The following is a 54,836-nucleotide window of genomic DNA, read 5'->3' as shown; positions in this document are numbered from 1 at the left end:
CTGCGCGACAGCTTCGACATGCTCTATGCCGAGGGGGTGGCGGGCGCGCCCAAGATGATGTCCATCGGCCTGCATTGCCGGCTGGCGGGACGTCCGGGTCGCGCCATGGCGATCCAGCGCTTCCTGGACCATGCGCGGTCCCATGACGGCGTGTGGTTCGCCAGTCGCCTGGACATCGCCCGCCACTGGGCGCGCGAGCATCCGTTCCAACCCCGCACGCGCCCCTCGCAGATGGACCGCGACGCCTTCGTCGCGCGCTTCGGCGGCGTCTATGAGCATTCTCCCTTCATCGCGGAACGGGTCTGGGACGCGGAGATGGGCGCGGTCCATGACACGCCCGCCGGTCTGGCGCTTCGCATGGCGCAGGTGTTCCGCCAGGCCTCCGACGAGGAACGCCTCGGCGTGCTGCGCGCGCATCCCGATCTGGCGGGCAAGCTGGCGCAGGCGCGCCGCCTGACCGCCGACAGCGCCGCCGAACAGGCGGGCGCGGGGCTGGACGCGCTGACCGACGCGGAACGCGCCGAGTTCACCCGCCTGAACGAGGCCTATGTCGCGCGCCACGGCTTTCCCTTCATCATCGCGGTGCGCGACCATGACAAGGCGGGCATCCTGTCCGCCATGCAGGCCCGCACCGCCAACGACACCAGGGTCGAACGCGCCACCGCCGAGGCGCAGGTCGCCCGCATCGCCACCCTCCGCCTCAAGGACATGCTGACATGAACGACACCGGCCCCGCAGGCGCCCCCACCGGCGATATTGCGCAGGTCCCGACCGACGCGGCCCAGCCCCGCATCCGCTATGCCGGACCCGTCGCGGGCCTGCCGCCGCAGACGGGGATGACGACCGACACGGCCGTCTTCACTGAGGCCTATGCCGTCATTCCCCGCACGGTGATGCGCGACATCGTGACCAGCTATCTGCCCGGCTGGACGGGCATGCGCTTCTGGATGCTGGCACGTCCGCTGACCGGCTTTGCCGAGACCTTCAGCCAGTACATCGTGGAACTGGCCGAGGGCGGCGGCAGCGACACGCCCGACGACGACCCGGAGGTCCAGCACGCGATCTTCGTGACCGGCGGCGACATGCAGGTGATCATCGACGGGCAGGAGCATCTGCTGACGCCCGGGGGCTTTGCCTACATCCCCGCGGGCATGCCGTGGAAGATCAGGAACCGCACCGCGGGGCCCGCGGGCTTTCACTGGTGGCGCAAGCGGTGGCAGCCCTTTGCCGGAACCGGCAAGCCCGACCCCATCGTGGTGCAGGAGCAGGACATCGCGCCCTCGATGATGCCCGACACGGACGGGGCCTGGGGCACGACGCGCTTCATGGACCCGGCCGATCTGCGCCACGACATGCACATCACCGTGGTGACCTTCAAGCCCGGCGGCTCGATCCCCTTCGCCGAGACGCATGTGATGGAGCACGGCCTGTTCGTGCTGGAGGGCAAGGCCGTCTATCGCCTGAACCGGGATTGGGTCGAGGTCGGTCCGGGCGACTACATGTGGCTGCGCGCCTTCTGCCCGCAGGCCTGCTATGCCGGGGGGCCGGGGCCGTTCCGCTATCTGCTCTACAAGGACGTGAACCGGCACGCGACGCTCTGGCCGAACCGCTGAAGGTGCGCGGGGCCGCGATCACTTCAGCGGGTCGTGGCCCCAGTTCATCAGCGAATAGCGCCAGTCGCTGTGCGCCTTGTCCTTGGACGGACCGCCCTGCGCCAGGTGGCGCTTGATGTAGCCTACGACCTTGGCCATGTGCGACCAGTCGTCCTCGGTCAGGTCGGCCTTCTTCTTGTCCTTGATGCGCAGGATGTGGCGGCCCGACTTGTGGCCGGTGCTCTCGCCCTGCCCGCTAGTGTCGCCGACCGACTTGCTCTCATCGGTGTCCAGCCAGTCCCTCAGCGCCGACGGCGTCATGTTGACCAGCTCCTGCCAGTCGTCCCAGGTCTCATCATGCGATGCCATCATGTCCTCCGCTGTCCGGGGCGAACACCTGGGACGCGGACAGGGTTCCGGCCTCAGATCTTGGTCGCGCCCACGGGCGGGGTGACGGTCCGCGCCCGCACCCGCGCCTCGCGCCAGGTGATGTAGCTGATCGCCCCGATCATCACCCCGCCGCCGACGATCACCCAAGGGTCCAGCGGTTCGTGAAAGACCAGGACGCCCACCAGGCTGGCCCAGATCAGCTGCAGGAAGGTCACCGGCTGCGTGACCGTCAGCGGTGCGGCAGCAAAGGCCCGCGTCATCGTGTAATGGCCAAGCGTGGCGAAGACCGCGACCAGCGCCAGCCAGCCCAGCTGCGCCAGCGTCGGCGCCACCCATTGCGCCAGCGCCAGCGGCGCCAGACCGATGCTGACGGTCAGCGACATCATCGCGACCACGACCGCCGCCGGGACCCGGTCCGACAGGCGCTTCGCGATCAGGTAGGACAGGCCGAACGCGACCGAGGCCAGGACCTGGCTCAGGTGGCCGGGGTCCAGCTCCCGCAGGCCCGGGCGCAGCACGACCAGCGCACCCGCCAGCGCCACGCCCACGGCCAGGATGCGGCGCGCCGCCAGGCGCTCGCCCAGAAACAGCGCCGCACCGATGGTGACGATGATCGGGTTCAGGAAGCCGATGGCCGTGACCTCGGCCACGGTGATGCGCGACATGGCATAGAACCACGCGATGACCGCCACCACGTGCAGCGCGCCGCGCAGCGCGAAGAGGCCCCAGATGTCGCGCGCGAAGCCCCCGCGCAGCGCGCCCGCGATGACCGGCCCCAGAAAGACCAGCCCGAAGAGGAACCGGATGAAGGCCGCCTGCGCCGCCGGCAGCGCCCCGTCCAGACCACGCACGATGGCGTTGACCGCCACGAAGCACAGCCCCGTGGCCAGCATCCAGCCGATGCCGATCAGGTCGCGTCTGGTCTGGGAAACATTCTGCATGATCTGCAACTGCCGCCTTTCGGGCAGCCGCGCAAGCGCCAAAATGCAGGGGCGCGCAAAAGGGCGGGCCGCGTGGCAGCGCGGCCCGACCCGCTCGTCACAGCTGGTCGGCGATCTCCTGCGAGATGTCGAAGTTGCCGGTGACGGTCTGCACGTCGTCGTCATCCTCCAGCGTGTCGATCAGCTTCATCAGCTTCTGGGCGGTCTCCAGGTCGGTGACCTCGGTTGGGGCCTGGGGCTTCCAGATCAGCTTGGCCGTCTCGGATTCGCCCAAGGCGGCCTCCAGCGCGGTCGAGACCTCGTTCAGCGCGGTGTCGGCGCAGTAGATCCAGTGACCCTCGTCATCGGTCTGCACGTCGTCGGCACCGGCCTCCAGCGCGGCCATCATCACCGTGTCCGCGTCGCCCGCCGACAGCGGATACTGGATCTCGCCCACGCGGTCGAACATGAAGCTGACCGAGCCGGTCTGCCCCATGTCGCCGCCCGACTTGGTGAAATAGCTGCGCACGTTCGACGCGGTGCGGTTGCGGTTGTCGGTCATCGCCTCCACGACCAGCGCGATGCCGTTCGGGCCATAGCCCTCGTAGCGGATCTCGTCATAGGTCTCGGCGTCGTTGCCCTGCGACTTCTTGATGGCGCGGTCGATCACGTCCTTGGGGACCGATTTCGACTTGGCCTCCTTCACGGCCAGCCGCAGGCGCGGGTTCTTCTCGGGGTCGGGGTCGCCCATCTTGGCGGCGACGGTGATCTCCTTGGCCAGCTTGGAGAACAGCTTGGAGCGCAGCTTGTCCTGCCGGCCCTTGCGGTGCTGGATGTTGGCCCATTTGGAATGCCCTGCCATGTCGGGTCGTCCTTCGTCGTGCGGAATAGGGAAAACTGGCCCGCTTCTAGTCTAGCCTGCCCCCCCATCGCAAGCCGTCGCGCAAACGCGAACGCGGCCCCAAGGGGCCGCGCGTGTCAGGCTGCCGGTCCGGGGACCCGCGTCAGAGGACGGCGGCGCCGCCCAGGATGCGGCGGATTTCTCTGTCGCGGGTCAGGCCCTTCGCCGCCAGCTCCTGGTCGCTCAGCTGGCTCAGGCGGTTCAGCGCACGCATCTGCGGGCTGGCCTCGGCCATCGCAATAAGCAAGCGTCCCGCGGCGCGGAACGGCGCCAGCAGCGACGCGCCCGACAGGCCGGTGGACGAACGATCGACGGAAGCGGTGGTCACCATGTGGAAACTCCTTGCGAATGACAAAGCCGTTTCCTCCCCTGCGCCCTAGATCGGGGTTCAGGGCCGGAACCGCAACCGCCGATGCTGCATGGCAGCATTGCAGTCGCGGCAACCGCGTCATCCTGTCCTCAGGGAATCAAGGGCCAGATGAAGGGGATGATGGCGCAGGCGACCAGCCCGCAGATGATGTCCAGCGGCACGCCCACCCGCACGAAATCCGAGAAGCGGTAGCCGCCCGGACCATAGACCATCATATGCGTCTGATAGCCGATGGGCGTGGCGAAGGCGACGGTGGCCGAGAACATCACCGCCACAACATAGGGCCGCGGGTCGTGGCCTAGGGACTGCGCCAGCGCGATGGCGATGGGGGTCAGCAGCACGGCGACGGCGTTGTTCGACAGGACCTCGGTCAGGATCAGCCCCAGGAAATAGACCGCAAGCAGCGTCGCGAAGGGCGGCAGGCCCTGCAGGAAGGGCGCGACGGTATCCACGATGAGCCCGATTGTGCCGGTATGCTCCAGCGCCTCGCCCACGGCCAGCATGGCGAAGATCATCGCCATCAGGCGCCCGTCGACGAAGCTGAACGCCTCCTCGGCATCGACGCAGCGGGTGATCAGGATCACCGCCGCGGCCAAGAAGGACAGCGCCAGGATGGGCGCCACGTCCAACGCGGCCAGCGTCACGACCGCCAGCAGGCAGACGATGGCGATAGGTGCGCGGTTGCGGCGATAGGCGCGGGCGGAAGGGCGCGAGACGTCGACCATCTCCATGTCGGTGGCCAGGCGGCCGATATCCTCGGGCGCGCCCTCCAGCAGCAGCGTGTCGCCCACCCGGACGACCAGGTCGTCCAGCTGCCGGCCGATGTTCTGGTTGCGGCGATGCGCGGCCAGGACATAGATGCCATAGCGCCGCCGCAGGCGCAGATCACCCAAGCGCCGCCCGATCATGTGGCAGCCCGGCGAGATCAGCACCTCGACCGTCTCGGTCGCGACCGAGCCCAGCTTGTCCAGCATCTGCAGGTTCTTGTTGTCCAGCATCTCCAGCAGGTCGGCCATCTCGGAGCGCAGCACGACCCGGTCGCCCGGCTCCAGCACCACCTCGGGCAGGTTGCGGCGCAGCGAGGCGTCGCCGCGCAGCACGTCGATCAGCCGCACCGCGTCGCGCTTGAACAGCGCGACCTCTGTGACGTTCTGACCGACTAGGCTGGAATCATGCGGGATGGCGACCTCGGTGAAGTACTTCATCTCGCGCCGCGCCCCCAGGAAACCGGCCAGCGAAGTCCGCTCGGGCAGCAGCTTGCGCCCGATCAGCATGAAGTAGGCGATGCCCGCCAGGGTGATCGCGATGCCCACGGGCGCGATCTCGAAGATGGTGAAGGGCTCCATGCCGCGATCGCGCGCCACCCCGTCCACCAGCAGGTTGGTCGAGGTGCCGATCAGCGAGATCATGCCACCCATGAGTGTAAAATAACTGAGCGGCATCAGCAGCTTGGAAGGAGAAGTTCCAAGGCGCATAGCCAGCTGGATACAGATCGGGATCATCACCGCGACGACGGGGGTGTTGTTCATCACCGCCGATGCCACGATGACGAAGCCGAAGAGGCTGGCCACCGCCATCATCGGATTGCTGTCGGCCTGCGCCGAGACCAGCGCCGACATCCGGTCCAGCGCCCCGGTGCGCATCAGCCCACCCATCAGCAGGTACATGAAGGCGATCGTCCAGGGCGCGGCGTTCGACAGCACGCCTGCCGCATCCTCGACCGGCAGCAGGCCCAAGACCATCATCGTCGCGGCCGAGGCGATGGCGATCACCTCGGGCGGGTGCTTCTCGCGGATGAACAGGAGAAAGGTGATCGCGACGATGATGAGCATCGCGATGGAAGCCGTGGTCCCGGCCAGTTCAAAGCCAAGCATGAAAATCCCGTCCACTCTCGGGCCTTCTCGGGACCCCGTTCCGCCGGTTTAGAACATCGCTCCGCGCGCCCGCAAGCGAAACATGAGAAGAATCTTCTCCTCAGGCCGGGTGCGTCGGGGCCAACCGTCCGCCGTCGCGCACCGGCTGCACGCTGCGCGCCTGACCCGTGCGGTCGTCGGTCTCGACCAGGACGCCCGACAGGGTCGCCTCGCCCTCGGCCGGGGTGAAGCGCTCGCGCGTCATGCCGGTGATGAAGCGGCGCAGCGGCTCGACCTTGTCCATGCCGATGACGCTGTCATAGTCGCCGCACATCCCCGCATCCGACAGATAGGCCGTGCCGCGCGGCAGGATCTGCGCGTCGGCGGTCGGCACATGGGTGTGGGTGCCGACGACCAGGCTGGCGCGGCCGTCGCAGAAATGCCCGACGGCCATCTTCTCGCTGGTGGCCTCGGCATGGATGTCGACGAGGGCCGCTTGGACCATCCCGCCCGGCGGATGCGCGCGCAGCACCCCGTCCAGCGCCGAGAACGGGTCGTCATAGGGCCGCGACATGAACACCTGGCCCAGAGCCTGCACGATCAGCGCCTTGCGCCCGCGCGCGTCGCTGATGACCGCGTGCCCGCGCCCCGGCGCCTCGCGCGCGAAGTTCAGCGGGCGGACGATGCGCGGCTCACGGTCGATGAAGGTCATCATGTCCTTCTGATCGAAGGCATGATCGCCGAGCGTCAGGCAGTCCGCGCCAGATTCCAGCAGCAGCTGGGCGTGACCCGCGGTCACCCCGCGCCCACCGCTGGCATTTTCCGCATTCACGACCACCAGGTCGGCCTTCAGCCGGGCGCGCAGCCCCGCCAGCCGTTCGGTGATCCCCCGACGGCCGGACCGGCCCATCACATCGCCAAGAAACAGGATTTTCATGCCGTCCTGCTACTGCAGAACCGTCCGGGCCTCAAGGCGCATGAAAAAAGGGCCGCCCCGCGCGGGGCAGCCCTTTCGATCCGTCGCCCGAAGGCGCGTCGGGATCAGACGAACTGGACGTTCGTCGCCGATTCGCGACCGTCGCGGCCACGCTCCAGCTCATAGGTCACCTTCTGACCGTCGGCGGGGGCCTGCAGGCCGGCGCGCTCGAGAGCCGAGATGTGCAAAAACACGTCCTGGCGGCCGCCTTCCGGCTGGATGAAGCCGAAGCCTTTGGTGCTGTTGAACCATTTCACGGTGCCGTTGGCCATCGTGAGATCTCCTGTCTTGGGTGCCACCCGCAGAATGCAGTGGCTTGGCCGTCAGATTAACAAAGCAGACTGAAGGCAGAAGCAGACAGGATGCAGAGAATATAACGTAGCCCCGTCAAGATAGGGCAGCAGGACCCATGTTGCAAGAAGAACATGGGCCCGCCCCCCGACCCTCCGGCTCAGAAGCTGGAGGTCAGGCCGACCCACAGCCTGCGCCCCTCGCCCTCGGTGCTGTTCGACGCGGTCGTCACTTCGCGGTCGAGGACGTTGTAGATGGCGGCATTGGCGGTCACGCGCTCGGTCAGCTGATAGTCCACGCCCAGATCCACCGTCAGATAGGAGGCGTATTCATAGGCGATCGCGTTGCCTTCGGCGTCGAAGGCATAGGGCGTGCCGTTGGTGCCGATCCGCGCGCCCGCCGCGACCTCGCGCCCGTGATAGTTGGCCGATCCCCAGGCCCCCAGGCCCTCCACCGGCGTCTGCCAGTCGGCGGTCAGGCTGGCCGTATGGCGGGGCGTCCGGTTCAGGGGCAGGCCCGCATAGTCGCCCGTCTTCTGCTCCGAATCGGTGAAGCTGTAGCTGCCGCGCAGGGTCAGGGACCGGGTCACGTCCCAGGCTCCGGTCAGCTCCACCCCCTGAAGGCGGGCGGCGCCGACATTGTACCACTCCCACAGGTTGTAGTCCGTGCCGCCCACGGTGATGCGGCGGTCGGTCTTGGCATTCTCGATCTTGTTGTCCAGGTCGGTGCGGAACAGGGTCGCGCCCACCTCCCAGGTCGGCGCCTCGTAGAGGGCCGCCAGCTCATAGCTGGTGCTTTCCTCCGGGCTCAGGTCGGAGTTGGAGGCGATGACGCCCGCGCCGCGCTCGGTGGTGTAATAGTATCCCGGCACGATGGAGCGCAGGTCCGGCGCCCGGAACCCGGTCGAGACGCCTCCCTTCAGGGTCAGGCCCGGCGTGGCGTTCCAGACCGCATAGGCGCGCGGGGTGACGTGGCTGCCGAACTCGTCGTGATCGTTCAGCCGCGTCCCCAGGGTCAGGGCGAAATCGTCGCGCAGCCGCCATTCGTCCTCGACGAAGATCGCGCGCTGCTCGGTCGCGAAGGAATAGGTCCGCCCGTCGCCCAGGCCGGGGTTCTGGTCGCGCAGGCCGGTCCGGTTGACTTGTCCCCCGAAGACCAGCACATGGCTGCCCTGCCATTCCCAGGGCGTGGTGACCTTGGCGTCATAGACGGTGTTGGTGACCTCGGGGCTGCGGTCGCCGACCGACAGGCCCAACGCGCCGTTGCCGGTGGAGGTCACGCGCTGCCCGACCTCGCGCAGGACCGACAGATCGACCGTGGTCGCGCCGAACCGGCCCGCATAGGACAGCGAGGCATGATCGCGGGTGTTCTCCTGCAGGCTGTCATTCTGCGGTGTGCCGCGAAAGTCGACCTCGGCGATGCTCCGCCCGACGCGGCCCAGATCCTCGATGCTGCTGCGCCCGCCCTCCAGGTGGATCACATGGTCCGGGGCCGGGGTCCAGCTGAGCCGCGCCGTCAGGTCGGTCAGTTCGCGGTCGCGCAGCCCGTCCACCACGCGCGCCTCGGACCGGTCCAGGCGCCGGCCCCAGACCTGCAGCCCCAGCCTGTCGTCGATGACCGGCCCGCTGCCATAGAAGGACAGCTGCCGCGAACCGGCGTCGCGGCTCCGCTCGGGCACCGTCGCCTCGGCCGTCACCGACCCGGTCCAGCGGTCGGCGACGGGCTTGGTGATGACGTTGATCACCCCGCCCATCGCGTCCGACCCGTAGAGCGACGACATCGGTCCGCGCACGACCTCGATCCGGTCGATGGCCGCGACCGGGGGGATGAAGCTCTGCTCGATCCCGGAATTGCCGTTGGTGCGAGCCTCGCGGGTGGTCTGGCGCTTGCCGTCGACCAGGATCAGGGTGTACTGCCCGCCCAGCCCGCGGATGAAGATATCCTGCTCGTTGGCGACGCCGGTGGTCGCCACGCCCTGCACGTCGCGCAGCGCGTCGCTGAGGGTGGTGATGTTGCGCTTGGCCAGCTCCTCGCCCGAGATGACCGAGATGCTGGCCGGGGCGTCCGTGATGTTCTGTTCGAAGCCAGACGCGGTGATGACGATCTCGTCCAGCAGGATCGGGTTCGCGGCATCCTGCGCCAGCGCGGCGCCGGCGCCGCACAGCGCGGAAACGGTCAGCAGCGAGACCCGGACAGGACGCGAAAGGGACGGGAAAGACAGGGAAAGACGCGGCATCGACGTGACCTCGGAGGGAAAGGAAGCGGTTCTGCCTGGGGGCGAGGCCGCGAGGGTGTCGAATACCTTGGTGATTTTGTCGGGTTAATACTGCCGCCGAAAAGGAACAAGGCTGGCCAGGGATCACCTCCACCGCGCGACATAATTGCAACAGGTCCCTGAGCCTTGGCGGCGGGCATGGCGGTAGGGCGAGCGATGGTAGTCGGAGGATGGTGCCGTCACACCTGATGCACCGGCACGCCCTGCAAGTCTTCCACCCTCGCCACGCCCGATGCGAATCCGGGAAACATGCGGAGATCCCTGTCCTCTTTCCTGCCGCACACGCTGCATCTGGTGCTGCGCAGCCTGTCATCACGGTGCAGCCAGCGAGAGAAACCCACGCGCCCCTCATGGCCGCATCGACACCGGATCAGGTAGTAGGTCGCCTGGTCCATGGGGATGCCCTTCTGAGCCACGACAGTGAATGAAACAAGAACACCGAAGCAAGGGCGAATGCGGTTCGTACCCCTTAGTGCAAAGACGCCTTCGAGGTTGACGCCTGCCGTGCCGGTCGGCATGTTGCCGCCGCAATTGAAGATTGGGCCTACGATATTGGAAACGCTGGCACTCGACAGACAGAAGCTGATCAAGCTCACGAACCACCATGAGTGGCTGTCTCTTAGAGCGTATGTCCTTGAGATGCTTGCGCGCATCTCGCCTGAGGACCTTCGGGCCCGTTGACGCAATGGCTGGTGGAATGCAGTGAACAAGCCTGCGTACCCCCGAGGAACATCGAGGCTCTTGCATTGAGGCATGGTGGATCGGCCGCCATTAGGCATGCGTTCCGCGAGAAGAATGCTTCCGAACTGAACTGCCTGAACATCGTTCCGATAGGCAGCGAATGCCACCCATGGGTCATCCTGAACCGGTGGGGATTTCGGTCTACATTGGACGATCTGAACCATCTGTGCCTGGGCATCCATCGGATGCCGGCCCTTGTCGACCTGCTCGAGTAACGATTTTCGAACTACGCGTCATCGCAGAGCATCACGACACGAAATCATCCCCCAAGCGGCGAAGACATGGTGGTTGACCCGAAAAACGGGATCACATGGAACCACCACAGAGGCGCCTACTGGACCGATGAAATCTTCGCTCGGCTGCGCGAAACGATGCCGGGGCTCATTTCGAATTTTCACCATTCATGCCGCAAGCCTGGCGCGATATTCGCCATCAGCCAGTGGAAGGACTTCGATGCCGTCTGCAGCGCCCCATTGCTCGACAGGCTGATGGCAGGCCTGACACTCAATGGGGCCTCGGATCCGAAGTTGATCATCATGGATTTCAGCGGCGCAGAACCTGACGGGGTCCTCCAGGTCCGCGACAATGTCTGCTTGTGCAGCAACGTCTACCCCGACGGTTACTCGTGGAGCGGGATGAACTACTACAACTCCGAGGTCGGCGTTGCTTGGGAACGCCGGGTCGTCGCCAACTTTCTGGAAGCGGTGTCTCGGATCTGATCCGCCGCAGCCCAGATGATCCTTCTCATGCGTTCGGCTTGATGCATGAGGCTGAAAACGAGAGCGAGGTGCTGTCCGACTGGAACAGCTGCTCGCCTTAGGCTTTGCCCGCCTCGGACGCGCTCTTGCCGTTCTCGATCGTGCGCCAGTTCGCGCTCCTTCGAGGGGCTCACGGTATAGGGCCGCGCCAGCTCGCCCCGCTGAGGCGTTCGGCCAGCTTCTGCGCGACAACCTGATACTGCACCAGCGCCTGATCGATCAGAACGGCGGCCGCAAATGACGGTCTCCACTTTCCACCCCGCGGCGCGCAGGCTGCTGGAATCACCGCGCGCCGACGATTGGCGCATGGCCCGCGAATGGAACAACCTGCGCGCAACCCGATGCGTGCGGCACCTCGAATCGACGGCCCGCCAGCCCGCCGGATGACCGGACGGCTCCTAGCCGCACACCCTGGCCGAGGCGCTGATCGCGGCCAACTGCCGACACATGCGGATCACGGAGCAGGGCGGTCATGCTGCCGAGGCGATGGAGATGGACGCATGGCGACCGAACGACCGATCAACGCGGCGCGCGCGAAGACAACCCGCGACGAACTGAACGGCTTTGGCATGAATGGTGATCTGTTCATGCGCCTGTCCGGCTTCTAGCGGGTCGGGCCTGACAGGTGCGGCGAGCCGGAGTTCGGCTATCGCGATTTCCGTCACAGCGATCGTCGCCAGCCGATCCAGAATGATGCAGCGACGATGATCCGCAAACTTCTCGCCCGCCGCGCTACCCCTGCCGACGACCTCCGCGCGGCGCTCGAGGTCGAACTGGCCAAAACGCAGAAAGAAGCGGACGCCGACTTTGAGCAGCAGAGCCGCATTGACCGGATGCTCGAACGGCCTGTGTATCTTGACTACACCCCTGCGATGAAGCGCGCTGACCGCTTGCACGCTGCCCTCTCGCAGCACGCGCCAGCCCCGCAACCTGCCGACAATCTGCGGGCGGAACACGAGCGACTCAGGGAGGCGGTGGAAGATCCCGACCAGACGCTCTGGCTGCTCGGGAACGAGCGCTTGCGAAAACGACATTCCGCCGCCCTCGTCAAGATCGCACAGGAGAGATGATGCCCCTGCCCGAGCGACAGTTCATCTGCCCGAAAGAGGCCCCGGACGCCCTCGGCATCAGCCGGGCGACGCTGTACCGGTGGGCCAAGCGGGGCTATATCCTAAGCCGCAGGCGCGGCGGGACCAGCCTCGTTTCGCTTCATGAGGTGACGGATTTCAGTCTCGGCCGCGTCGGCCCGGCCGAGTGACCCAGCGAGAAAAGCCTGGGGGACCAGCAGATGGGGGACTGGAACAGAATACCGGCATCATGGCAAGCCAATGTAGGGAAACGTGGTGCCGGTTGAGGGATTTGAACCCCCGACCCCCTGATTACAAATCAGACGCTCTACCACTGAGCTAAACCGGCGCGCCTGCCGGATTACCAAGCCGCGCGGGTCGGCGCAAGCGCGCTCAGCGCCGGTCGCGGCCCAGATCGGTGCGTGTCAGCAGCGCCACCGCCGCAAGCCCCACCGCCATCACCAGCAGCGCCGCCGGGGCTGCGTTGCCCAGATCCTCCAGGCTCGCGCGCTCATGGGTGCGGGTGGCCAGGGTTTCGAAGTTGAAGGGGCGCAGCAGCAGCGTCGCGGGCAGTTCCTTGACGCAATCGACGAAGACCAGAAGCAGTGCCGCGCCCACCGATCCGCGCATCATCGGCAGGAACACCGCGCGCAGCACGCCCGCATCGTCGCGCCCGAGCGAGCGCGCCGCCATGGGCAGCGACGGCGGCACGCGGGTAAAGGCCGCGTCGATCGCCCCCTGCCCGATGGCGAAGAAGCGCACCAGATAGGCCAGCACGATGGCCGCCCCCGTCCCCGTCAGGATCAGCCCCGGATCGGTGCCGGTCAGCGCCAGCCAGCCATCCGCGACCCGGTGGTCCAGCGCGGCCAGCGGGATCAGCAGGCCCACCGCCAGCACCGCCCCCGGCGCGGCATAGCCGATGGTGGTCACCGGCATCAGCAGCCGCGGCAGCGCCCGGCCCGACAGGCGCGTGCCATAGACCATGACCAGCGCGCCCAGCACCGTCAGCACCGCCGCCGCCGCGCCGAGCGAGGTCGTGTGCCACGCCGCGCGGCCCAGTCCCGGCGTCAGCCACCCCTGCGGATAGGACAGCGCATAGGTCGCGATCACCCCCACCGGCAGCACGAAGCCCATCACGAAGGGCAGCGCGCAGGCCAGCGTCGCGGCCCATCCCGCCGCGCCGCGCAGGCGCTGCCGCTGGATGGGGCGGGGCTGGCGGGCGCTTTGGTGATAGCGGGCATTGCGGCGGGCGAACCGCTCCCACAGGGACAGAAGCACGATGATGGCCAGCATCGCGGTGGCGATCTGCGCGGCGCCGCCCGCGTTGCGCCGCTCCAGCCAGGTGGTGAAGATGCCGGTGTTCAGGGTCTGCACGCCGAAATAGCTGACCACGCCATAATCGGCCACGGCCTCCATCATGGCGATGGCCGCGCCCGCGACGATGGCGGGCCGCGCCAGGGGCAGGCCCACGCGGGCGAAGAGGCCCCAAGGGCCGGTGCCCAAGGCGCGCGCGACCTCATAGGCGCTGCCCGACTGCTCGTGCAGCGCCGTCCGCGTCAGCAGATAAACGTAAGGGTAGAGCGCCGAGGCCAGCACGACCACCGCCGCCTCCGGCGAGCGGATGCGCGGGAACCAGTAGTCGCGGGCCGTCTCCCATCCGAACCAGCCGCGCAGGGCGATCTGGACCGGGCCGGAATAGTCCAGGAAATCGGCCAGCACATAGGCCCCGATATAGGCCGGCACCGCCAGCGGCAGCAGCAGCAGCCATTGCAGCGCGCCGCGGCCCGGAAAGTCGTGCATGCTGACCAGCCACGCCGCCCCCGTCCCCATCGCCGCCGCCAGAAGCCCCGTCCCCAGGGCCAGCGCGACCGTGTTGCCGAAGTAGCGCGGCATGACGGTGGACATCAGATGCGGCCAGATGTTGTCGGTCGGGTTGGCCGCCAGCCACAGGACCGACAGCACCGGCAGCAGCACCAGCCCCGCCACCGCGATCGCCGCCAGCGACCAGCCCCGCCCGCCCGTCCGGCGCAGGGCGTGATCGTGACGGCGCGGGCGTGTCGGGGCGTCTGCGGTCCGGGTCATGCCCGACCGGATAGGGCAAACCGGTTTGACTGTCCACGCCGGACGGCTAATCTGCGCGCAGCCGCCGCAACCGCAGGACAAGACGGCACGGCACAGCAAGGAACGGGGACAGCGATGCAGATGGTTTTCCACATGGGGGTGCATGGCACCGATGGCGACCGGCTGCTCAAGACGCTGCTGAACAACCGGGCGCTGCTGCAGAAGGGCGGCACCGAGGTCGTCACCCCGAACCGCCATCGCGGCCTGTTCGAGGAGGCGCTGAAGTCGCTGAACGGCGGCGTCGCCACCCCCGAGATGGAACAGATCATGCTGGACGCCATGCTGGAGAGCGACGATCCGGCGCGGGTGGTGATGTCGACGCCCACCTTCATGGGCGCGCCGGGCCGGGCGGTGGGCCGCGAGGGCTTGTATCCGCAGATCGGGCAGCGCGCGGCGGCGCTGTCGCGGCTGTTCCCGTCGGCCCGGACCGAATTCTTCGTGGCGATCCGCAACCCCGCCGTGCTGCTCAGCGAGGTCCTGCCGCAGTTCAGCGGCGGCGGCTATGACGACCTGATGCAGGGCTGCCATCCGATGCAGCTGCGCTGGCGCGACGCGATCCAGCGGCTGGTGCGCGCGGCCCAGGGGCGGCGCGTGGTGATCTGGTGCCACGAGGACGTGCCGCTGATCTGGCCCGAGGTGGTGCGCCTGGCCGCCGCCCTGCCGGGCGATGCGCCGCTGTCGGGGGGGCTTCTCTACATGCACGACCTTCTGGGCGACATCGGCATCGCGCGGCTGCGCGACGCGATGGCCGGGCGCGACCAGCTGACCGTCGCGCAGCGCCGGACGCTGTACCGCGAGGTCCTGGCCGCGCATGCCCTGCCGGGGACGCTGGACCAGGAGATCACCCTGCCCGGCTGGACGCAGGAGCTGGTGGACCAGGTCACCCGCGCCTATCGCGACGATGTGGCCGAGATCGCGGTCCTGCCGGGCGTGGAGTTCATCCTGCCGTAAGGGCCGCGGCCCCTCAGGCCATGCCCAGGGCGGCCTTGTACATCTCCAGGATGGCCTCCTCCTCGGCGATGTCGTCCTTGTCGCGCTTGCGCAGCGAGATGATCTGCTTCATCACCTTGGTGTCGTATCCGCGGGCCTTGGCCTCGGCCATGACCTCCTTCTGGCGTTCGGCGATGTCCTTCTTCTCGGCCTCGAGCTGCTCGAACTGCTCGATGAACTGGCGCAGCTCGTCGGCGGCCACCCCGTAGGCTTGATCGTCCTGCATCGGATTCGTCCCTTCTTTTGCGTTTGCACCGGGTGTTAGGCGGTCTTGTTGCGCGGCGCAATCGCCGCTAGGGGACGGTCGCGAAACCCCGCCTTGCGCAAGGAGACGACCATGACCCTGTTCGACTGGATCATCTGGAGCGGCGCGGCCCTGACCCTGTTCGGGCTGGGCGCGCTGGTGTGGTGCATCTGGACCGTCAGCCGCGCCCGCGCGCAGGGCCTCGACGACGCGGCGCTGCGCGAGCGGATGCGCGGCGTGCTGGCCGTGAACATGGGCGCGCTGGCGGCCTCGGTCATCGGCCTGATGATGGTCGTGATCGGCATCGTCCTGGCGCGGTGATCCGGCGATGCGGGTCCTGATCCAGCGCGTGGCAGAAGCCCGCGTCACCGTCGACGCCCAGGTCGTGGGGCGGACGGGGCCGGGCCTGCTGATCCTGGCCTGCGCCATGCGGGGCGACGACGACGCGACCGCCGCGGCACTGGCCGGGCGGGTGGCGCGGCTGCGCATCTTCCGCGATGATCAGGGGCGGATGAACCGGTCCCTGCTGGACACGGGCGGCACGGCGCTGGTCGTCAGCCAGTTCACCCTGGCCGCCGACACGCGCAGCGGCAACCGCCCCGGCTTCTCCTCGGCCGCCGCGCCCGAGGACGGGCGCGCGCTGTATGAGCGTTTCGCGCAGGCGCTGCGCGATCTGGGCATCGCCACGGAGACCGGGCGCTTCGGCGCGGACATGCAGGTGGCGCTGGTCAATGACGGGCCGGTCACGATCTGGATGGACAGCGCGGACCGGGCCTGACCCCGGCCGGACCCGACAGGGGTTGACTTTCGCGTCGTTTCGGCCCATCTGAGCCCCATCGCCGTCCGCTGCCGCGTGAGCAGCCTTGGGCCCCTGCCCGATGACGCCGACACCCAATCCAGTTTCCCATTCACGCGGGGAGGCAGCAGGCATCCTCGTATCGCGCCTGCACCCCTGCCACCGGCTGCGCCCCGCGCGCGGCCCCTGCCCTTGCGTCCGATACGGGGGACGGAGGGGACGAAAGATTCCGATGGAACAGAACAACACCCGCCGCCGCCCCAACCGTGGCGGAAAATCCGCCCCCGCCCGGGCGCCGATCCAGGCCAATGAGGGCCGCCGCGCCCCCGCCCGCGAACCCGTCATCACCGGTCCCTTCGCGGATATGGGCATCGACCACCGCATCAACGCCAACATCATCGCGATGGGCCTGACCACGCCCACGCCGATCCAGGAACAGGGCATCCCCGCCATCGTGCAGGGCCGTGACGTGCTGGGCCTGGCACAGACCGGCACCGGCAAGACGGCGGCCTTCGGCCTGCCGATGCTGACCCGGCTGATCAACTATGGCAAGAAGCCCGACCCTAAGACCTGCCGCGCGCTCATCCTGTCACCGACCCGCGAACTGGCCACCCAGATCGCGACGAATATCGACGCCTATGCCGAAGGCACGCCGATCCGGTCGTTCCGCGTGGTGGGCGGCGCCTCGATCAACACCCAGACCGAGCGGCTGTCGCGCGGCGTGGACGTGCTGATCGCCACCCCGGGCCGCCTCATGGACCTGATCGAGCGTCGCGCGATCAGCCTGGAGGCCACCACCTATCTGGTGCTGGACGAGGCCGACCAGATGCTGGACATCGGCTTCATCCACACGCTGCGCAAGATCGCGCGGATGCTGCCCAAGGAGCGGCAGACGCTGATGTTCTCGGCCACCATGCCGAAGCTGATGTCGGAACTGTCCGAGACCTACCTGACCAACCCGGTCAAGGTGGCCGTCAACCCGCCGGGCCAGGCCGCCAAGAAGATCGAGCAGGGCGTCCATTTCGTCAGCCAGGGCGACAAGGCCACCCTTCTCGCCGAATACATGTCCAAGCACACTAACGAGCTGGCCATGGTCTTCGGCCGCACCAAGCACGGCTGCGAAAAGCTGGCCAAGCTGCTGGAGAAATGGGGCTTTGCCGTCGCCGCGATCCACGGCAACAAATCGCAGGGCCAGCGCGAGCGTGCCCTGGAGGCGTTCCGCCGCGGCGAGACCAAGGTCCTGGTCGCGACCGACGTGGCCGCCCGCGGTCTGGACATCCCCGAGGTCGCGCATGTCTACAACTACGACCTGCCGAACGTCCCCGAGAACTATGTCCATCGCATCGGGCGGACCGCGCGTGCGGGCCGTGACGGCCGCGCCGTGGCCTTCTGCGCGCCCGCCGAGCTGGGCGAGCTGCGCGCCATCGAGAAGGCGATGAAGAACGCCATTCCCGTGATCGGCGGGACCGTGCCCTCGGCCGCGATGGCCGCGGCGGCAGGTCCGGCCGGCGGCGTCCAGCGCGGTCGCGGCAAGCCGATGGACGGGGCCGCGCAGAAGCGCCCGGCCCGCCGCCCCTCGCGCGCGCCGAAAAGCCGCCAGGCCTGACATCCCGGACCGAAGCCAGGCGGCGGCAGAGCGATCTGCCGCCGCTTTCGCTTGCGGGGCGCGGGGCGCGCGGGTAAGCGGCTGGCCTCATGGCCAAGCTCTATTTCCACTACTCCACGATGAATGCCGGCAAGAGCACCTTGCTGCTGCAGGCGTCCTACAACTACCGCGAACGCGGCATGGAGACGCTGCTGCTGACGGCGGCGCTGGACGACCGCGCGGGACAGGGGCGCATCGCCAGCCGCATCGGCATCGCCGACGCGGCCGCGACCTTCGACAGCGCCAGCGACCTGATGGCGATGGTCGCCGATGCCGCGCCGCGCCCGGCCTGCGTCTTCATCGACGAGGCGCAGTTCCTGACCCGCGACCAGGTCTGGCAGCTGGCGCGCGTCGCCGACGATCTGAACATCCCGGTGATGTGCTATGGCCTGCGCGTCGATTTCCGGGGCGAGCTGTTTCCCGGATCGGCCGCGCTGCTGGCCCTGGCCGACGACATGCGCGAGGTGCGCACCATCTGCCATTGCGGCAAGAAGGCCACCATGGTCATCCGCCGCGACGACCAGGGCCGCGCCATCACCGAAGGCGCGCAGGTCCAGGTCGGCGGGAACGAGACCTATGTCTCGCTCTGCCGCAGGCACTGGCGCGAGGCCACCGGCGGGTGATCACGATTTCCGCGCCGCGCCCCTGTCGCGTTGCGGGCACGCGGGGGTTGATGTAACCATCGCGGAAAACCGGAAGCGGACCAGGCAAGGGGACAAGACGATGCGGGCATTCCTGATGGCGGCGGCGGCGGCGATGGCGCTGGCGGGACCGGCCGGGGCCTTCGACACCACGGCGCGGGCGGCCTGGGTCTATGACATGCAGACCGGCACCGTGCTGATGGAGAAGGACGCCGACCTGGCCCTGCCGCCCGCGTCGATGTCCAAGCTGATGACCCTGACCATGCTGTTCGAGGCGCTGCGCGACGGCCGCGTGACCATGGACACGACCTTCCCGGTATCCGAGAAGGCCTGGCGCATGGGCGGCTCCAAGATGTTCGTGGAGCCCGCCGACCGCCCCACGGTCGAAGAGCTGATCCACGGCATCATCATCAATTCGGGCAACGATGCCTGCGTGGTGGTCGCCGAAGGGCTGGCCGGGACCGAGGAGGCCTTTGCCCGCCGCATGACCGAACGCGCGGCCCAGCTGGGCCTGACCGAGACGACGCTGGTCAACTCCTCCGGCTGGCCGGCCGAGGGACATCTGATGTCCACCCGCGACCTGGGGCTGCTGGCCGAATACATCATCCGCGAGTTCCCCGACCTCTATCCGCAATTCGCGATGACCGAGTTCAACTACAAGGGCCGGGTGCCGTCGAACGCGGCCAACCGCAACCCGCTGCTGCGCATCGGCGGCGCCGACTGGACCGCCGACGGGCTGAAGACCGGCCACACCCAGGAGGCCGGATACGGCCTGGTCGGATCGGCCGTCCAGGACGGGCGCCGGGTGATCTTCGTCATCACCGGCCTGGAATCCGAGCGTGCGCGGGCCGAGGAATCCGAGCGTCTGGTCAACTGGGCCTTCCGCGAGTTCTCCATGCGCAGCTTGGTCCCCGCCGGAGAGGACGTGGTGCAGGCTCCGGTCTGGCTGGGCACGCGCGACCGCGTCGGTCTGACGACGCGGGACGGCGTCAACGTGCTGGTGCCCGCGGGCGTCGCCGATCAGGTCAAGGTCGAGGTGGTCTACGACTCTCCCCTGCCCGCGCCCATCGCGCGGGGCGACCAGGTCGGCCGCCTGGTGGTGACCATTCCCGGCACGGCCGACACGATCACGCCGCTGATCGCCACCGACGACATCCCCGAGGCCGGCTTTCTGGGCCGCATGAAGGGGGCGGTGATGCAGCTGGGCCAACGCGCCGTCAGCGCCGTCACCGGCTGATGCTGATCAGCCTGGAGGGCATCGACGGCTGCGGCAAGTCCACGCAGGCGCGCCTCCTGGCGCAGCACCTGCGCGAGGCGGGCCGCGACGTCGTGCTGACCCGCGAGCCCGGCGGCAGCCCCGGCGCCGAGGAGATCCGCCGCCTGCTGGTCGAGGGCGCGGGCGAACGCTGGTCGGCCGAGACGGAGTGCCTGCTGTTCACCGCCGCCCGCCGCGATCATCTGGAGCGCACCATCCGTCCGGCCCTGCAGGCGGGCCGCGTGGTCGTGACCGACCGCTTTGCCGACAGCACCCGCGTCTATCAGGGCGCGGCGCGGGGCGAGCTGCGCGATCTGGTCGACCGGCTGCACGCGCTGATGATCGGGGTCGAGCCCGACCGGACCTTCGTCATCGACATCCCCCCCGCGACGGGCCTGGCCCGCGGCGCGGCACGCGGCGGCGCCGAGGATCGCTTCGAGAGCCTGGGCCTGGCCTTTCAGGAGCGTCTGGCACGCGGCTTTCGCGACCTCGCCGCCGAGCATCCGGACCGGGTCCGCATGATCGACGGCAGCGGCACGCCCGAGGACGTCGCCGCCCGCATCCGCGCCGCGCTGTGAGGGCCGTCCCCGACGACATCCCCGAGCCCGACCGCGTGCCGGGCGCGCCGCATCCGCGCATGACGCCGCGGGTGATCGGCCAGGACGCGGCCGTCGCCGCCTTCGTCGAGGCCGCGCAGGGCGACCGGCTGCATCACGCCTGGCTGCTGACCGGTCCGCGCGGCGTGGGCAAGGCGACGCTGGCCTGGGCCATCGCGCGCTGGCTGCTGACCGGGTCCGACAGCCCGAGCCTGTCGGTCGACGCCTCCCTGCCCGAGGCGCGCCGCATCGCCGCCCTGTCCGAGCCGCGGCTGATGCTGATCCGCAGGCCCTGGGACGACAAGGCCGGACGGCTGCGCGCCGAGATCACCGTGGACGAGATCCGCCGCCTGCTGTCCTTCTTCCACCTGTCATCGGCCGAGGGCGGTCGCCGCATCGCCATCATTGACGCCGCGGATGAGATGAACATCCCCGCCGCCAACGCCCTGCTGAAGGTGCTGGAGGAGCCGCCGGCCGATGCGCTGATCCTGATGATCGCGCACCAGCCCGCCCGGCTGCTGCCCACGATCCGCTCGCGCTGCCGGACGCTGCGCCTGGTCCCCCTGCCCCCGCGCCGCATGGCGGAGATCCTGTCGGACCTGGGCATCGACGAGGATGCCGAACCGCTGGCCGCGCTGTCGGACGGCTCGGTCGGAGAGGCGCTGCGCCTGGCCGGTCAGGGGGGGCTGGACCGCTATCAGCAGCTGGTCGACCTGTTCGCCACCCTGCCCCGGATGGACCGGCTGGCGGCGGCGGGCTTTGCCGATGGCGCCGCGGGCCGGGCGGGGGCCGAGGGCGATCCGTTCGACCTGACCATCACCGTGCTGGACCGGTTCCTCACGCGGTTGGCGCGGGCCGGCCTGATGGGTCCGCCCCTGCCCCAGGCCGCGTCCGGGGAAGGCGCGCTCATGGCGCGGCTCTCGCCCGACGATCATGCCGCGCGGATCTGGGCCGAGGCGCAGGCGCGCCTCTCGGCCCGGGCGCGGGCCGGGCGGGCGGTCAATCTTGACCCTGCCGCGCTGGTGATGGATATGGTTCTGGAACTGGCGCAGCTGCCGCCCGCGCAAGCGTCCCTGACCAAGGCCTGACCGATGAGTGATGCGGCCCTCCGGCTGACCGACAGCCATTGCCACCTGGATTTCCCCGATTTCGACGGAGAGCATGACGCCCTGATCGCGCGGGCGCGGGCGGCGGGCGTGCATCGCATGGTCACCATCTGCACCCGCCTGCGCCAGGAACCCGCCGTCCGCGCGCTGGCGGAGGCGCATGACGGCGTCTTCTACGCCGCGGGCACCCACCCGATGAGCGTGGCCGAGGAGCCGATGGCCAGCGTCGATCAGCTGGTGGCCCTGGCCGCGCATCCGAAATTCGTGGGCATCGGAGAGACGGGGCTGGATTACCACTACACCGCCGAAAGCGCCGCCGCTCAGCAGGAGAGCCTGCGCATCCATATCGAGGCCGCGCGCCGGACGGGCCTGCCGCTGATCATCCACGCCCGCGATGCGGACGGGGACATGGCCCGCATCCTGACCGAGGAGCATCGCGCCGGCGCCTTCGGCTGCGTGATGCACTGCTTCAGCTCGACCCCGGCGCTGGCGCGGGCGGCGCTGGATCTGGGCTTCTACCTGTCGATGTCGGGCATCGCGGCGTTCCCGCGCTCGCAGGACCTGCGCGACATCTTCGCCGCCGCCCCCCTGGACCGCATCCTGGTCGAGACCGACAGCCCCTATCTGGCCCCGCCCCCCCATCGCGGCCGCCGGAACGAGCCCGCCTATGTCGCCCATACCGCCGCCGTCGGCGCCGAGGTCTTCGGCCTGACCCCGGCCGCCTTCGCCGCCGCGACCGAGGCGAATTTCGAACGCCTGTTCCCCAAGGCCGCGCGATGAGCGCCACGATCCGCGCCACCATCCTGGGCTGCGGATCGTCGGGCGGCGTGCCGCGGCTTGGCAACCGGTGGGGCGCCTGCGACCCCACTGAGCCGCGCAACCGCCGCCGCCGCTGCTCGCTGCTGGTCGAACGCGACGGGCCGGGGGGCACGACGCGGGTGCTGATCGACACCGGCCCCGACCTGGTGCCGCAGCTTCTGGACGCGGATGTCGCGGTCTTGGACGCGGTCATCTACACCCACGCGCATGCCGATCATGTCCACGGCATCGACGACCTGCGGCAACTGGTCTACAACGCCCGCCGCATGCTGCCGCTCTGGGCGGACGACCCCACCGCGGCGGCACTGACCGAGCGGTTCGGCTATGTCTTCCAGACACCGGACGGCAGCCAGTATCCGCCTATCTGCGACCTGAACCGGATCGACGGGCCGGTCACCATCGACGGCCCCGGCGGCGCGGTGACCCTGCATCCGTTCCGCGTCCAGCACGGAGAGATCACCGCCCTGGGCTTCCGCATCGGCGGGCTGGTCTATCTGCCCGACGTCTCCGACATCCCCGACGCCGCCTGGCCGCTGATCCAGGACGCGCCGGTCTTCATCGTCGACGCGCTGCGCCCCGAGCCCCATCCCAGCCACGCCCATCTGGCGCTGGCGCTGGACTGGATCGCCCGCGCCCGCAGCCCGCGCGCCGTGCTGACGAACATGCATCTGGACATGGACTATGCCACGGTGCGCGACACCACGCCCGCCCATGTCGAACCCGCATATGACGGCATGCGCATCACCTGCACCGCCGACGGCCCGGCGGCGTCGCACCCGGCATGAGCGCACTGTTCGAGATCATCCTGCCCGTCTTCCTGATCGTGGGTTTCGGCTATCTGGTGACCTGGCGCGGCTGGTTCCCGGCGGCTGCGGTGGACGGGCTGATGGGCTTCGCGCAGAACTTCGCGGTACCCACGCTGCTCTTCGTGTCGATGGCCCGGCTGGATCTGGGGACCGAGTTCCGCGCGGGCCTGCTGATCCCCTTCTATCTGGGCGCCTTCGCGGCCTACGGGCTGGGCTGGGCGGGGGCGCGGCTGGTGCTGAAGCGGTCGGCGGTGGACAGCGTGGCGATCGGCTTCGTGTGCCTCTTCTCCAACAGCCTGCTTCTGGGCATCCCGATCACGGAACGCGCCTACGGGCCGGATGCGCTGGCCGGGAACTGGGCGATCATCGCGCTGCATTCGCCGCTGCTCTACACCTTCGGGATCACGGTGATGGAATTTACCCGCGCCCGCGGCAGCGGCCTGTCGGTCGGCCGCGTGGCGCTGCGCGCGCTGACGGGCGTTCTGCGCACCAGCCTGGTCATCGGCATCCTGACCGGCCTGTCGGTGAACCTGATGATGCAGGCGGGCCTGGTGCTGCCGCGCGGCTTCTGGGACGCGGTCGACATGATCGCACGCGCCGCCCTCCCGGCGGCGCTCTTCGGTCTGGGCGGCGTCCTCTACCGCTACCGGCCCGAAGGGGACATGACCGCCATCGCGCTCTGCTGCACGGCCAGCCTGATCCTGCATCCGGCGATCGTCTTCGCCACGGCGCATCTGGGCGGGCTGGACCGCGACGGGATGCGCTCGGCGGTGATGACGGCGGCGATGGCGCCGGGGGTGAACGCCTATCTCTTCGCCAACATCTACGGCGCGGCGCGACGGGTCGCGGCCTCGGCGGTGCTGATCGCGACGGCGCTCTCGACGCTCACCATCTGGATGTGGCTCAGCCTGCTGCCCTAAGGCGATGCGGGGGTCCGGGGGGCCGCAGGCTCCCCGGCGGGGGGTGCGGGGGGCTGGCCCCCCGCCGTCGCGGGACGCAACACCCGCGGATCAGATCGGCACGCGCAACGCCCCCAGAGGCTCCTCCAGCGCCCGCTCCTCATAGCCGAAATGCGACCGGATCGCCCGGTCCAGCGCCGCGAACCGCTCCGCGCACAGATCCAGCGCCGCCGTGCCCCGATCCGCAACCAGCGCCTGCGCGGCCTCATGCAGCGCGCCGATCAGGCGGTGGATCACCTCGTGCTCGGCCATCAGCCGCCGGATGACCGGGGCCAGCAACGCCCCGCCGCGCTCGGCCAGGGCCGGGAACATCCACTGCTCCTCGATGTCGTGGTGGTTCTGCAACAGCGCGCAGTCGCGCCCGCAGGCCGTGCCGAACCGCGCCATGTTGCGCGCCAGCGCCGTCCCCGCCACCGCCGGCGCGACCAGCGCGGGATCGGCCTGCGCGGCCCGGACCTCGGCCAGCAGCCGCGCCACGGCGTCCAGTTCGGCCCGATACATGTCGTGGATGGCGGCCAGGCGGCGGCCATGGGCACGCTCGGCCCGCGTGATGGCGGGATAGGACGGGGGCGCGGGACGCGAGCCCTCGTCCTCCAGCTCCTCCGGCGTCATCGGGGCGTGACGCCCCGGATGCGCTCGGAGCGGCGGCGCAGCAGCTCGACCGTGGTCAGCAGCGCGATCGAGAAGATCACCAGCAGCGTCGCCACCGCCAGGATGGCCGGGCTGATCTGCTCGCGGATGCCGTTCCACATCTGCCGCGGGATGGTCTGCTGATCGGGTCCGGCGATGAACAGCACCGCCACCACCTCGTCGAACGAGGTCACGAAGGCGAACAGCGCCCCTGACACCACCCCCGGCAGGATCAGCGGCATCGTCACCTTGAAGAAGGTCCTGCGCGGGTTGGCCCCCAGGCTGGCCGCGGCCCGGTTCAGCGACTGATCGAACCCCACCAGCGTCGCCGTAACGGTGATGATCACGAAGGGAATGCCCAGGGTCGCATGGGCCAGGATCACCCCCAGATAGGTGCCCGCCAGCCGCCCGCATTCCGGTGACACGCCGATCAGCTTCAGCAATTCGCAGGGGTTGGAGTAGAAGAAGAACATCCCCGTCGCGGTGATGATCAGCGGCACGATCATCGGAGAGATCAGGATCGCCATGATCGCCCGGCGGAAGGGCATTTCGGGGCGCGACAGGCCCAGGGCCGCCAGCGTTCCCAGCACCGTCGCCACCAGCGTCGAGAAGACGCCGATGATGATCGAGTTCTTGGCCGCCTTGATCCAGTTCGCATTGGCCCAGGCATCCGACCAGAAGGCCCAGCCCGTGGCATCCGGGTTCTGCATGCCGAAGGTCAGCAGGCTGGAATACCACCGCGTGCTGAACCCGTCCGGGTCCAGCGACAGCATCCGGTCGGTGAAGGTAAAGTAGGGCTCGGCGTTGAAGGACAGCGGGATGATCACGATGATCGGCGCGATCAGGAAGACGAAGATCAGCGCGCAGATCGTCAGGCGGGCGTAATGCCACAGGCGTTCCAGCGGGCTTGCATAGGTCGGAAGGGCCATTCGCGCTATCCCAGTTTCAGGTTGTCGACGCCGACAAGGCGGTCATAGAGCCAGTAGAGCACCAGCACCGCCCCCAGCAGCAGGGCTGCCAGCGCCGCCGCCATGGACCAGTTCAGCGTGCCCGTCATATGCTGCGCGATCATGTTCGAGATCAGCTGCCCCGAGGATCCGCCGACCAGCGCGGGCGTGATGTAGTAGCCGACGGCCAGGATGAAGACCAGCATCGCCCCCGCCCCCAGCCCCGGCAGCGTCTGCGGGAAATAGACCCGGCGGAATGCGGTCCAGCTGGTCGCCCCCAGGCTGCGCGCCGCGCGGACATAGGACGGGTTGATCGTGCGCATCACCGAATAGAGCGGCAGGATCATGAAGGGCAGCAGGATATGCGTCATCGCGATGATGGTGCCGGTCTGGTTGTAGATCATCTGCAGCCGCTGGCCGCCGCCGATCACGCCCAGCCAGACCAGGATGTCGTTCACCACCCCCTGCTGCTGCAGCAGCACCATCCAGGAGGTCGTGCGCACCAGAAGCGAGGTCCAGAAGGGCAGCAGCACCAGGATCATCAGCAGGTTCGACTTGCGCATGGGCAGCGTCGCCAGCAGATGCGCGATGGGAAAGCCCAGCACGAAGGTCAGGCCGGTGATCACCGCCGACAGCCAGAAGGTGCGCCAGAACAGCGTCAGATAGATGCGCTGCTGCTCCTCGACCTGCTGAACACGGCCTTCGGTGTCGCGGGTGCGGTCCACGGCGGCCAGATAGAAGTTCGCGGTCAGGGGGGTCGATGCCTCGCGCATCACCGACCACAGCTGCGGGTCGCCCCAATCCTCGTTGATCTCCAAGAGCGCCTCGCGATAGGGCGGCTCCAGCCCGCGCCGCACCTGGCGGCCGGTCGAGGTGAACAGCGACCGCGTGCCCGGCATGTCGTAGTTGATGCGGGTGCCGACGACGCCGATGTTGCGCGCCTCGGCGCTGGCGACCAGGTCCTGGGCCAGCGCGGTCCAGGCGGCTTCGTCCGGGTCGGTGCCGCGCTCGGTCTGGGCGAACCAAGCCGAGACCTGCGGCATGTTGGCCGAGAACCCGTCATTGTAGAACGACCGCTGCAGCATCTGCCCGATCGGCACGACGAAGGTGATGACCACGAAGGCCAGGAGCGGCAGCACCAGCAGGAAGGCCCGCCGGCGCGCGCGGCGCTGGCTGCGGGCCAGGGCGCGGGCCAAGGGCTTGCCATCCGCGGTGGTCAGCGTCGCCCCCGCGCCCGAGGCGGTGGTGGCGATGGCGGCATGTGGATCAAGTGCGGCGTTCGCCATGTCGTCCCCGGCGGTCAGGGCCGCCACCCCCGCATCGGGGGGCGGCGGCGTTTCGGATCAGCTCGCGGCCAGCCAGCTGTTGAAGCGCTCGGTCAGCTCGGCCGAATGGTCGGCCCAGAATTCAGGGTCGTCGGTGACGGCATTGGCCAGCGCCTCGGGGCTGGTCGGCATGTGCGGCGCCATCTCGGTGACGCCGTCCTGATAGAGCCCGACCAGCGCGTTCGACGACTGCCGGGCGGGACCATAGGCGATGTATTTCGCCTGATCGGCCAGCCGCTGCGTGTCGGTGGCGAATTTCAGGTATTCCATCGCCGCATCCGGGTTCGGCGCATCGACCGGGATCACGAACATGTCCATGTCCAGGTACTGGCCGTCCCAGATGATGCCGAAGGGCTGCTTCTCGGCGACCATCGCGTCGAAGGCGCGGCCGTTGTAGACGGTGGTCATGCTGACCTCTCCGTCGGCCAGCAGCTGCACGGGCTGGGCGCCGGCCTCCCACCAGACGGTCTCGGCCTTGATCGTGTCCAGCTTGGCGAAGGCCCGGTCCACGCCCTCGGGGGTGGAGAGCACGTCATAGACCTCGTCCGCGGGCACCCCGTCGGCGATCAGCGCCAGATACAGCGTGCGCTTGGGGTTCTTGGGCAGGCCGCGCTTGCCGGGGAAGGTCTCGGTGTCGAAGAAGTCGGCGGCGGTGGTCGGCGCGTTGCCCTCGAACTTGGTGGTGTTGTAGCTGATGACCGTGCCCCAGACGATGTTGGCCACCGCGCAGTCGCGCAGCGCGCCGGGCACGAAATCCTCGGCCGCGGGCGTGCCGTCGGGGGCCGCGGGCAGCGAGGCCGGGTCGATCTCGACCAGCGCGCCCTCGTCGCACAGGCGGATCGCGTCGCTGACCTCGACGTCGAAGACGTCGCCGGTGACGTTGCCCGCCTCGACCTGGGCGCGCAGCGGCGTGGCCGGGTTGTCGGCCGCGATCATGTTGACGGCGATGCCGGTCTCGGCGGTGAAGGGCTTGTTGTAGGCCTCGACCTGGCTGGTCTCGTAGGCGCCGCCCCAGGAGACGACGTTGACCTCCTGCGCGGAGGCGGCGAAGGCCAGGCCTGTCAGGGCCGTGGACAGGATCAGGGTGGTTCTCACGATGGTTCTCCCGGTTAGATTGCATCGGGCGGTTTTTTTGCCCGTTGTCATTGGCCCCAAGGGGCGGGCCGGGCGGACGCGCCGCCCGGCCAAGGGGTCAGCTGGCCAGCCAGCTGTTGAAACGCTCGTTCAGCTCGGCGTCGCGGTCGACCCAGAACTCCAGGTCGGACGCCAGGGCCGCGGCCATGTTGGCCTCGAAGGTGGGCAGGTTCGGACCCATCGGCTGATCGGTGCCCTCGATGTTGCCGACCAGTGCCGCGGCCGAGCGGCGCGGCGGGCCATAGCTGATGAACTCGGCCGCGCGGGCCTGTGGTGCGGGGGCCGTGGTCCAGGCCACGAACTCCATCGCCTGCTCCAGGTTCGGCGCGCCCTTCGGCACGACCCAGCCCTCCATCTCATAGATCTGGGCGTCCCAGATGATCTCGAAGGGCTGGCCGTCGGCCTGCGCCGCGTTGAAGATCCGGCCGTTGAAGGCATAGGCCATGCTGACCTCGCCATCGGCCAGCAGCTGCGGGGGCTGGGCGCCCGCCTCCCACCAGATCACGTCGGCCTTGATCGTGTCCAGCTTCGCGAAGGCGCGGTCGACGCCCTCGGGGGTGGCCAGCACGTCATAGACCTCGCCGGCGGGCACGCCATCCGCCATCAGCGCCAGCTCCAGGTTGAACTTGGCGCCCTTGCGCATGGTGCGCTTGCCCGGGAAGGCCTCCAGGTCGAAGAAATCCGCGGGCGTCGCGGGCTTGGCCTCGGGGAAGGCGGTGTCGTTGAAGGCCAGGACCATCGAATAGACGTCGGTCGCGACGAAGCAGTCGGTCACCGCCCCCTCGATGAAGTCGTCGGCCGCAGCCGTCCCGTCCTCTGCCGGCAGCAGGATGGCGGGGTCGATCTCCTCCAGCGCGCCCTCGTCGCAGAGCCGCACCGCGTCGGCATATTCGACCGAGGCCACGTCGATCGACACGTTCCCCGCCTCGACCTGCGCCTTGATCGGCGTGGCCGGGTTGTCGGCGTCCGACATGATGACGTTGATGCCGGTCTCGGCGGTGAAGGGCTTGGCATAGGCCTCCAGGTGGCTGTTGCCATAGGCCCCGCCCCAGGAGAGCAGGTTCACATCGGCCAGCGCCGGTCCACCGACCAGACCGATCGCGGTGCTGAGGGCCAGAAATCGTTTCATCTCTAAGGTCTCCACGTGATAATTCAGATCGGGTCGAGGGCGCGGGCATCCTGCGGATGCCAGCCGATGCGGATCACCTGGCCGGGGTCTAGACGGGTCTGGCCGATGGTGTTGCGCATCTTCATGACGAAGTTGTCGCTGCCCGCGACCTTCAGGCGGGCGCGCAGGATGTCGCCCATGTAGACGACCTCGGCCACCTGCGCCTCGATCGTGTGGGCGCCGGGCGACATCATCTCGGGCTTGAACTCGACCCGTTCGGGGCGGATCGAGACGGTCGTGCGCTGGCCCGTCTCGCGGATGTTCACGGCGGTCGCGTCGATCACCCCGCCCCCGTCCAGCCGCACCAGCGCCTTGTCGCCCTCCAGCCGCTCGATCGTGCCAGCCAGGGCGTTGTTCTCGCCGATGAAGCTGGCGACGAAGCTGTTCTCGGGACGCTCGTATAGATCGGCGGGCGCGGCCAGCTGCTGGATGCGCCCGTCGTTGAACACCGCGATGCGGTCCGACATGGTCAGCGCCTCGCCCTGGTCATGGGTCACATAGACCACGGTGATTCCAAGTTTCTCGTGCAGGTGCTTGATCTCGAACTGCATATGCTCACGCAGCTGCTTGTCCAGCGCGCCCAGGGGCTCGTCCATCAGGACCAGTTCGGGATCGAAGACCAGCGCGCGCGCCAGGGCGATGCGCTGCTGCTGGCCGCCCGAGAGCTGGGCGGGGCGGCGGTTTGCGAAGCGGCCCATCTGCACCATGTCCAGCGCGCGGGCGATGCGGGTCTCGCGCTCGGACCGGCTCATCCCGCGGACCTCCAGCGGAAAGGCCAGGTTCTCGCCCACCGTCATGTGCGGGAACAGCGCATAGTTCTGGAACACCATGCCGATGCCGCGCTTGTGGGGCGGCACCTGGTTGATCGGGCGGCCGTCCAGGCGGATCTCTCCATGGGTGGCGGTCTCGAAGCCCGCCAGCATCATCAGGCAGGTCGTCTTGCCCGATCCCGACGGGCCCAGCATGGTCAGAAATTCGCCCTTGCCGATGGACAGGTTCAGGTCCTTGACGACAAGCGTCTGACCATCATAGCTTTTTTGCACATGCTCGAATGCGACGAAAGCATCGTCGTGGCGGTGGTCCAGCAAAAAGCGCTCTCCCTGTTGTCGTTGGTTGTTCAGCGCAGGATGCAGGTTAAGCGGCGGTCTGCCGCACTGGCAATATCAATTGCGACATTCCATGCGACGAACGCGGCGCGCCCGAAACCCCGGATCGGAGCTTCGGGCGCGCGGTCGTCACGGCTTGCATGGGCTGCAACGGGCCTGCCCGAAAATCGGGCAGACACCACAGGGAGGCGGGCAGATCGGGGATCAGCCGGGGCGCTTGGGGCCCTTGCGATGCGGCTTGGGGCCGGCGGCCTTGTCGCCATGCGGCTTGGGCTTGGCCCATGCGGGCTTGGGGCCCTTGCCCGCGGCGTCGGCCTTCTTCTTCCACGGCTTGACGGCGGGATGGGCGCCTTCGCGGGGGTCGGCCACGGGGGCGTCATCGGGAATCCAGCCGCCGCGGGCGGCCTTCACGCGCGACTGATGTCCAGCCTGCGCCTCCGCCGCGCGGCGCGGGGCGGGCTTGCGGGCCGGGCGGTCGTCGCGGTCCTGGCGCGGGGCGCGGGGCGCGCGCTCGGTCGGGCCGTCCAGATCGGGCGCGCCCTCCATGCGGCGCATGGTCACCTCGGGGGTGATCTCCATGAAATCGCCGAAACGCGGGGCCTGGGCGGCGGCGATCTGGATGTAGGACAGGTCCTGCTTCACCCGGATCGCGCCGATCGCGTCGCGGGTGATGCCGCCCGCATCGCAGACCTTGGGCAGCAGCCAGCGCGCCTCAGCCCGGCCGGAATGGCCGACCGACAGGGTGAACCAGACCGAATCGCCGAACTCGCGCGGCTGGCGCGGGGCCATGGGCGCAGGCGCGGGCTGCGCCTCGGACAGCTCCTCGGCCGAGGGACGGCCCTCGCGCCACAGACGCAGGAAGGCGGCCGCCACCTGCTCCGCGCCGAACCGCTCCAGCAACTGCGCGGCTAGAGGCGCATCCTCTCCGACCGGCTCGCTCAGGCCGGGATGTTCCAGCATGCGCTGATCGTCGCGGGCGCGCACCTCGTCGGCGGTCGGCGCGTCCAGCCATTCGGCCGAGACCTTGGCGTTCTGCAACAGCCGCTGCGCGCGGCGGTAATCCGAGGACGGCACGATCAGCGCCGAGACCCCCTTGGACCCCGCCCGTCCCGTGCGGCCCGAGCGGTGCAGCAGCGTCTCGGGGTTGGTGGGCAGATCGGCATGGATCACCAGCTCCAGCCCCGGCAGGTCGATGCCGCGCGCGGCCACGTCGGTGGCGATGCAGACGCGGGCGCGCCCGTCGCGCAGCGCCTGCAGCGCATGGGTCCGCTCCTGCTGGGACAGCTCGCCCGACAGGGCCACGCATTTGAAGCCGCGGTTCGACATGCGCGCCAGCAGGTGGTTCACGTTCGCCCGCGTCTTGCAGAAGACGATGGCGGTCTGCGCCTCGTGGATGCGCAGCAGGTTGAAGATCGCGGGCTCGCGGTCGCGGGCGGTCACGGTATAGGCGCGATAGGCGATGTCGCCGTGCTGGCGCGCCTCGCCCATGGCGGCGATACGCAGGGCGTCGCGCTGGAAGTCGCGGGCCAGCTTCTCGATCGCCGAGGGCACCGTGGCCGAGAACATCAGCGTACGGCGTTCCACCGGGGCGGCGCCCAGGATGAACTCCAGATCCTCGCGGAAGCCCAGGTCCAGCATCTCGTCGGCCTCGTCCAGCACGGCCGCGCGCAGGTCCGACAGGTCCAGGCTGCCGCGGTCGATATGGTCGCGCAGGCGGCCCGGCGTGCCGACCACGATCTGCGCGCCGCGCTGCAGCGCGCGCTTCTCGTTGCGATAGTCCATACCGCCGACGCATGTCGCGATCTGCGCACCGGTGCCGGCATAAAGCCATTCCAGCTCGCGCGCGACCTGCAGCGCCAGTTCGCGCGTCGGCGCGATGGCGAGCGCCAGCGGCAGCTCGCCCGCGATCATGCGGTCGCCGTCCAGCAGGTCCGCCCCCATCGCCAGGCCAAAGGCCACCGTCTTGCCCGAGCCGGTCTGGGCCGAGACCAGCACGTCGCGGCCCGCGGCCTCGGGCGCCAGCACCGCCGACTGCACGGCGGTCAGCGTCTCATAGCCCTTGTCGGCCAACGCCGCCTGAAGCGGTGCGGGGAAGTTCAGTTCAGTCATGTGATTCGCCAAATGCGGGGGCCATGTGCGACCCGATGAGCGGCACCTATCGTCGCTGCGACCGGCCCACCCTGCACCCGCCGCCCCGGACATTCAGGGCCAAAGGCGGTTCCCTACGCGCTTTGCGACGGGAAGTCCACGGCAAAGCACGGCGGCGCTCAGGTCGTCCGGGACGCGGCCTCCTGCCGGGCGGCGATCTCGCGGCGCATCTCGCGTCGGACCTCGGCGGCGCGCCAGCGCTGGCGGTCGGTGTCGTCCTCCATCTCGGGGCGCGGCACCGGGACGGGCTGGCCGCGCTCATCCACGGCGACCATGGTGAAATAGCACGAATTGGTGTGCCGGCGCGTGCCGCGGCGGATCTTCTCGGCCTCGACGCGGATGCCCACCTCCATCGAGGTGCGGCCGGTATGGTTCACGCGGGCGCGGAAGGTCACCAGCTCGCCCACATGGATGGCCTCCTTGAAGGTCACCTGGTCGACCGACAGCGTCACCGCATATTCGCCCGACCAGCGCGAGGCGCAGGCATAGGCCACCCGGTCCAGGCTGGCCAGCAGCGCGCCGCCATGCACCTTGCCGCTGAAATTCGCCATGTCCGGCGTCATCAGCACCGTCATCTCAAGCCCGCGCCTGTCCATCGCCCGTCTCCTGCCGCATCGCCTGTCAGAGTGACGCAAGGGCAGCCCGCCCGCCAGCCCGGAATCAGCCGTGGCCCAGATCGCGCGTCAGCTCGGAGATCCTCTGGCGCAGCTTGAAATAGCCCGCCGTCGCCAGGGGCCAGACGCGCCGGTCCCAGTCCCGCTGCCATTCCGTCAGCGCGATGCCGCGATCCGCCAGCGCGGGCCGCGCGGCGTCCAGCCAGTCGCGCAGCGGCCCCCGCGTCACGAAGGGCGTGGCGATCTGGCGCGCGCCCGCCGCCGCCGCCCACCGCGCCAGATCGGCCGGATCGCGCGCCTCCAGCCGGTCGGGCGCGACGCCCGCACGGGCGGCGGCATCGGCCAGCGCCCCCGCCTCGAAGGCCGCGACGGGGTCCGCGACCGCCAGTGGCGATCGCAGATGGCTGGCCGCCAGCGTGGCGGATGCGACCAGCGGCAGGCCGTGCGGCGCGAAATCCTCCACGCAGCAGTCCTGGTCCGTGATCAGCAGCGCCGTGGGCCGCGTCGCGTCGGGCGCCACCGGGCGGCGCAGCGGCTGCAGCGGGGGCAGGCCGTCGGGTTCGCTGGCCTCCAGCCCTTCGGTGACCTCGGCCAGGTCGGAGGGCTGGGGCGCAAAGCGTCCATTGGTGAAGCGGCGGATGTTCTGGGCATCGGCGGCATAGGGCTTGCCCCGCGTGTGCAGCCCCGCCACCCATCGCCAGCTGAGCGTGTTCGACGCCGCATCCCCGTCCAGAAGATGGCGATAGAAGAAATCCGCCCCGACCCGCCACGGCAGCTCCAGCGTGAAGATCCAGATCGAGGCGAACCACATCCGCGCGTGGTTGTGCAGATAGCCGGTCGTGACCAGTTCCTCGGCCCAGGCATCCATGCAGTCCAGCCCGGTCCGCCCGTCGCAGGCCGCGCGGACGGCGCGCGCGCGGGCGCGGTCGGCCTCCAGTCCCGCCAGATCGGCCTCAAGCCCCCGGCGGTAGCCGTCCCAGACCTGCGGGCGCTGTTCCAGCCAGCCCTTGAAATAGCCGCGCCAGACGACCTCATGGATGAATTTCTCGGCCTCCTCGGGGCCGTGGGCGTCCAGGGCGGCGGCGATCACCTCCGGCTCGGTCAGCAGGCGGCGGCTGATCCAGGGCGACAGGCCCGACACCGCGCGATGCGCCCCCGGGCCCGCATCGGTGTTGCGCCCCGCGGCATAGCGGCGGCCCATGCGCGGGCGGAAGGCGTCAAGCCGGGCCAGCGCCTCGGCACGGGTGGGAACGGGGTCGGTCATGGGGCCATCCTGTCTGAACGCGGTCAGGCTGCCCAAGGCGGCCGCCGCATGCAACGCGGCGAAACGTCAGCCGGGCAGCACCAGCACGGCGCGGAAATCGTTCACGTTGGTCAGGGTCGGCCCCGTCATGATCAGGCTGTCGGTCGCCTGGAACAGGCCATAGCTGTCATGCGCCGCCAGCACCGCCGCCCCGTCCAGTCCCGCCGCGCGGGCGCGCGCCAGCGTGTCGGGGCCGATCAGCGCGCCCGCCGCGTCCTCGCTGCCGTCGATGCCGTCGGTATCGCCCGCCAGCGCGTGGATGCCCGGATGCCCGCGCAGCGCGACGGCCAAGGACAGCAGGAATTCGGTGTTGCGCCCGCCGCGCCCGGCCTTGCCCGCACCGATGGTCACGGTCGTCTCTCCGCCCGACAGAAGGACGGCGGGGGCCGGGGCGGGCGTGCCATGGGCCGCCACGGCGCGCGCCATGCCCGCCATGACGATGCCCAGCTCCCGGGCCTCGCCCTCCAGCGCGTCGCCCAGAAGGACGGGGGTGATACCCGCCCCGCGCGCCACCTCGGCCGCGGCCAGAAGCGACATCTGCGGGGCGGCGATCAGCCGGTAGTCCACCGGGAAATCGGCCCCCGGTTCGGGCGGGGCCAGCAGCAGGTCGCGCGCCGCCTGCGGCAGGTCCGGCCCCAGACGCGCCACCAGCCCCGAGAGGTCCATCGCCCCCGACGGGTCGGGCACCGTCGGCCCCGAGGCGATGGCCGCCGGATCGTCCCCCGGCACGTCCGAGATCGCCAGCGTCACCAGACGCGCGGGCGCGACCGCCTGCGCCAGCCGCCCGCCCTTGATCGCCGACAGGCGGCGGCGGACGCGGTTCATCTCCTCGATCGTCAGGCCGGAGCGCAGCAGCAGCCGGTTGACGGCGATCTTGTCCTCTAGCGTCAGCCCCGCGCGGGGCAGCGCCATCAGCGCCGACCCCCCGCCCGAGATCAGCGCGATGACCAGATCACCCTCGCCCGCGCCTTGGGCCAGCGCAAGGAAGCGGCGCGCGGCCTCCTCCGATGCGGCGTCGGGGACGGGATGGGACGCCTCCATCACCGCGATGCGCGTGGTGGGGACCGCATGGCCGTGGCGCGTGACGACCAGGCCCGACAGGTCCACATCGGGCCAGGCCGCCTCCAGGGCAGCGGCCATGGCGGCGGCGGACTTGCCCGCGCCCAGCACGATGCAGCGGCCCTGCGGCTTCTCGGGCAGATGCGCGGCCAGCACGCGCGCCGGATCGGCGGCCGCGACCGCCGCGTCGAACATGGCGCGCAGCAGGGCTGCGGGCTGGTCGGGGGTGATGGCGGTCATGGGCAATCCTTTCCTGTCGGTTCGGCGCGGACCTTAGCAGCCCGGCGTCCGGGCACCAGCCTTGCGGCGGCGACGGGGCGCGGCTAAGGTCCGATTCGCAAACCGTTGGGGTGTCCCGCTGAGGGGCTGAGAGGCGCAAGCCAACCCATCGAACCTGATCCGGGTCATACCGGCGGAGGGAACGGTGCAGAGACAGGCGGCCCGACCGCGCTCGAATCCCCCATTCCGTCCGTGATCCGTCATCGACCGAAGGGGGACGACCATGACCGCACCCATCGCCCTGACCATCGCCGGGTCCGATTCCGGCGGCGGCGCGGGCATCCAGGCTGACCTGAAGACCTTTTCCGCGCTTGGCTGCTACGGCGCCAGCGTGGTGACGGCGCTGACCGCGCAGAACACCCGCCGGGTGAGCATGGTCGAACCCGCCAGCCCCGCGATGATCGCCGCGCAGATCGCGGCCGTGCTGGACGATCTGGACGTGCGCGCGGTCAAGCTGGGCATGCTGGGCGGCCCCGCGGCCATCGCCGCCGTGGCCCGAGGGTTGGCGGGCTGCGCGCTGCCGGTCGTGCTGGACCCGGTGATGATCGCCAAGTCGGGCGACCGGCTGCTGCCGCCGGACGCCATGGCGGCGCTGCGCAGGCTGATCCCGCGGGCGACGCTGCTGACCCCGAACCTGCCCGAGGCGGCCTGCCTGCTGGACAGCCACCCCGCCGCCAGCATCCCAGAGATGGTGGCCCAAGGCAGCGCGCTGCGCGCCATGGGGGCGGCGGCGGTGCTGATGAAGGGCGGCCATGGCGCGCGCCCCGACTGCGTCGATCTGCTGCTGACCGAAGGCGGCGTCACGCGCCTTGTCGCGCAGCGTCAGGCCACGCGCAACACCCATGGCACGGGCTGCACCCTGTCTGCGGCCATCGCGGCGGGGCTGGCGCAGGGCCGTCCTCTGGAGGAGGCGGTCGCGCGGGCGCATGCCTATCTGCAGGCGGCCATCGCCGGGGCGGACGGGCTGGGCGTGGGTTCGGGGCATGGGCCGGTGCATCACTTTCACGCGGTCTGGGACCATGTCTGACGTCACCATCATCGGCGCGGGTGTCGCGGGACTGTTCACCGCGCACGCGCTGATGCGCCGGGGGATCACCCCGCGCATCCTGGACCGCAACGGCCCGCCGGGGCCGCATGGCTGTTCGTGGTGGGCGGGCGGCATGCTGGCCCCGCATTGCGAGGCCGTGACGGCCGAGCCGGTCATCACCCGCCTTGGCGCCGAGGCGGCGCAGGCCTGGTCCGCCGTCACCCCGGTCACCCATCGCGGCACGCTGGTCGTGGCGCTGGACCGCGACCGGGTGGAGCTGGCGCGCTTCGCCCGCCGCGCCACCGGCCACCGCCCCTGCGACAGCGCCGATCTGGAGCCGGACCTGCCGCCGCGACCGGGCCTCTTCTTCGCCGATGAGGCGCATCTGGACCCCCGCCGCGCGCTGGCCGATCTGCTGGCCTGGCTCTCCGCGCGCGGCATCACGGTGGAACGCGCCGAGGCGGAGCCCGACGACATCCCCGGCGCGGTGATCGACGCGCGGGGCCTCTCGGCCGCCCTGCCCGGCCTGCGCGGCGTGCGCGGCGAGATGGCCGTGCTGCACGCGCCCGAGGTGACGCTGACCCGGCCCCTGCGGCTGCTGCATCCGCGCCATCCGCTCTACATCGTGCCGCGCGCGGGGAGCCTGTTCATGCTGGGCGCGACCCAGATCGAAAGCGCCAGCCGCGCGCCGGTCACGGCGCGGTCGGTGCTGGAACTGCTGTCGGCGGCCTATGCGCTGGACCCGCGCTTCGCGGAAGGGTCCGTGGTCGAGCTGGGCGCGGACCTGCGCCCGGCCTTTCCTGACAACATCCCCCGCGTGACGGTGCGGGGGCGCGTCCTGCATCTGAACGGCCTCTTTCGCCACGGCTATCTGATGGCGCCGGCGCTGGCGCGGCAGGCCGCCGACTATCTGACCGACCGCATCAAGGGAGAACTGGTCCATGAGGATTGAGGTCAACGGCACCCCCCGCGACATCGCCGCCACCACGCTGGAGGCCGCCCTGGCCGAGCTGGGCTGGGCCGAGGCCCGCGTCGCCACCGCGCTGAACGGCGACTTCGTGCCCTCCTCGGCCCGCGCCGCGCAGGTCCTGCGCGAGGGCGACCGGGTGGAGGTCCTGGCCCCCATGCAGGGGGGCTGAGGCGATGCGCGATTTCTATGGCGTGACCCTGCCCAACGCGCTGATGCTGGGCACGGCGCAATACCCTTCTCCGGCGGTGCTGGCGGATGCCTTCCGGGCCAGCGACGCAGGCGTCGCCACCGTGTCGCTGCGCCGCGAGGCGGGCCAGGGCCAGGCCTTCTGGTCGCTGATCCGCGATCTGGGGGTGCGGGTCCTGCCCAACACCGCCGGCTGTCACAGCGCGCGCGAGGCCGTGACCACCGCCCGCATGGCCCGCGAGGTCTTCGAGACCGACTGGATCAAGCTGGAGGTGATCGGGCATGCCGACACGCTGCAGCCCGACCCCTTCGGCCTTCTGGAGGCCGCCGAGACCCTGGCCGCCGAGGGGTTCCAGGTCTTTCCCTACACGACCGAGGATCAGGTCCTGGCCACGCGGCTGCTGGAGGCGGGCTGCCGGGTGCTGATGCCTTGGGGCGCGCCCATCGGCTCGGGGATGGGGCTGAACAACCGCCACGGGCTGCGCATGCTGCGCGCGGCCTTTCCCGACGTGCCCATGGTGATCGACGCGGGGCTAGGCCTGCCCAGCCATGCGACTGATGCGTTGGAGATGGGCTTTGACGCGGTCCTGCTGAACAGTGCGGTGGCGCAGGCGGGCGACCCGGTCGCCATGGCCCGCGCCTTCGCGCTGGCGGTGCAGGCGGGCGCCTTGGCGCGCGACGCCGATCCCATGGGGGTGCGCGACATGGGTGCGCCCTCCACCCCCCTGATCGGGAGGGCCTGGCTGTGACGCTGCCGCGCTTCTATCCGATCTTCGACGATGCCGCCTGGCTGGAGCGTGCCCTGCCCCTGGGCGTCCGGCTGGTTCAGCTGCGGCTGAAGGACCGCGACCCCGCCGACGTCCTCGACCAGGTTGACCGCGGACTGCGCCTGACACGCGCACATGGCGCAACGCTGGTCGTCAACGACCACTGGCAGGCGGCGATCGATCTGGGCGCCGACTGGCTGCACCTGGGGCAGGAGGACCTGGACGACGCCGACCTGCCCGCGATCCGCCGCGCCGGGCTGCGGCTTGGCGTCTCGACCCATGACCGGGCGGAGCTGGACCGTGCGCTGGCGCTGGCCCCCGATTACGTGGCCCTTGGGCCCGTCTGGCCCACGATCCTGAAAAAGATGCGCTGGCAAGAACAGGGGCTGGACCGGGTCACCGAATGGAAGGCGCTGGTGAGCGACATTCCGTTGGTCGCGATCGGCGGGCTGACACCCGATCGCGGTGCACAGGCGCGGGCGGCGGGGGCGGACATCGTATCGGCCGTGACCGACATCACGCTGAACCCCGACCCCGAGGCCCGGATGCGCCAGTGGCTGGCGGTGACGGCATGAGCCGCTATGACCGCCAGACGGTCCTGCCCGGCGTGGGCACGCAGGGGCAGGACCGGCTGGCCCGCGCGCATCTGCTGGTCGTGGGCGCGGGGGGGCTGGGCTGCCCCGCGCTGCAATACCTGGCGGCGGCGGGGGTGGGGCGGATCACCCTGGTCGATCCCGATCGGGTCGAGGAGACGAACCTGCACCGCCAGCCGCTGTTTCGCATGGACCAGATCGGCCGGCCCAAGGCGCAGGCCGCGCGCGCGGCACTGGCCGCGCTGAACCCCGATGTCGCGGTCACCGCCGTCGCGGGATGGCTGACCCCCGCCAACGCCCCCGCCCTGGTGGCGCAGGCGGATGTCGTGCTGGATTGCGCCGACACGTTCGGGGCCAGCCTGATCCTGTCGGATGCCTGCATGGCGGCGGGGCGGCCGTTGATCGCGGGGTCGGCGCTGGCGCTGTCGGGCTATGCCTTGGGTTGCTGCGGCGGGGCACCCAGCCTGCGCGCGGTCTTTCCCGACCTGCCGCGCGGCGCCGCGACCTGCGCCGGCGCGGGCGTGCTGGGTCCCGTCGTCGGCATGATCGGGGCGCTTCAGGCACAGATGGCGCTGGCAGTGGTCCTGGGGCTGGAACCGCGGCCCCTGGGGCGGCTGGTCAGCTGGGACGCGGGCGCGTGGCGGATGGGCGGGTTCCGCTTCGAGCGCGCGCCCGAACCCGCCGACCCCCTGCCCTTCGTCGCCCGCGGCCAGATCCGCTCCGACGACCTGCTGATCGACCTGCGGACCGAAGGCCCGCCCATCGCAGGCGCGCGCCATGTCCCGCCCGACCGCATCGGCACGCTGGACCCCGGTCCCGCCGCGCGGGTCGTGCTGGCCTGTCGCACCGGGCTGCGCGCCCATCACGCGGGGCGGACGCTCCGCGCCACCTGGCCCGGGCCGATCGCCCTTCTGGCCCTGAACGACTGAGGTTCCATGCGCTTTCTGATCCCCCTGGCCCTGATGGCCCTGCCCGCCCATGCCGAAACCCGGCTGACGGTGATGCTGGACTGGTTCGTGAACCCCGACCACGCGCCCATCGTGCTGGCCCAGGAACTGGGCTATTTCGCCGATGCCGAGCTGGCGGTGGAAACCGTGACACCGTCCGACCCGAACGATCCGCCGCGCATGGTCGCCGCCGGGCGCGTCGATCTGGCCGTCAGCTATCAGCCGCAGCTGCACCTCTCGCGCCATCAGGGCCTGCCGGTGACCCGCGTCGGCACGCTGGTCGAGACGCCGCTGACCTGCCTCGTGGTGCTGGCCGACAGCGGCATCGCGACGCCCGCCGACCTGGCGGGCCGCAAGGTCGGCTTTGCCGTGGCGGGCGTGCAGGAGGTGATGCTGGACGCCATGCTGGCCGATGGCGGGCTGACCTCCGACGATGTCGAGCGCATCAACATCGGCTGGTCCATCGCGCCTGCGCTGATGTCGGGACAGGTGGACGGCGTCATCGGCGCCTTCCGCAACTTCGAGCTGAACCAGCTGCGGCTGGAGGGGTTCGAGGGCCGCTGCCTGAACCCCGAGGATCACGGCATCCCCGCCTATGACGAGCTGATCTATCTGGCCGATCCCGCCCGCATGGACCGCGCTGCCGTCGCGGCCTTCCTGGAGGCCACGGAACGCGCGACAGCCTTCATCAAGAACGACCCCGACGCGGCATGGCGGATCTTCGCGGAGACCGCCGCCGAACTGCGCACCCCCCTGAACGAGGCCGCGTGGGCCGACACTTGGCCCCGCTTTGCCGGGCGCCCCGCGGCGCTGGACGCGGGCCGCTATCTGCGGTTCGAGGCGTTCCTGGCCGACCGGGGCGCCACGCCGGGCGGGCAGTCGCTGTCCGATCTGGCCATCGACGTGACCGAACCATGAGCGCGCCCGATTACGGCCGCGCCTTCGCGCTGTGGCGGGACGCGGCGGGGCATCACTGGGACGCCTATGTGGACCATGCCTTCGTGCGGCAGCTGGCGGCGGGCAGCCTGCCCCGCGACAGCTTCCTGCACTATCTGCGGCAGGATTACGTGTTCCTGCTGCATTTCGCGCGATCCTGGGCGCTGGTCTTTGCCAAGTCGGAGCGGATGTCGGAGATGGCCTTGGCCTCCTCCATCGCCCACGGCCTGCTGAACGGAGAGATGCCGCTGCATGTCGCGATCTGCGGCCGCGAGGGCATCACGGAGGCGATGCTGCAGGACACCCCGGAATCGCCCGCGAACATGGCCTATACGCGCTTCGTGCAGGCCACGGGCTATGCGGGCGACATGCTGGACCTGCTGGCGGCGCTGGCGCCTTGCGTCTTCGGCTATGGCCAGATCGGGCTGGCGCATGCGGACAGCGGCGGCCCCTATGGCGAATGGACCGCGACCTATGGCGGCGCGGATTACCAGCGCGTCTGCCATGACGTCGGCGCGCTGATCGACGCGGCGCTGGAGGCGCGGTTGGGTCCCGACTGGCCCGCCCTGCCCCGCGCGCGGACGCTGGCACGCCATTTCACCCAGGCCACGCAGCTGGAGGTCGGGTTCTGGCAGATGGGGCTGGACCGGACATGATCCGCATCACGGGCGATCTGATCCTGGACGGGCAGGTGCTGCTGCCGGATCTGGCGCTGGACTGTCCCCCGGGGCGCTGGACGGCGCTGATGGGGCCGTCCGGGGTGGGCAAGTCCACCCTGGGCCGGATCGTGGCGGGCCTGCCCGTGGCCGCGCGTCTGGCCGGCGCGGCGGATGTCGCGGGTCCGGTCACGCTGATGGGGCAGCAGGATCAGCTGCTGCCTTGGGCCGATGCGCTGGCCAATGTCACCATCGGCGCGCGGCTGCGCGGGCAGGCGCCCGACCGGACCCGTGCCCGCGCCCTGCTGGCCGATCTGGGCCTGGCGGGACTGGAGGCGCGCCGCCCCGCGCAATTGTCGGGCGGCCAGCGTCAGCGCGTGGCCCTGGCCCGCACCCTGATCGAGGATCGCCCGGTCGTCGTCCTGGACGAACCCTTCTCGGCGCTGGACGCCGCCACGCGGGCGCAGATGCAGGACCTGGCGGCGCGGCACCTGGCCGGGCGCACGGTCATCCTGATCACCCATGACCCGCTGGAGGCCACGCGCCTCTGTCACGCCGCCGTCCTGCTGGATGCCCGCGGAGCACGCCCGCTGACCCTGCCCGCGACGCCCACGCCGCGCGCGCTGGACGATCCGCAGGTTCTGGCGGCCCAGGCCGGGCTGTTCCGCAGCCTGATGCCATGCGCGGCCTGATCGCGGTGCTGGTCGCGCTGTCGGTCTGGCAGGGCGTGGTCTGGGCCAGCGGCGTGCCGCCCTTCATCCTGCCCGGACCGGCGCGGGTGGCGCAGGCGCTGACCGACCACGCCGCGATGCTGGCGGTGAATGCGCGCTTCACGCTGGCCAATCTGGCGGCGGGGCTGGCCGTGGGGGTCGCGCTTGGGGTCGGGACGGCGGTCAACCTGGCGCTGTCGCCTGCGGCGCGCTGGCTGCTGCGGCCGATGCTGATCGCGGCGCAGGCGGTGCCGGTCTTTGCGCTGGCCCCGATCCTGACGCTGTGGCTGGGCTACGGCGCGCCCGGCAAGGTCGTGATGGTGGCGCTGGTGGTGTATTTCCCGGTGGCGTCGGTGCTGTTCGACGCGCTGATGCGCCCGCCCGCCGCGCTGGACGATCTGGCGCGGTCGATGGGCGCGCGGCCCCTGCGGCGGTTGACGCTGATCCAGCTGCCCGCCGCCCTGCCCGCGCTTGGCTCGGGACTGCGGCTGGCGGCGGTGCAGGCGCCGCTGGCGGTGATCGTGGGCGAATGGGTCGGCTCCAGCCGGGGCCTGGGCCATGTGATGCTGATGGCGAACGGGCGGGGTCAGACCGACCTGATGTTCGCGGCGCTGGCCGTGCTGACGGCGATGGGGCTGGCGCTGTTCGCCGCGGCGAGCGCCGTCCAGCGTCTGACGGAAAGGGGCCGCCCCGAAGGACGGCCCCGAGCCCTTACCACGAGGTGATGACGGCCCCGTCGTATTTCTCGTCGATGAAGGCCTTGACCTCGGGCGACTGGTACGCCTCGACCAAGGTCTTGACCCAGGGCTCGGCCTCGCGGCCCTGCTGGACGACCAGGATGTTCACATAGGGGCTGTCGGCCTTTTCCATGGCGATGGCATCCGCGCGCGGGGACAGGCCCGAGGCCAGCGCATAGTTGGTGTTGATCACCGCGATGTCGGCATCGGCCAGCGCGCGGGGCAGCTGCGCCGCGTCCAGTTCCAGGAAGCGCAGGTCCTTGGGGTTGTCGTTGACGTCCAGCGGGCTGGGGACCAGGCCCGTGCCCTCGGCCAGGGTGATCAGGCCCAGATCCTGCAGGATCAGCAGCGCGCGGCCGCCATTGGTCGGATCGTTCGGGATCGCGACCTGCGCGCCCTCGGGCAGGTCGGCGATGTCCTCGACCTTGTCGGAATAGATGCCCATCGGCGTGGTGATGGTGGTGCCGACCTCGACCAGCTCGAAGCCGCGGTCCTTCATCTGGTTCTCCAGATAGGGGCGGTGCTGGAAGCTGTTGGCGTCCAGATCGCCATCCGCCAGCGCCTGGTTCGGCACGACGTAGTCAGAGAACTCGATGACCTCGATGGTCAGGCCCAGGGGTTCGGCGACCTCGGCCACCTTCTCCATGATCTCGCCATGTTCGCCGGGGGACACGCCGACCTTGATGTCCTCGGCCATGGCAACGGAGGCCATGGCGGCAGTCGACAGGGCGATGGCGGATACGAAGCTTGTCAGACGCAGCATGGGATTCGTCCTTTCTTGTCTGCGGAAAACTCAGGCGCCGCGGTTGCGAGGGGCGCGGCGGTCGACGCGGGCCGCGATCCATTCGCCAAGCGACTGGACCAGCTGCACCAGAACGATCAGGATGACGACGACGGCGGCCATGACCTCGGGCATGAAGCGCTGATAGCCGTAGCGGATGCCCAGATCGCCCAGGCCCTGCCCGCCGACCGCGCCGACCATCGCGGAATAGCCGATCAGGCTGACCACGGCCAGGGTCAGGCCCAGGGTGATGGCGGGCAGCGCTTCGGGGATCAGCACCTTGCGGATGATCTGGAAGGGCGTGGCGCCCATGGCGCGGGCCGCCTCGATCAGGCCGGCATCGACTTCGCGGATGGCGTTTTCCACCAGCCGCGCGATGAAGGGGATGGCGGCCAGGGTCAGCGGCACGATGGCCGCGTCCGTGCCGATCGACGTGCCGACCACGGCCCGCGTGAAGGGGATGATCGCCACCACCAGGATGATGAACGGGACCGAACGCGTGGCGTTCACCACCAGCCCCAGCACCTTGTTGATCCACGGCGCCGACAGCAGTTCCCCCCGCTGAGAGCAGGCCAGGAACACGCCCAGGGGCAGCCCGCCAAGCGTGCCCAGAATGGCCGAGATGGCGACCATATAGAGGGACTGCAGCGTCGCGTCCCACAGGATCGGGATCAGGTTAGCGGACATGGCCCAGCGCCTCCGTGGTCAGACCGTGTTGCTCAAGAAAGGCGCGGGCCTGGTCGCCCCGGTCCTGGGGAACCGAGATCAGCAGGTTGCCGAAGGGGCGCGTGCCGATCTCCTCGATGGTGCCGCCCAGGATGTTGGCGCTGATGCCCAGATCGGTCGCCAGACGCGCCAGCATCGGGTCGGTCGCATGCGTGCCGGCAAAGGTCACGCGGATCACCTGATCGCCCGGCGGATCGGCCTGCAGCCGCGCCGCGACGAAGGCCGGCAGCGTGGCCCCGGTCACGCCCGACAGGAAGCGGCGGGTCGTCGGGTGCTGGGGCCGGGCGAAGATGTCGTAGGTCGGACCGGCCTCGACGATGCGGCCCGCCTCGATCACCGCCATGTGGCTGGCGATGTCGCGCAGCACGGCCATCTCATGGGTGATCAGCAGGACGCTGACGCCCAGGTCGCGGTTGATCTGCGCCAGCAGGTCCAGCACGGTCTGCGTGGTCTCAGGGTCCAGCGCACTGGTCGCCTCGTCCGACAGCAGGACCTTGGGGCCGGTGGCCAGGGCGCGCGCGATGCCCACGCGCTGTTTCTGCCCGCCCGACAGTTCCGCAGGATAGCGATCGGCCAGCGCGCCCAGGCCCACCTGCTCGATCAACTGGTCGACGCGGGCGCGGATCTGGCCGCGCGGCGTGCCCGCGACCTCCAGCGGCAGGGCTATGTTGCCCCGCACCGTGCGCGAGGCCAAGAGGTTGAAATGCTGGAAGATCATGCCGACATCGCGCCGGATCGCGCGCAGCGCGGACCCGGTGGCGGTACCCACGTCGCGGCCCGAGACGGTGACGCGGCCCGTCGTCGGCCGCTCCAGCCCGTTCACCATGCGCAGCAATGTGGACTTGCCCGCGCCGGACCGGCCGATGATGCCGGTGATGCTGCCCTCGGGGACCGACAGGGTAATGTCGGCCAGCGCCGTCACCTGGCCGCCCGCCTTGGGAAAGGACTTGCCCAGCCCCTCGAATGTGATCGCCGCGCCGGTCATCCGCGTCCTGCCTGCTTGCCGAAAGTCAGGGCGCGGTCCTGCCCGAAACCGCCGCCGGGCGCAAGCCGGGCGGGCGCCACGGCGCCGCGGGCTGACGAACCACCGTTCGCCCCACTCCCGGCTGCGCGGAACGCGGACCCCCTGCGGGGCGGCGCGAATGAACGACGGGACCGGGTCGCCCGGATGGGACAGGAAGACTGTCCTTATTCCGCCGCATCCGGCACCTCGCGCGCCAGCAGCGCGGTCAGGATGGTGCGCAGCGTGTCGGGGCGGAAGGGCTTCTCGATCAGCGGCGCATGGTCGAAGCCCTGCGGCAGATGCTCGCGCCCGTAGCCCGAGACGAAGCAGAACGGCACCGACAGGCTGTCCAGCAGGGCCGCGACCTCGTCCACCGGCTCTCCCTTGAGGTTACCGTCCAGCAGCGCGAGGTCGATGGCGTCGCGCCCGGCGGCCTCCAGCGCCTCGGCCACGGTGCGCGCGACGCCGGTGACGGTCGCCCCCGCATCCTCCAGCTCATAGCGCAGGTCCAGTGCGACAAGCGGCTCGTCCTCGATCAGCAGGACGCGGGCGCCCTTCAGCGCGCGCGGGCGGGGCGGCACCTGCAGGCCCGGAATGGCCCCCGATCCGGGCGCGCCGGGCAACTGCGTGACACCGTCGGCCACGGCGATGGTCCAGACCACGCCGCCGGGCTGCCAGTCGGCGGTGACCGCCGCTGCATCCCCCCCGCCCGCCGCGCCGATCAGCGTGGTGCCGAAGCCTTGGCGCTGCGGCGGCGTGACCGACGGCCCGCCGGTCTCGCGCCAGGTCAGAATCAGCCGGCCGGCATCCAGCCGCCAGGACAGGTGTATCATCCCCTGGGGCGCGGACAGCGCGCCGTATTTCGCGGCATTGGTGCCCAGTTCGTGCAGTGTCAGCGCCATGCGCAGCATGGTGTCGGGCGACAGCTCGACCGGGGGGCCGTCGCGATGCAGCCGGTCGGCATCCAGCGTCCCGGAGTTGATCTGGTCGTCGATCAGCTGGTCCAGCGGCGCGCTGGCCCAGGTGGCGTCCGACAGGATCGAATGCGCGCGGGCCAGCGCCTGCAGGCGGCCGCCGAAGCTGCGCTCGAAATCGGCCAGGCTGTCGGACTGGCGCAGGCTCTGGCGGGCGATGGCCTGGACGTTGGCCAGCGTGTTCTTGATGCGGTGGTTCAGCTCTCCGATCAGCAGGGCGCGGACCTCCTCGGCCTGCTTGCGTTCGGTGACGTCCAGGATCTGCAGCGAGAGCGACGGCTGCCCCGGCCCGTCCGCCAGGACCGAGCCGTAGACCTCGCAGGCGATCGGGCCGATATCGACGTGATCCAGCAGCAGTTCCGTCGAAAACCGCGGCGCGCCGTCGTGATCGTCGTTCAGCCAGCCCGCCAGCAGCGCCGCCCCCTGCGCGTCCAGCCAGCCCGAGGCGGTCGCGGCCATGCCCAGCATGTCGCCAGCCACGCGGCCGAACATCCGCTCGGCCCCCTTGGACCAGCTGCGCAGGCACAGGTCGCGGTCCAGCGTGACGAAGGCCAGCGGCGAATTGTCGGCATGGGCCTTGAGCTGCGCCATCACCCGGTCGCGGTGGCGGGCGATGTCCTGCATCTCGTCGCGCTGGCGCTCCAGCTCCTTGGCCTGGCGGCCGATGCGGAAGAAGACCTCGGCCTTGGACTTCAGCACCACCGGATCGATGGGCTTGAAGATGTAGTCGACCGCGCCCGCCTCGTAGCCGCGGAAGCGGCGCGCCTCGTCCATCTCGGCGGCGGTGACGAAGATGATCGGCACGCCCCGCGTCCGCTCGGTCGAGCGCATCAGCTCGGCCAGCTCGTAGCCGTCCGTGTCGGGCATCTGCACGTCCAGGAAGGCCAGCGCATAGTCGTGCCGCAGCATCAGCTCCAGCGCCTCGGAGGCCGACCGGGCGCTGTCCACGACCAGCCCGTCGCGCCGCAGCAGCGCCTCCAGCGCCATGTGGTTCTCGGCGATGTCGTCGACGATCAGGAAACGGATGGGTCTATCGGGCATGGGCGGTCTCCTGGACGATGGCGGTGCGGCGCCAGATCCGGTCGGGTTCGGCAAAGGCCGCGAAGGACGCGGCATGGTCGGAAAAACGAAGCGTCTCATGCGAGCCGAGGCCCAGGAAGCCGCCGCGGGCCAGGGCTTCGGCAAAGAGGCCCAGGGCCCGGTTCTGCAATGTGTTGTCGAAATAGATCAGGACGTTGCGGCAGGAGACCAGATGCACCTCCGAGAACACCTGGTCGGTGGCCAGGTTGTGTTCGGTGAACACCGTCCGCGCCCGCAGCGCGCGGTTGAAGGCCGCGCGCGCATACGCGGCGGTATAGTAGTCCGACAGCGACCCTTGCCCCCCCGCCTGCTGATAGTTCTGCGAGAAGACCGGCAGGCGGTCGATGTCATAGACCCCGACCTCGGCCCGGGCCAGGGCGCGGCGGTTGATCTCGGTCGCATAGAACAGGGTGCGGTCGAACAGCCCCTCCTCCTGGAACAGGATGGCCATGGAATAGAGCTCCTCGCCATCCGCGCATCCCGCCACCCAGACCTTGAGCGACGGGAAGGTCCGCAGATGCGGGATCACCTCGCGCCGCAGCGTCAGGTAATAGCCCGGATCGCGGAACATCTCGCTGACCTGCACGGTCATGGCGTCGATGATGTCGGGCAGGACCGACGGGTCGTGCAGCATCCGGCCCTGCAGCTCGGACAGGGTGGCGCAGTTCAACCGGCTGCAGGCGACCTCGGCCCGCCGTTGCAGCGAGCTTCGGGAATAGGACCGGAAATCATAGTGATAGCGCCGGTTCAGCGCGTCCAGGAACAGGTCCAGCTCGATCGCCTCGACCGCGCTGAGGGGAACGGGCTCGACGCTCATCGGGGCATCCAGACGCGGGTCAGCGACAGCAGCTTGTCCACGTCCAGCGGCTTGGGCAGATAGTCGTTCGCCCCCGCGGCCAGGCACTGGTTCTGGTCCTCGGCCATGGCCTTGGCGGTCAGCATGATGATGGGCAGCGACCTCCAGCGGTCGATCTTGCGGATCTCGCGCGTGGCGGTCAGGCCGTCCATCTCGGGCATCATCACGTCCATCAGCACCAGATCGACCTTGGGCGCGGCCCCGTCGTTGATGCGCCCCAGGGCCTCCAGCGCCTCGCGGCCGTTGCGGGCGATCTGCACGGTCGCGCCATGCGGCTCGAAAACGCCGGTCAGGGCATAGACGTTGCGGATGTCGTCCTCGACCACCAGGATGCGGCGGCCCTCCAGCTGGGCGTCGCGGTTCAGCGAGGCGGCCAGCATCTCGCGCTGCTTGTCGGGCAGGTCGCTGACCACCTGGTGCAGGAACAGCGTCACCTCGTTGATCAGGCGCTCGGGCGATTTCGCGCCCTTGATGATGATGGATTTCGAATAGCGGCGCAGGCGCTGCTCCTCGGCCTCGGACAGGGTGCGGGCGGTATAGACGATGACCGGCGGAAAGGACGCGGTGCCGTCCTGGTCAAGCTGCTCCAGCAGATCGAATCCCGACGCATCGGGCAGCGTCATGTCCAGCACGATGCAGTCGACGGTCTGGCTGCGGCAGATCTCCAACGCGCGGGCGGCGGTCTCGGCGCCCACGGTCTCGACCTCGTCGCTGGCCAGCAGCGCCTTCAGCCCCTCCATCTGCGCGGGATCGTCCTCCACGATCAGCACCCGGCGCATGCGCTGCTCCAGCCGGTTCTCCAGGCTGCGGAACGCCTCGACCAGCTGCTCTCGGCTGACGGGCTTCATCATGTAGCTGATCGCGCCCTGCGCCATCGCCTCCAGCATGTAGTCCTCGGCCGAGATCATGTGCACGGGGATGTGGCGGGTGCTGACATCGCGCTTCAACCGGTCCAGAGCGGACAGGCCGGAATGGTCGGGCAGGCCCACGTCCAGCACGATCGCCTGCGGCAGGAAGTGCCGCGCCGCGCGCACCGCATCATCCGCCCGGCTGACGCAGACGCAGCGGAAGCCCAGCTCTCGCGCCAGGTCCAGCAGGATGCGCGCGAAGGCCGGATCGTCCTCGACGACCAGCATGACCCGCTGGCCCGGCTCGATGATGTCGCGGTCGTCGGTCAGGCCGGGCAGCGCGTCCAGCATGATCGAGGCGGCCTCTGGCTCGGGAAGGGCGGGCATCGGTGCGGCCGGACCGCGGGCCGGGGCGGGCCTGCGCGGCGCCGCGGCGCTCTGGCGCGGCGGGTTGGCGGGCAGGATCAGCGTGAAGGTGCTGCCCTGGCCCTTGGCGCTCTCCAGCGTGATCCGTCCACCCAGCAGGTCGGCCAGCTCGCGCGAGATCGACAGGCCCAGCCCGGTGCCGCCGAACCGGCGCGAGATGGTGCCGTCGGCCTGGCGGAACGCCTCGAAGACCGCCTCCTGCTGATCGGCGTCGATGCCGATGCCGCTGTCCTTGACGCCGAAGGCCAGCCCGTCGCCCGCCGGGGCGATGTGCAGCACGACCTCTCCGCGTTCGGTGAACTTCAGCGCGTTCGAGACGAAGTTGCGCAGCACCTGCTCCAGCCGCTGCCGGTCGCTGCGGATCGCGGGGGCCGCGGGATCGACGCGCGCGCTCAGGGTCAGGCCCTTGGCGCGGGCCTGCGCCTCGAAGGCGCGGACCAGCTTGTCGGCGATGGCCTGGGGGCGGATCTCGTCCTCGGACATCTCCAGCTTGCCCGATTCGATCTTGGAGAGGTCCAAGATGTCGTTAATCAGCGCCAGCAGGTCCTTTCCCGACGCCTCGATCGTTTCGGCCCATCGCACCTGTTCATCGGTCAGCGTGCGCGAGCGGTTTTCGGCCAGCAGCCGCGACATGATCAGCAGCGCGTTCAGCGGCGTGCGCAGCTCGTGGCTCATGTTGGCGACGAATTCGGACTTGTAGCGGCTCTCGCGCGACAGGGCCTCGGACTGGTCCTCCAGCATCCGGCGCGAGCGTGCCAATGCGTCTCGCTGCTCCTCCAGCTCCTGGGTCTGGTTCTCCAGTTGGGCGTTCTGGGTCTCCAGCTCGGTCTGCTGGGCCTCCAGGCGGCGGTGGCTGTCCTGCAGGGCGCGGGTCTGCTCCTCCAGTTCCTCGTTCGAGGCGGCCAGCTCCTCGCCATGGGCGCGCAGCTCCTCGGCTTGCCGGCGGGTCTCCTCCAGCAGCTCGCGCAGCTGTTCGCGGTAATGGGCGGAACGCAGGGCGATGCCCAGCTTGTCGGCGATGCGGTCGAACAGATCGACCATCCGCGCCGGCGCGGGCCGGTCCAGACCGAACTCGATCAGCCCGTTCACCGCCGTGCCGTCGCGCATCGGCACGATCAGCGCATGCGCCGTGCGCCCGCGCGCCAGCCCCGAACCCCAGCCAAGGGCCTGGTCGGGCGGCAGGGTCAGCTGCAGCACCTGCGGATCGGCGGCCGCGCGCGCCAGGTGGCCCGCATCGGCCGGCACGCGATCGGCCAGCAGGGCCGCGTCGGTGCCCCAATGCGCCAGCCGCTGGAACCCGTCCGCATCGCGCCTATAGACGACGGCCGCCCGCGCGCCGGTCCGTTCGGCCAGCACCGACAGGATCTGCCGACCGAGCCGGTCCACCGTCAGGTCGCCCTGGATCGCCCGCGACAGCGCGACCTGCGTGCCGGTGATCCAGTCGTTGTCCTCCAGCCGCAGGCGGTTGCGGATCAGCCGGTTGCCCAGAAGACCCAGGCACAGATAGACCAGCCCCGCCAGGGAGCGGTTGATCGCCGCCAGGGTGGGGTCGATGCCGCCGGTATCCTTGAAATAGGCCGCTAACATCGCCGCGCAGACGACGGCCGCCGTCAGCGGCGGCATCCACGACCGGCGCGAGAAGAACGCAAGGCTGAGCGGCAGGATGTAGATCAGCCACACCGCCGTCCCCAGGGGCACCATCATGTCCAACGCCAGCACAGCCGTGAGGGAGGCCACGATCACCGCGATGATCGTCACTTCAAGGGTCTTGGACACGGCATCTCCTGGATACGAAACTTTCGACGTCATCGTCGAACGCCGAACGCGCCGGTTTCGTTCAACCCGTCGTGTAGAAAATGTGAGGAAGCGTCGCCGCGGCACGGCGGCGCCCCGACATACGCCCTGCCGCGGGGTCTGTCCAGCGTTCCCTGCCTAGCGCGCCCGCGGCGGCCAGATCCGCGCCCAGACCCCGTCGCGCCGGATCACCGCGTGGTGCAGCGCCACCGCCACATGCAGCGCCAGCAGCACGATCAGCGCCCAGGCCGCCGCCTCGTGCAGGGCGCTGGCGGCCTCCGCCAGGGGTTCGGAGCGCGGCACCAGCCTGGGCAGCCCTAGGGCATCCAGCGATTCGATGGGGAACCCCCCGGCCCTGACCCGGACATAGCCCGACAGCGGCATCACGATCAGCAGCGCATAAAGCGCCAGATGCGACAAAGCCGCGGCCCCGCGCTGCCAGCCCGGCAGGCTGTCGGGCAGCGGCGCCGGCGGGTGCGTCAGCCGCCACGCCAGCCGCAGGGCGACCAGCGCGATCAGCGCCGTGCCGACGTTTTTGTGAAACAGGTAGAGCGCGTCGCCCAGGGCCCTGTCCAGCCCGTCGCGCACCATCACCAGACCGACCGGAATCATCGCCAGGATCAGCGCCGCCACCAGCCAGTGCAGGATGCGCGCCGTGCTGCCGTAGCCTGGGGGTCGGTGATCCATGATGCAGCCCTCCGCTGTCGACAAGGATACGCCACATCCCGATCCGCACAAGTCCCCGCGCAGTCCGCTTGACGCGTCATGCGCCTGTCATATGTTCAGCCGATGCAAGCATCGCGCCCAGACACAGCCCCGTCCCGACCCCTTCCCGACACCGCGTCGCGGCGGCACCTGACCGAGGCGCTGGTCCTGGCGGTTCCGGCCGGTCTGGCGCTGAACCTGGGCGTGGGCGTGATCGTGCTGGGCCAGGGCACCGGTGCGCTGATCGCGGGCGGGGCCTATCTGCTGGCGGCGGCGCTGGTCGCGGTCGCGATGCACCGCCACTATCCGCATGACCGCATGGGGGCGTGCAACGTCGTCACGCTGATGCGGCTGGCGCTGACCACCGCGCTGATCGCACCGCTGATCGGCGGCGAGGCGGCGGGCTGGATCGTGGCGGGCATCGCCGCGCTGTCGCTGTCGCTGGACGGGGTGGACGGGTTCCTGGCGCGGCGCAGCGGGCTGTGCTCCGAGTTCGGGGGGCGCTTCGACATGGAGGTCGATGCCGGGCTTGCGCTGATCCTGGCGCTGCACGCCCTGTCGGGCAGCCCGGTCGGCACCGAGGTCCTGGTGCTGGGCGTCATGCGCTATCTGTTCGTGGGCGCGGGCCTGATCTGGCCGTGGATCATGGCGCCGCTGCCGGTCAGCTATCTCCGCAAGGGCTTCTGCGTGCTGCAGCTGGCCACGCTGATCGCGCTTCAGGTCCCGGTCCTGTCCGAGGACATGGCGATCATCCTCGCGCGCATCGCGTCGGTGGCGCTGGCCTGGTCCTTCCTGCGCGACGTCGTCTGGCTGCGGTCGCATCGGTGAGATCGCGGCCCCTTCCCATCCTGCTGGCCCTGCTGCTGATGCAGGCGGTGCTGGCCCTGCCCGCCTCGCCCGCGGCTCTTGGCTGGGGCGCATGGCTGCGGCCCGCCCCTGAACTACTGGCGATCCTGCTGCTGGCGGTGGCCCTTGGGCGCGGCTGGACGGCTCTGCCGCTGCGGCTGGCCGTGGTCGGCCTGCTGACGCTGGTGACGGTGCTGAAGGTCGCGGATCTGGCCATGCTGCAGACCCTGGGGCGGCGGTTCAACCCGGTGGGCGATCTGCCGCTGATCGACGCCTCGGTGCGGCTGATCGCGGGCAGCCTGGGCGTCGCGGCGGCGGTCGCGGCGGTGCTGGGCGCGATCCTGGCGACGGTGCTGATCGCGGCGGGGCTGTGGTGGGCGATGGGCGGGCTGATGCGTCTGACCCCGGCGGGTCGCGGCCCGCGCATGGCCGGGCTGGCGGGGGCCGCGATGCTGGTCGGGGCCGTCTCGGTGCTGCCCGGCCGCGGCATCGCGATCCCGGTGCCGCAGACGGCGGCCTTCGCCGCCGACCGGCTGGAACTGTCGCGCCGCACTTTGGCGGAACTGCGCCGCTTTCGCGAGATGGCGGCGGGGGACGCGATGGCCGGGCTGGCGCAGCCCCTGTCGCTGATCGACCGCGACGTGCTGGTGATCTTTCTGGAAAGCTATGGCCGCACCAGCTTCGACACCGACTTCTTCAGCAGCGCCCATCTGCCGATCCTGCGCGACGCAGAGGCCGCACTGGAGGCGCGGGGCTTGGCCACGGCATCGGGCTTCGCGACCTCGCCCACGCATGGCGGGCAGAGCTGGCTGGCCCATGCGACGCTGGCCAACGGGCTGTGGGTCAGCGACCAGACCCGCTATCAGGCGGCCATCGCCAGCGGGCGCCGGACGCTGTTCCACTATGCCGCGGCGGCCGGGTTCCGCACCGCGGCGGTGATGCCGGCCATCGTCCGCCCCTGGCCCGAGGCCGCGACCATGGGCTTTCAGCGCATCCTGGCCGCGCCCGATCTGGGCTATCGGGGCCGGCCCTTCGACTGGGTCACCATGCCCGATCAGTTCACCCTGACGGCGACCGACCGGCTGCTCCGCGACGGCCGCGATCCGCGCCCGCTCTTCGCGCAGATCGCGCTGATCTCGTCGCACGCGCCCTGGACGCCCGTGCCGCGGATGCTGGACTGGGAGGCGATCGGCGACGGCACCGAATTCGACGCCATGGCGCAGGAGGGCGACCCGCCCAGTGTCGTCTGGCGCGACTATGACCGCGTGCGGGCGCAGTACCGCGACACGATTTCCTACGGGCTGACGGCGGTGCTGGAATACGCGGCCCGTCAGAAACGCCCGCCGCTGATCCTTCTGCTGGGCGACCATCAGGCGGCCACCACCATCGGGCTCGACGACCGGCGCGAGGTGCCGATCCATGTCATCGGCCCGCCCGATCTGG

The 54,836-nt window shown here is 70.0% G+C and carries 56 protein-coding genes, 1 tRNA gene and 1 riboswitch (2 of these 58 cut by a window edge); of the genes, 27 read left to right on the top strand and 30 right to left on the bottom strand.

Translation table 11 applies throughout. The features are described from left to right. Positions 1-720: the 3' portion of an allantoinase PuuE gene (gene puuE / locus AC2SGK_RS06515; RefSeq protein WP_488322775.1), read on the top strand. It extends 687 nt beyond the left edge of the window; 720 of the gene's 1,407 nt are visible here — the last part of the coding sequence; its start codon lies off the left edge, out of view; it ends in the stop codon at positions 718-720. Next, on the top strand, positions 717-1,613 hold the full coding sequence (locus AC2SGK_RS06510) for a bifunctional allantoicase/(S)-ureidoglycine aminohydrolase (protein ID WP_488322774.1): 897 nt from the start codon (positions 717-719) through the stop codon (positions 1,611-1,613). The genes puuE and AC2SGK_RS06510 overlap by 4 nt, the downstream gene beginning before the upstream one ends. Positions 1,614-1,631: 18 nt before the next feature. Here the strand turns inward: AC2SGK_RS06510 and AC2SGK_RS06505 are convergent, their stop codons facing one another. The 9 genes from AC2SGK_RS06505 to AC2SGK_RS06465 form a co-directional block, all read right to left on the bottom strand. Beyond that, entirely contained in the window at positions 1,632-1,964 is a 333-nt protein-coding gene (locus AC2SGK_RS06505; RefSeq protein ID WP_488322773.1) for a DUF3140 domain-containing protein, read from the bottom strand. A gap of 50 nt (positions 1,965-2,014) precedes the next feature. Further along, positions 2,015-2,923, bottom strand: a complete 909-nt coding sequence (locus tag AC2SGK_RS06500; RefSeq protein ID WP_488322772.1) for a DMT family transporter — start codon at positions 2,921-2,923, stop codon at positions 2,015-2,017. A 97-nt stretch (positions 2,924-3,020) separates the two neighbouring features. After that, positions 3,021-3,764, bottom strand: a complete 744-nt coding sequence (locus AC2SGK_RS06495) for a YebC/PmpR family DNA-binding transcriptional regulator (RefSeq protein WP_488322771.1) — start codon at positions 3,762-3,764, stop codon at positions 3,021-3,023. 142 nt (positions 3,765-3,906) lie between these two features. Then, a complete protein-coding gene (locus AC2SGK_RS06490) occupies positions 3,907-4,134 on the bottom strand; it encodes a hypothetical protein (RefSeq protein ID WP_488322770.1) in 228 nt (75 codons plus the stop codon). A gap of 128 nt (positions 4,135-4,262) precedes the next feature. Further along, entirely contained in the window at positions 4,263-6,047 is a 1,785-nt protein-coding gene (locus tag AC2SGK_RS06485; RefSeq protein ID WP_488322769.1) for an SLC13 family permease, read from the bottom strand. A 100-nt stretch (positions 6,048-6,147) separates the two neighbouring features. Then, the gene (locus AC2SGK_RS06480) at positions 6,148-6,963 is read right to left on the bottom strand and encodes a TIGR00282 family metallophosphoesterase (protein WP_488322768.1); all 816 of its coding nucleotides are present in this window, start codon (positions 6,961-6,963) and stop codon (positions 6,148-6,150) included. A gap of 104 nt (positions 6,964-7,067) precedes the next feature. Beyond that, positions 7,068-7,274, bottom strand: a complete 207-nt coding sequence (locus tag AC2SGK_RS06475; protein ID WP_411836947.1) for a cold-shock protein — start codon at positions 7,272-7,274, stop codon at positions 7,068-7,070. A 179-nt stretch (positions 7,275-7,453) separates the two neighbouring features. Further along, positions 7,454-9,529, bottom strand: a complete 2,076-nt coding sequence (locus tag AC2SGK_RS06470; RefSeq protein WP_488322767.1) for a TonB-dependent receptor domain-containing protein — start codon at positions 9,527-9,529, stop codon at positions 7,454-7,456. A 218-nt stretch (positions 9,530-9,747) separates the two neighbouring features. Further along, a complete protein-coding gene (locus tag AC2SGK_RS06465; protein ID WP_488322766.1) occupies positions 9,748-10,164 on the bottom strand; it encodes a hypothetical protein in 417 nt (138 codons plus the stop codon). A gap of 426 nt (positions 10,165-10,590) precedes the next feature. Here AC2SGK_RS06465 and AC2SGK_RS06460 point away from each other — a divergent pair, with 426 nt between their 5' ends. After that, entirely contained in the window at positions 10,591-11,028 is a 438-nt protein-coding gene (locus AC2SGK_RS06460; RefSeq protein WP_488322765.1) for a hypothetical protein, read from the top strand. Positions 11,029-11,537: 509 nt separating this feature from the next. Here the strand turns inward: AC2SGK_RS06460 and AC2SGK_RS06455 are convergent. Continuing rightward, positions 11,538-12,101 carry a hypothetical protein gene (locus AC2SGK_RS06455; RefSeq protein ID WP_488322764.1) on the bottom strand — a complete coding sequence of 188 codons (564 nt, stop codon included), beginning with the start codon at positions 12,099-12,101 and terminating at the stop codon, positions 11,538-11,540. A 35-nt stretch (positions 12,102-12,136) separates the two neighbouring features. On the opposite strand from AC2SGK_RS06455, the gene AC2SGK_RS06450 reads away from it, so the two are divergent. Then, the gene (locus AC2SGK_RS06450; protein ID WP_488322763.1) at positions 12,137-12,325 is read left to right on the top strand and encodes a helix-turn-helix transcriptional regulator; all 189 of its coding nucleotides are present in this window, start codon (positions 12,137-12,139) and stop codon (positions 12,323-12,325) included. 83 nt (positions 12,326-12,408) lie between these two features. Here the strand turns inward: AC2SGK_RS06450 and AC2SGK_RS06445 are convergent. Further along, positions 12,409-12,483 (bottom strand) — tRNA-Thr (locus tag AC2SGK_RS06445). Positions 12,484-12,527: 44 nt separating this feature from the next. Then, positions 12,528-14,216, bottom strand: a complete 1,689-nt coding sequence (locus AC2SGK_RS06440; protein WP_488322762.1) for an ABC transporter permease — start codon at positions 14,214-14,216, stop codon at positions 12,528-12,530. Between the two features lie 114 nt (positions 14,217-14,330). On the opposite strand from AC2SGK_RS06440, the gene AC2SGK_RS06435 reads away from it, so the two are divergent. Continuing rightward, positions 14,331-15,206 (top strand): hypothetical protein, encoded by an 876-nt coding sequence (locus tag AC2SGK_RS06435; protein WP_488322761.1) that lies wholly within the window; start codon positions 14,331-14,333, stop codon positions 15,204-15,206. A gap of 13 nt (positions 15,207-15,219) precedes the next feature. Here the strand turns inward: AC2SGK_RS06435 and AC2SGK_RS06430 are convergent, their stop codons facing one another. Beyond that, entirely contained in the window at positions 15,220-15,471 is a 252-nt protein-coding gene (locus tag AC2SGK_RS06430; protein ID WP_411836950.1) for a DUF2312 domain-containing protein, read from the bottom strand. A 111-nt stretch (positions 15,472-15,582) separates the two neighbouring features. On the opposite strand from AC2SGK_RS06430, the gene AC2SGK_RS06425 reads away from it, so the two are divergent. From AC2SGK_RS06425 to AC2SGK_RS06380, 10 genes are all read left to right on the top strand, one after another. Next, entirely contained in the window at positions 15,583-15,810 is a 228-nt protein-coding gene (locus AC2SGK_RS06425; RefSeq protein ID WP_411836952.1) for a hypothetical protein, read from the top strand. Positions 15,811-15,817: 7 nt separating this feature from the next. Then, complete coding sequence (gene dtd / locus AC2SGK_RS06420; protein WP_488322760.1) at positions 15,818-16,267, top strand: D-aminoacyl-tRNA deacylase; 450 nt, start codon at positions 15,818-15,820, stop codon at positions 16,265-16,267. Between the two features lie 250 nt (positions 16,268-16,517). Continuing rightward, a complete protein-coding gene (locus AC2SGK_RS06415) occupies positions 16,518-17,891 on the top strand; it encodes a DEAD/DEAH box helicase (RefSeq protein ID WP_488322759.1) in 1,374 nt (457 codons plus the stop codon). A gap of 89 nt (positions 17,892-17,980) precedes the next feature. Then, complete coding sequence (locus AC2SGK_RS06410) at positions 17,981-18,553, top strand: thymidine kinase (RefSeq protein WP_488322758.1); 573 nt, start codon at positions 17,981-17,983, stop codon at positions 18,551-18,553. Between the two features lie 100 nt (positions 18,554-18,653). Beyond that, entirely contained in the window at positions 18,654-19,808 is a 1,155-nt protein-coding gene (locus AC2SGK_RS06405; RefSeq protein ID WP_488322757.1) for a D-alanyl-D-alanine carboxypeptidase family protein, read from the top strand. After that, on the top strand, positions 19,808-20,404 hold the full coding sequence (gene tmk, locus AC2SGK_RS06400; RefSeq protein ID WP_488322756.1) for a dTMP kinase: 597 nt from the start codon (positions 19,808-19,810) through the stop codon (positions 20,402-20,404). Before AC2SGK_RS06405 ends, tmk begins: the two co-directional genes overlap by 1 nt. Then, positions 20,401-21,510: a DNA polymerase III subunit delta' gene (locus AC2SGK_RS06395; protein WP_488322755.1), complete on the top strand. Its 1,110-nt coding sequence runs from the start codon at positions 20,401-20,403 to the stop codon at positions 21,508-21,510. Before tmk ends, AC2SGK_RS06395 begins: the two co-directional genes overlap by 4 nt. Positions 21,511-21,513: 3 nt before the next feature. After that, a complete protein-coding gene (locus tag AC2SGK_RS06390) occupies positions 21,514-22,308 on the top strand; it encodes a TatD family hydrolase (protein WP_488322754.1) in 795 nt (264 codons plus the stop codon). After that, positions 22,305-23,132: an MBL fold metallo-hydrolase gene (locus tag AC2SGK_RS06385; RefSeq protein ID WP_488322753.1), complete on the top strand. Its 828-nt coding sequence runs from the start codon at positions 22,305-22,307 to the stop codon at positions 23,130-23,132. Before AC2SGK_RS06390 ends, AC2SGK_RS06385 begins: the two co-directional genes overlap by 4 nt. Then, complete coding sequence (locus AC2SGK_RS06380) at positions 23,129-24,073, top strand: AEC family transporter (RefSeq protein WP_488322752.1); 945 nt, start codon at positions 23,129-23,131, stop codon at positions 24,071-24,073. The genes AC2SGK_RS06385 and AC2SGK_RS06380 overlap by 4 nt, the downstream gene beginning before the upstream one ends. A gap of 90 nt (positions 24,074-24,163) precedes the next feature. On the opposite strand, the gene AC2SGK_RS06375 is transcribed toward AC2SGK_RS06380, so the two are convergent. From AC2SGK_RS06375 to AC2SGK_RS06330, 10 genes are all read right to left on the bottom strand, one after another. Next, positions 24,164-24,724: a hemerythrin domain-containing protein gene (locus AC2SGK_RS06375; protein ID WP_488322751.1), complete on the bottom strand. Its 561-nt coding sequence runs from the start codon at positions 24,722-24,724 to the stop codon at positions 24,164-24,166. Further along, positions 24,721-25,671: an ABC transporter permease gene (locus AC2SGK_RS06370; RefSeq protein WP_488322750.1), complete on the bottom strand. Its 951-nt coding sequence runs from the start codon at positions 25,669-25,671 to the stop codon at positions 24,721-24,723. Before AC2SGK_RS06370 ends, AC2SGK_RS06375 begins: the two co-directional genes overlap by 4 nt. Positions 25,672-25,676: 5 nt before the next feature. Beyond that, positions 25,677-26,975 (bottom strand): ABC transporter permease, encoded by a 1,299-nt coding sequence (locus AC2SGK_RS06365; RefSeq protein WP_488322749.1) that lies wholly within the window; start codon positions 26,973-26,975, stop codon positions 25,677-25,679. Positions 26,976-27,032: 57 nt separating this feature from the next. Further along, on the bottom strand, positions 27,033-28,109 hold the full coding sequence (locus tag AC2SGK_RS06360) for an ABC transporter substrate-binding protein (protein ID WP_488322748.1): 1,077 nt from the start codon (positions 28,107-28,109) through the stop codon (positions 27,033-27,035). 97 nt (positions 28,110-28,206) lie between these two features. Next, complete coding sequence (locus AC2SGK_RS06355; RefSeq protein ID WP_488322747.1) at positions 28,207-29,277, bottom strand: ABC transporter substrate-binding protein; 1,071 nt, start codon at positions 29,275-29,277, stop codon at positions 28,207-28,209. 23 nt (positions 29,278-29,300) lie between these two features. Then, a complete protein-coding gene (locus AC2SGK_RS06350; RefSeq protein ID WP_488322746.1) occupies positions 29,301-30,404 on the bottom strand; it encodes an ABC transporter ATP-binding protein in 1,104 nt (367 codons plus the stop codon). A gap of 222 nt (positions 30,405-30,626) precedes the next feature. Next, positions 30,627-32,531, bottom strand: coding sequence for a DEAD/DEAH box helicase (locus AC2SGK_RS06345; RefSeq protein ID WP_488322745.1), 1,905 nt, complete (start codon positions 32,529-32,531; stop codon positions 30,627-30,629). A 158-nt stretch (positions 32,532-32,689) separates the two neighbouring features. Continuing rightward, complete coding sequence (locus AC2SGK_RS06340; protein WP_488322744.1) at positions 32,690-33,166, bottom strand: acyl-CoA thioesterase; 477 nt, start codon at positions 33,164-33,166, stop codon at positions 32,690-32,692. A 64-nt stretch (positions 33,167-33,230) separates the two neighbouring features. Continuing rightward, positions 33,231-34,448, bottom strand: coding sequence for an FAD-binding domain-containing protein (locus AC2SGK_RS06335; protein ID WP_488322743.1), 1,218 nt, complete (start codon positions 34,446-34,448; stop codon positions 33,231-33,233). Positions 34,449-34,514: 66 nt separating this feature from the next. Beyond that, a complete protein-coding gene (locus AC2SGK_RS06330; RefSeq protein ID WP_488322742.1) occupies positions 34,515-35,786 on the bottom strand; it encodes a glycerate kinase type-2 family protein in 1,272 nt (423 codons plus the stop codon). Positions 35,787-35,882: 96 nt separating this feature from the next. Then, positions 35,883-35,984: riboswitch (TPP riboswitch) on the top strand. Positions 35,985-36,048: 64 nt separating this feature from the next. On the opposite strand from AC2SGK_RS06330, the gene thiD reads away from it, so the two are divergent. Genes thiD through AC2SGK_RS06280 form a run of 10 tightly spaced genes read left to right on the top strand, consistent with a single transcriptional unit; the run spans position 36,049 to position 43,342 of the window. Next, entirely contained in the window at positions 36,049-36,852 is an 804-nt protein-coding gene (gene thiD, locus AC2SGK_RS06325; protein ID WP_488322741.1) for a bifunctional hydroxymethylpyrimidine kinase/phosphomethylpyrimidine kinase, read from the top strand. After that, the gene (locus AC2SGK_RS06320) at positions 36,845-37,804 is read left to right on the top strand and encodes an FAD-dependent oxidoreductase (protein WP_488322740.1); all 960 of its coding nucleotides are present in this window, start codon (positions 36,845-36,847) and stop codon (positions 37,802-37,804) included. Before thiD ends, AC2SGK_RS06320 begins: the two co-directional genes overlap by 8 nt. Continuing rightward, complete coding sequence (gene thiS / locus AC2SGK_RS06315) at positions 37,794-37,991, top strand: sulfur carrier protein ThiS (protein WP_488322739.1); 198 nt, start codon at positions 37,794-37,796, stop codon at positions 37,989-37,991. Before AC2SGK_RS06320 ends, thiS begins: the two co-directional genes overlap by 11 nt. A gap of 4 nt (positions 37,992-37,995) precedes the next feature. Continuing rightward, entirely contained in the window at positions 37,996-38,757 is a 762-nt protein-coding gene (locus AC2SGK_RS06310; protein ID WP_488322738.1) for a thiazole synthase, read from the top strand. Continuing rightward, the gene (locus AC2SGK_RS06305) at positions 38,754-39,350 is read left to right on the top strand and encodes a thiamine phosphate synthase (protein WP_488322737.1); all 597 of its coding nucleotides are present in this window, start codon (positions 38,754-38,756) and stop codon (positions 39,348-39,350) included. The genes AC2SGK_RS06310 and AC2SGK_RS06305 overlap by 4 nt, the downstream gene beginning before the upstream one ends. Then, on the top strand, positions 39,347-40,297 hold the full coding sequence (locus AC2SGK_RS06300) for a ThiF family adenylyltransferase (RefSeq protein ID WP_488322736.1): 951 nt from the start codon (positions 39,347-39,349) through the stop codon (positions 40,295-40,297). Before AC2SGK_RS06305 ends, AC2SGK_RS06300 begins: the two co-directional genes overlap by 4 nt. 6 nt (positions 40,298-40,303) lie before the next feature. Beyond that, positions 40,304-41,233 (top strand): ABC transporter substrate-binding protein, encoded by a 930-nt coding sequence (locus AC2SGK_RS06295; RefSeq protein ID WP_488322735.1) that lies wholly within the window; start codon positions 40,304-40,306, stop codon positions 41,231-41,233. Then, on the top strand, positions 41,230-41,907 hold the full coding sequence (locus tag AC2SGK_RS06290; RefSeq protein WP_488322734.1) for a TenA family protein: 678 nt from the start codon (positions 41,230-41,232) through the stop codon (positions 41,905-41,907). The genes AC2SGK_RS06295 and AC2SGK_RS06290 overlap by 4 nt, the downstream gene beginning before the upstream one ends. After that, positions 41,904-42,599 (top strand): ATP-binding cassette domain-containing protein, encoded by a 696-nt coding sequence (locus tag AC2SGK_RS06285; protein ID WP_488322733.1) that lies wholly within the window; start codon positions 41,904-41,906, stop codon positions 42,597-42,599. Before AC2SGK_RS06290 ends, AC2SGK_RS06285 begins: the two co-directional genes overlap by 4 nt. Further along, positions 42,587-43,342, top strand: a complete 756-nt coding sequence (locus AC2SGK_RS06280) for an ABC transporter permease (RefSeq protein WP_488322732.1) — start codon at positions 42,587-42,589, stop codon at positions 43,340-43,342. The genes AC2SGK_RS06285 and AC2SGK_RS06280 overlap by 13 nt, the downstream gene beginning before the upstream one ends. Here AC2SGK_RS06280 and AC2SGK_RS06275 read toward each other — a convergent pair. The 7 genes from AC2SGK_RS06275 to AC2SGK_RS06245 form a co-directional block, all read right to left on the bottom strand. Continuing rightward, positions 43,329-44,117, bottom strand: coding sequence for a MetQ/NlpA family ABC transporter substrate-binding protein (locus AC2SGK_RS06275; RefSeq protein WP_488322731.1), 789 nt, complete (start codon positions 44,115-44,117; stop codon positions 43,329-43,331). The two genes, AC2SGK_RS06280 and AC2SGK_RS06275, sit on opposite strands and share 14 nt — an antisense overlap. Positions 44,118-44,147: 30 nt before the next feature. Then, the gene (locus AC2SGK_RS06270) at positions 44,148-44,822 is read right to left on the bottom strand and encodes a methionine ABC transporter permease (protein ID WP_488322730.1); all 675 of its coding nucleotides are present in this window, start codon (positions 44,820-44,822) and stop codon (positions 44,148-44,150) included. Further along, positions 44,812-45,846 (bottom strand): methionine ABC transporter ATP-binding protein, encoded by a 1,035-nt coding sequence (locus AC2SGK_RS06265; RefSeq protein ID WP_488322729.1) that lies wholly within the window; start codon positions 45,844-45,846, stop codon positions 44,812-44,814. Before AC2SGK_RS06265 ends, AC2SGK_RS06270 begins: the two co-directional genes overlap by 11 nt. A gap of 203 nt (positions 45,847-46,049) precedes the next feature. Continuing rightward, positions 46,050-47,879 carry a response regulator gene (locus AC2SGK_RS06260; protein ID WP_488322728.1) on the bottom strand — a complete coding sequence of 610 codons (1,830 nt, stop codon included), beginning with the start codon at positions 47,877-47,879 and terminating at the stop codon, positions 46,050-46,052. Next, positions 47,869-48,735 (bottom strand): CheR family methyltransferase, encoded by an 867-nt coding sequence (locus AC2SGK_RS06255; RefSeq protein ID WP_488322727.1) that lies wholly within the window; start codon positions 48,733-48,735, stop codon positions 47,869-47,871. Before AC2SGK_RS06255 ends, AC2SGK_RS06260 begins: the two co-directional genes overlap by 11 nt. Beyond that, the gene (locus AC2SGK_RS06250) at positions 48,732-51,824 is read right to left on the bottom strand and encodes a response regulator (RefSeq protein WP_488322726.1); all 3,093 of its coding nucleotides are present in this window, start codon (positions 51,822-51,824) and stop codon (positions 48,732-48,734) included. The genes AC2SGK_RS06255 and AC2SGK_RS06250 overlap by 4 nt, the downstream gene beginning before the upstream one ends. Positions 51,825-51,980: 156 nt before the next feature. Next, positions 51,981-52,529 (bottom strand): cytochrome b, encoded by a 549-nt coding sequence (locus AC2SGK_RS06245; protein ID WP_488322725.1) that lies wholly within the window; start codon positions 52,527-52,529, stop codon positions 51,981-51,983. A gap of 102 nt (positions 52,530-52,631) precedes the next feature. Between AC2SGK_RS06245 and AC2SGK_RS06240 the strand changes: the two genes are divergently transcribed. Beyond that, on the top strand, positions 52,632-53,375 hold the full coding sequence (locus tag AC2SGK_RS06240; protein ID WP_488322724.1) for a CDP-alcohol phosphatidyltransferase family protein: 744 nt from the start codon (positions 52,632-52,634) through the stop codon (positions 53,373-53,375). Next, positions 53,372-54,836: the 5' portion of a sulfatase-like hydrolase/transferase gene (locus AC2SGK_RS06235; protein ID WP_488322723.1), read on the top strand. It continues 134 nt past the right edge of the window; 1,465 of the gene's 1,599 nt are visible here — the first part of the coding sequence; the start codon lies at positions 53,372-53,374; its stop codon lies beyond the right edge, outside the window. The genes AC2SGK_RS06240 and AC2SGK_RS06235 overlap by 4 nt, the downstream gene beginning before the upstream one ends.

This window comes from Paracoccus sp. NIOT.M2S5SZ12, from assembly GCF_057748165.1.
This window is presented reverse-complemented; position numbering and strand designations above follow the sequence as displayed.

What these genes read in the sequence shown, in the direction of transcription:
- AC2SGK_RS06510 (WP_488322774.1), top strand. Translation starts at nt 717, where the DNA reads ATGAACGACACCGGCCCCGCAGGCGCCCCCACCGGCGATATTGCGCAG.
- AC2SGK_RS06505 (WP_488322773.1), bottom strand. Translation starts at nt 1,964, where the DNA reads ATGATGGCATCGCATGATGAGACCTGGGACGACTGGCAGGAGCTGGTC.
- AC2SGK_RS06500 (WP_488322772.1), bottom strand. Translation starts at nt 2,923, where the DNA reads ATGCAGAATGTTTCCCAGACCAGACGCGACCTGATCGGCATCGGCTGG.
- AC2SGK_RS06495 (WP_488322771.1), bottom strand. Translation starts at nt 3,764, where the DNA reads ATGGCAGGGCATTCCAAATGGGCCAACATCCAGCACCGCAAGGGCCGG.
- AC2SGK_RS06490 (WP_488322770.1), bottom strand. Translation starts at nt 4,134, where the DNA reads ATGGTGACCACCGCTTCCGTCGATCGTTCGTCCACCGGCCTGTCGGGC.
- AC2SGK_RS06485 (WP_488322769.1), bottom strand. Translation starts at nt 6,047, where the DNA reads ATGCTTGGCTTTGAACTGGCCGGGACCACGGCTTCCATCGCGATGCTC.
- AC2SGK_RS06480 (WP_488322768.1), bottom strand. Translation starts at nt 6,963, where the DNA reads ATGAAAATCCTGTTTCTTGGCGATGTGATGGGCCGGTCCGGCCGTCGG.
- AC2SGK_RS06475 (WP_411836947.1), bottom strand. Translation starts at nt 7,274, where the DNA reads ATGGCCAACGGCACCGTGAAATGGTTCAACAGCACCAAAGGCTTCGGC.
- AC2SGK_RS06470 (WP_488322767.1), bottom strand. Translation starts at nt 9,529, where the DNA reads ATGCCGCGTCTTTCCCTGTCTTTCCCGTCCCTTTCGCGTCCTGTCCGG.
- AC2SGK_RS06460 (WP_488322765.1), top strand. Translation starts at nt 10,591, where the DNA reads ATGGTGGTTGACCCGAAAAACGGGATCACATGGAACCACCACAGAGGC.
- AC2SGK_RS06455 (WP_488322764.1), bottom strand. Translation starts at nt 12,101, where the DNA reads ATGTCGTTTTCGCAAGCGCTCGTTCCCGAGCAGCCAGAGCGTCTGGTC.
- AC2SGK_RS06450 (WP_488322763.1), top strand. Translation starts at nt 12,137, where the DNA reads ATGCCCCTGCCCGAGCGACAGTTCATCTGCCCGAAAGAGGCCCCGGAC.
- AC2SGK_RS06440 (WP_488322762.1), bottom strand. Translation starts at nt 14,216, where the DNA reads ATGACCCGGACCGCAGACGCCCCGACACGCCCGCGCCGTCACGATCAC.
- AC2SGK_RS06435 (WP_488322761.1), top strand. Translation starts at nt 14,331, where the DNA reads ATGCAGATGGTTTTCCACATGGGGGTGCATGGCACCGATGGCGACCGG.
- AC2SGK_RS06430 (WP_411836950.1), bottom strand. Translation starts at nt 15,471, where the DNA reads ATGCAGGACGATCAAGCCTACGGGGTGGCCGCCGACGAGCTGCGCCAG.
- AC2SGK_RS06425 (WP_411836952.1), top strand. Translation starts at nt 15,583, where the DNA reads ATGACCCTGTTCGACTGGATCATCTGGAGCGGCGCGGCCCTGACCCTG.
- dtd (WP_488322760.1), top strand. Translation starts at nt 15,818, where the DNA reads ATGCGGGTCCTGATCCAGCGCGTGGCAGAAGCCCGCGTCACCGTCGAC.
- AC2SGK_RS06415 (WP_488322759.1), top strand. Translation starts at nt 16,518, where the DNA reads ATGGAACAGAACAACACCCGCCGCCGCCCCAACCGTGGCGGAAAATCC.
- AC2SGK_RS06410 (WP_488322758.1), top strand. Translation starts at nt 17,981, where the DNA reads ATGGCCAAGCTCTATTTCCACTACTCCACGATGAATGCCGGCAAGAGC.
- AC2SGK_RS06405 (WP_488322757.1), top strand. Translation starts at nt 18,654, where the DNA reads ATGCGGGCATTCCTGATGGCGGCGGCGGCGGCGATGGCGCTGGCGGGA.
- tmk (WP_488322756.1), top strand. Translation starts at nt 19,808, where the DNA reads ATGCTGATCAGCCTGGAGGGCATCGACGGCTGCGGCAAGTCCACGCAG.
- AC2SGK_RS06390 (WP_488322754.1), top strand. Translation starts at nt 21,514, where the DNA reads ATGAGTGATGCGGCCCTCCGGCTGACCGACAGCCATTGCCACCTGGAT.
- AC2SGK_RS06385 (WP_488322753.1), top strand. Translation starts at nt 22,305, where the DNA reads ATGAGCGCCACGATCCGCGCCACCATCCTGGGCTGCGGATCGTCGGGC.
- AC2SGK_RS06380 (WP_488322752.1), top strand. Translation starts at nt 23,129, where the DNA reads ATGAGCGCACTGTTCGAGATCATCCTGCCCGTCTTCCTGATCGTGGGT.
- AC2SGK_RS06375 (WP_488322751.1), bottom strand. Translation starts at nt 24,724, where the DNA reads ATGACGCCGGAGGAGCTGGAGGACGAGGGCTCGCGTCCCGCGCCCCCG.
- AC2SGK_RS06370 (WP_488322750.1), bottom strand. Translation starts at nt 25,671, where the DNA reads ATGGCCCTTCCGACCTATGCAAGCCCGCTGGAACGCCTGTGGCATTAC.
- AC2SGK_RS06365 (WP_488322749.1), bottom strand. Translation starts at nt 26,975, where the DNA reads ATGGCGAACGCCGCACTTGATCCACATGCCGCCATCGCCACCACCGCC.
- AC2SGK_RS06355 (WP_488322747.1), bottom strand. Translation starts at nt 29,277, where the DNA reads ATGAAACGATTTCTGGCCCTCAGCACCGCGATCGGTCTGGTCGGTGGA.
- AC2SGK_RS06345 (WP_488322745.1), bottom strand. Translation starts at nt 32,531, where the DNA reads ATGACTGAACTGAACTTCCCCGCACCGCTTCAGGCGGCGTTGGCCGAC.
- AC2SGK_RS06340 (WP_488322744.1), bottom strand. Translation starts at nt 33,166, where the DNA reads ATGGACAGGCGCGGGCTTGAGATGACGGTGCTGATGACGCCGGACATG.
- AC2SGK_RS06335 (WP_488322743.1), bottom strand. Translation starts at nt 34,448, where the DNA reads ATGACCGACCCCGTTCCCACCCGTGCCGAGGCGCTGGCCCGGCTTGAC.
- AC2SGK_RS06330 (WP_488322742.1), bottom strand. Translation starts at nt 35,786, where the DNA reads ATGACCGCCATCACCCCCGACCAGCCCGCAGCCCTGCTGCGCGCCATG.
- thiD (WP_488322741.1), top strand. Translation starts at nt 36,049, where the DNA reads ATGACCGCACCCATCGCCCTGACCATCGCCGGGTCCGATTCCGGCGGC.
- AC2SGK_RS06320 (WP_488322740.1), top strand. Translation starts at nt 36,845, where the DNA reads ATGTCTGACGTCACCATCATCGGCGCGGGTGTCGCGGGACTGTTCACC.
- thiS (WP_488322739.1), top strand. Translation starts at nt 37,794, where the DNA reads ATGAGGATTGAGGTCAACGGCACCCCCCGCGACATCGCCGCCACCACG.
- AC2SGK_RS06310 (WP_488322738.1), top strand. Translation starts at nt 37,996, where the DNA reads ATGCGCGATTTCTATGGCGTGACCCTGCCCAACGCGCTGATGCTGGGC.
- AC2SGK_RS06300 (WP_488322736.1), top strand. Translation starts at nt 39,347, where the DNA reads ATGAGCCGCTATGACCGCCAGACGGTCCTGCCCGGCGTGGGCACGCAG.
- AC2SGK_RS06295 (WP_488322735.1), top strand. Translation starts at nt 40,304, where the DNA reads ATGCGCTTTCTGATCCCCCTGGCCCTGATGGCCCTGCCCGCCCATGCC.
- AC2SGK_RS06290 (WP_488322734.1), top strand. Translation starts at nt 41,230, where the DNA reads ATGAGCGCGCCCGATTACGGCCGCGCCTTCGCGCTGTGGCGGGACGCG.
- AC2SGK_RS06285 (WP_488322733.1), top strand. Translation starts at nt 41,904, where the DNA reads ATGATCCGCATCACGGGCGATCTGATCCTGGACGGGCAGGTGCTGCTG.
- AC2SGK_RS06280 (WP_488322732.1), top strand. Translation starts at nt 42,587, where the DNA reads ATGCGCGGCCTGATCGCGGTGCTGGTCGCGCTGTCGGTCTGGCAGGGC.
- AC2SGK_RS06275 (WP_488322731.1), bottom strand. Translation starts at nt 44,117, where the DNA reads ATGCTGCGTCTGACAAGCTTCGTATCCGCCATCGCCCTGTCGACTGCC.
- AC2SGK_RS06270 (WP_488322730.1), bottom strand. Translation starts at nt 44,822, where the DNA reads ATGTCCGCTAACCTGATCCCGATCCTGTGGGACGCGACGCTGCAGTCC.
- AC2SGK_RS06265 (WP_488322729.1), bottom strand. Translation starts at nt 45,846, where the DNA reads ATGACCGGCGCGGCGATCACATTCGAGGGGCTGGGCAAGTCCTTTCCC.
- AC2SGK_RS06260 (WP_488322728.1), bottom strand. Translation starts at nt 47,879, where the DNA reads ATGCCCGATAGACCCATCCGTTTCCTGATCGTCGACGACATCGCCGAG.
- AC2SGK_RS06255 (WP_488322727.1), bottom strand. Translation starts at nt 48,735, where the DNA reads ATGAGCGTCGAGCCCGTTCCCCTCAGCGCGGTCGAGGCGATCGAGCTG.
- AC2SGK_RS06245 (WP_488322725.1), bottom strand. Translation starts at nt 52,529, where the DNA reads ATGGATCACCGACCCCCAGGCTACGGCAGCACGGCGCGCATCCTGCAC.
- AC2SGK_RS06240 (WP_488322724.1), top strand. Translation starts at nt 52,632, where the DNA reads ATGCAAGCATCGCGCCCAGACACAGCCCCGTCCCGACCCCTTCCCGAC.